51 protein-coding genes (2 of these 51 cut by a window edge) are annotated in these 57,671 nt (G+C 59.2%); 17 read left to right on the forward strand and 34 right to left on the reverse strand.

The window, feature by feature from the left end:
• Window positions 1-626, forward strand: partial view of a DASS family sodium-coupled anion symporter gene (locus tag G5171_RS07010; RefSeq protein ID WP_337072889.1) — the final stretch only. 760 nt of this gene lie to the left of the window's left edge; the window shows 626 of its 1,386 coding nt (coding positions 761-1,386); the start codon falls outside the window, past its left edge; it ends in the stop codon at window positions 624-626.
• A gap of 371 nt (window positions 627-997) precedes the next feature.
• On the opposite strand, the gene G5171_RS07015 is transcribed toward G5171_RS07010, so the two are convergent.
• Together G5171_RS07015 and G5171_RS07020 are read right to left on the reverse strand one after the other, a co-directional pair.
• Window positions 998-3,472, reverse strand: a complete 2,475-nt coding sequence (locus G5171_RS07015; protein ID WP_005333609.1) for a glycogen/starch/alpha-glucan phosphorylase — start codon at window positions 3,470-3,472, stop codon at window positions 998-1,000.
• Window positions 3,473-3,847: 375 nt separating this feature from the next.
• Window positions 3,848-4,045, reverse strand: a complete 198-nt coding sequence (locus G5171_RS07020; protein WP_005333612.1) for a DUF4250 domain-containing protein — start codon at window positions 4,043-4,045, stop codon at window positions 3,848-3,850.
• Between the two features lie 230 nt (window positions 4,046-4,275).
• Between G5171_RS07020 and G5171_RS07025 the strand changes: the two genes are divergently transcribed.
• The gene (locus tag G5171_RS07025; RefSeq protein ID WP_421251266.1) at window positions 4,276-4,761 is read left to right on the forward strand and encodes a cell division inhibitor; all 486 of its coding nucleotides are present in this window, start codon (window positions 4,276-4,278) and stop codon (window positions 4,759-4,761) included.
• Between the two features lie 446 nt (window positions 4,762-5,207).
• The gene (locus G5171_RS07030; RefSeq protein WP_322112874.1) at window positions 5,208-5,642 is read left to right on the forward strand and encodes a YcgN family cysteine cluster protein; all 435 of its coding nucleotides are present in this window, start codon (window positions 5,208-5,210) and stop codon (window positions 5,640-5,642) included.
• A 560-nt stretch (window positions 5,643-6,202) separates the two neighbouring features.
• On the opposite strand, the gene pflB is transcribed toward G5171_RS07030, so the two are convergent.
• The 4 genes from pflB to G5171_RS07050 all read right to left on the reverse strand — a co-directional run bounded on the left by pflB (window position 6,203) and on the right by G5171_RS07050 (window position 13,149).
• Complete coding sequence (pflB, locus tag G5171_RS07035) at window positions 6,203-8,485, reverse strand: formate C-acetyltransferase (protein WP_005346160.1); 2,283 nt, start codon at window positions 8,483-8,485, stop codon at window positions 6,203-6,205.
• 46 nt (window positions 8,486-8,531) lie between these two features.
• Window positions 8,532-9,380 (reverse strand): formate transporter FocA, encoded by an 849-nt coding sequence (gene focA / locus G5171_RS07040; protein ID WP_164536964.1) that lies wholly within the window; start codon window positions 9,378-9,380, stop codon window positions 8,532-8,534.
• Between the two features lie 381 nt (window positions 9,381-9,761).
• Window positions 9,762-11,522 (reverse strand): 30S ribosomal protein S12 methylthiotransferase accessory factor YcaO, encoded by a 1,761-nt coding sequence (gene ycaO, locus G5171_RS07045; RefSeq protein WP_064335887.1) that lies wholly within the window; start codon window positions 11,520-11,522, stop codon window positions 9,762-9,764.
• A 193-nt stretch (window positions 11,523-11,715) separates the two neighbouring features.
• Complete coding sequence (locus G5171_RS07050; protein WP_421251265.1) at window positions 11,716-13,149, reverse strand: glycoside hydrolase family 1 protein; 1,434 nt, start codon at window positions 13,147-13,149, stop codon at window positions 11,716-11,718.
• 166 nt (window positions 13,150-13,315) lie between these two features.
• Between G5171_RS07050 and G5171_RS07055 the strand changes: the two genes are divergently transcribed.
• On the forward strand, window positions 13,316-14,179 hold the full coding sequence (locus G5171_RS07055; RefSeq protein WP_421260002.1) for a LysR substrate-binding domain-containing protein: 864 nt from the start codon (window positions 13,316-13,318) through the stop codon (window positions 14,177-14,179).
• A gap of 36 nt (window positions 14,180-14,215) precedes the next feature.
• On the opposite strand, the gene G5171_RS07060 is transcribed toward G5171_RS07055, so the two are convergent.
• Together G5171_RS07060 and metE are read right to left on the reverse strand one after the other, a co-directional pair.
• Window positions 14,216-14,965, reverse strand: coding sequence for a substrate-binding periplasmic protein (locus tag G5171_RS07060; protein WP_421251264.1), 750 nt, complete (start codon window positions 14,963-14,965; stop codon window positions 14,216-14,218).
• Between the two features lie 177 nt (window positions 14,966-15,142).
• Window positions 15,143-17,407 carry a 5-methyltetrahydropteroyltriglutamate--homocysteine S-methyltransferase gene (gene metE / locus G5171_RS07065; RefSeq protein ID WP_421251263.1) on the reverse strand — a complete coding sequence of 755 codons (2,265 nt, stop codon included), beginning with the start codon at window positions 17,405-17,407 and terminating at the stop codon, window positions 15,143-15,145.
• 305 nt (window positions 17,408-17,712) lie between these two features.
• Between metE and G5171_RS07070 the strand changes: the two genes are divergently transcribed.
• On the forward strand, window positions 17,713-18,618 hold the full coding sequence (locus tag G5171_RS07070; protein WP_421260003.1) for a LysR substrate-binding domain-containing protein: 906 nt from the start codon (window positions 17,713-17,715) through the stop codon (window positions 18,616-18,618).
• A 7-nt stretch (window positions 18,619-18,625) separates the two neighbouring features.
• Here the strand turns inward: G5171_RS07070 and G5171_RS07075 are convergent, their stop codons facing one another.
• The gene (locus tag G5171_RS07075; protein WP_421251262.1) at window positions 18,626-19,507 is read right to left on the reverse strand and encodes a LysR family transcriptional regulator; all 882 of its coding nucleotides are present in this window, start codon (window positions 19,505-19,507) and stop codon (window positions 18,626-18,628) included.
• Window positions 19,508-19,608: 101 nt separating this feature from the next.
• Here G5171_RS07075 and G5171_RS07080 point away from each other — a divergent pair, with 101 nt between their 5' ends.
• The 3 genes from G5171_RS07080 to G5171_RS07090 all read left to right on the forward strand — a co-directional run bounded on the left by G5171_RS07080 (window position 19,609) and on the right by G5171_RS07090 (window position 23,033).
• Window positions 19,609-20,247 carry an NAD(P)-dependent oxidoreductase gene (locus G5171_RS07080; protein ID WP_075115109.1) on the forward strand — a complete coding sequence of 213 codons (639 nt, stop codon included), beginning with the start codon at window positions 19,609-19,611 and terminating at the stop codon, window positions 20,245-20,247.
• A gap of 445 nt (window positions 20,248-20,692) precedes the next feature.
• Complete coding sequence (locus G5171_RS07085) at window positions 20,693-21,736, forward strand: isopenicillin N synthase family dioxygenase (protein WP_421251261.1); 1,044 nt, start codon at window positions 20,693-20,695, stop codon at window positions 21,734-21,736.
• Between the two features lie 133 nt (window positions 21,737-21,869).
• Window positions 21,870-23,033, forward strand: a complete 1,164-nt coding sequence (locus tag G5171_RS07090; protein WP_193859383.1) for a trans-sulfuration enzyme family protein — start codon at window positions 21,870-21,872, stop codon at window positions 23,031-23,033.
• A 109-nt stretch (window positions 23,034-23,142) separates the two neighbouring features.
• Here the strand turns inward: G5171_RS07090 and G5171_RS07095 are convergent, their stop codons facing one another.
• The 3 genes from G5171_RS07095 to G5171_RS07105 all read right to left on the reverse strand — a co-directional run bounded on the left by G5171_RS07095 (window position 23,143) and on the right by G5171_RS07105 (window position 26,399).
• Window positions 23,143-24,807: an AMP-binding protein gene (locus G5171_RS07095; protein WP_088869384.1), complete on the reverse strand. Its 1,665-nt coding sequence runs from the start codon at window positions 24,805-24,807 to the stop codon at window positions 23,143-23,145.
• Between the two features lie 98 nt (window positions 24,808-24,905).
• Window positions 24,906-25,184, reverse strand: coding sequence for a YfcL family protein (locus G5171_RS07100; protein ID WP_139740389.1), 279 nt, complete (start codon window positions 25,182-25,184; stop codon window positions 24,906-24,908).
• Window positions 25,185-25,283: 99 nt separating this feature from the next.
• Complete coding sequence (locus G5171_RS07105) at window positions 25,284-26,399, reverse strand: ATP-NAD kinase family protein (protein WP_421260004.1); 1,116 nt, start codon at window positions 26,397-26,399, stop codon at window positions 25,284-25,286.
• A 120-nt stretch (window positions 26,400-26,519) separates the two neighbouring features.
• On the opposite strand from G5171_RS07105, the gene G5171_RS07110 reads away from it, so the two are divergent.
• The gene (locus tag G5171_RS07110) at window positions 26,520-27,248 is read left to right on the forward strand and encodes a TerC family protein (protein ID WP_005346200.1); all 729 of its coding nucleotides are present in this window, start codon (window positions 26,520-26,522) and stop codon (window positions 27,246-27,248) included.
• A gap of 72 nt (window positions 27,249-27,320) precedes the next feature.
• On the opposite strand, the gene G5171_RS07115 is transcribed toward G5171_RS07110, so the two are convergent.
• From G5171_RS07115 to pspA, 18 genes are all read right to left on the reverse strand, one after another.
• A complete protein-coding gene (locus G5171_RS07115; RefSeq protein WP_421212114.1) occupies window positions 27,321-27,809 on the reverse strand; it encodes an OmpA family protein in 489 nt (162 codons plus the stop codon).
• Between the two features lie 25 nt (window positions 27,810-27,834).
• Window positions 27,835-29,076, reverse strand: a complete 1,242-nt coding sequence (locus tag G5171_RS07120) for a diguanylate cyclase domain-containing protein (RefSeq protein ID WP_421212116.1) — start codon at window positions 29,074-29,076, stop codon at window positions 27,835-27,837.
• Window positions 29,073-29,630 carry a YfiR family protein gene (locus G5171_RS07125; RefSeq protein WP_421260005.1) on the reverse strand — a complete coding sequence of 186 codons (558 nt, stop codon included), beginning with the start codon at window positions 29,628-29,630 and terminating at the stop codon, window positions 29,073-29,075. Before G5171_RS07125 ends, G5171_RS07120 begins: the two co-directional genes overlap by 4 nt.
• Before the next feature lie 188 nt (window positions 29,631-29,818).
• Entirely contained in the window at window positions 29,819-31,366 is a 1,548-nt protein-coding gene (gene tyrR, locus G5171_RS07130; protein ID WP_005333656.1) for a transcriptional regulator TyrR, read from the reverse strand.
• Window positions 31,367-31,514: 148 nt separating this feature from the next.
• Window positions 31,515-31,613: a 4a-hydroxytetrahydrobiopterin dehydratase gene (locus G5171_RS07135; protein WP_270905441.1), complete on the reverse strand. Its 99-nt coding sequence runs from the start codon at window positions 31,611-31,613 to the stop codon at window positions 31,515-31,517.
• Between the two features lie 50 nt (window positions 31,614-31,663).
• Window positions 31,664-32,002: a 4a-hydroxytetrahydrobiopterin dehydratase gene (locus G5171_RS07140; RefSeq protein ID WP_216978931.1), complete on the reverse strand. Its 339-nt coding sequence runs from the start codon at window positions 32,000-32,002 to the stop codon at window positions 31,664-31,666.
• A 63-nt stretch (window positions 32,003-32,065) separates the two neighbouring features.
• Complete coding sequence (phhA, locus tag G5171_RS07145) at window positions 32,066-32,860, reverse strand: phenylalanine 4-monooxygenase (RefSeq protein WP_245132191.1); 795 nt, start codon at window positions 32,858-32,860, stop codon at window positions 32,066-32,068.
• A gap of 153 nt (window positions 32,861-33,013) precedes the next feature.
• Window positions 33,014-34,444, reverse strand: coding sequence for a gamma-aminobutyraldehyde dehydrogenase (locus tag G5171_RS07150; RefSeq protein ID WP_421260006.1), 1,431 nt, complete (start codon window positions 34,442-34,444; stop codon window positions 33,014-33,016).
• 29 nt (window positions 34,445-34,473) lie between these two features.
• On the reverse strand, window positions 34,474-35,301 hold the full coding sequence (locus tag G5171_RS07155; protein WP_005352644.1) for an ABC transporter permease: 828 nt from the start codon (window positions 35,299-35,301) through the stop codon (window positions 34,474-34,476).
• A 35-nt stretch (window positions 35,302-35,336) separates the two neighbouring features.
• Window positions 35,337-36,305: an ABC transporter permease gene (locus G5171_RS07160; RefSeq protein WP_421260007.1), complete on the reverse strand. Its 969-nt coding sequence runs from the start codon at window positions 36,303-36,305 to the stop codon at window positions 35,337-35,339.
• Complete coding sequence (locus tag G5171_RS07165) at window positions 36,302-37,315, reverse strand: ABC transporter ATP-binding protein (protein WP_421260008.1); 1,014 nt, start codon at window positions 37,313-37,315, stop codon at window positions 36,302-36,304. Before G5171_RS07165 ends, G5171_RS07160 begins: the two co-directional genes overlap by 4 nt.
• A 143-nt stretch (window positions 37,316-37,458) precedes the next feature.
• Entirely contained in the window at window positions 37,459-38,604 is a 1,146-nt protein-coding gene (locus tag G5171_RS07170; protein ID WP_421260009.1) for an ABC transporter substrate-binding protein, read from the reverse strand.
• A gap of 197 nt (window positions 38,605-38,801) precedes the next feature.
• Window positions 38,802-39,725: a LysR family transcriptional regulator gene (locus tag G5171_RS07175; RefSeq protein ID WP_266134811.1), complete on the reverse strand. Its 924-nt coding sequence runs from the start codon at window positions 39,723-39,725 to the stop codon at window positions 38,802-38,804.
• 190 nt (window positions 39,726-39,915) lie between these two features.
• Complete coding sequence (locus tag G5171_RS07180) at window positions 39,916-40,947, reverse strand: YcjF family protein (protein ID WP_421260010.1); 1,032 nt, start codon at window positions 40,945-40,947, stop codon at window positions 39,916-39,918.
• Window positions 40,948-41,012: 65 nt separating this feature from the next.
• Window positions 41,013-42,419, reverse strand: coding sequence for a YcjX family protein (locus G5171_RS07185; RefSeq protein WP_421260011.1), 1,407 nt, complete (start codon window positions 42,417-42,419; stop codon window positions 41,013-41,015).
• Window positions 42,420-42,520: 101 nt separating this feature from the next.
• Window positions 42,521-42,925, reverse strand: a complete 405-nt coding sequence (gene pspC, locus G5171_RS07190) for an envelope stress response membrane protein PspC (RefSeq protein WP_005333670.1) — start codon at window positions 42,923-42,925, stop codon at window positions 42,521-42,523.
• The gene (gene pspB / locus G5171_RS07195; protein WP_005333672.1) at window positions 42,922-43,158 is read right to left on the reverse strand and encodes an envelope stress response membrane protein PspB; all 237 of its coding nucleotides are present in this window, start codon (window positions 43,156-43,158) and stop codon (window positions 42,922-42,924) included. The genes pspC and pspB overlap by 4 nt, the downstream gene beginning before the upstream one ends.
• A gap of 3 nt (window positions 43,159-43,161) precedes the next feature.
• Entirely contained in the window at window positions 43,162-43,848 is a 687-nt protein-coding gene (gene pspA / locus G5171_RS07200) for a phage shock protein PspA (protein ID WP_005361184.1), read from the reverse strand.
• Between the two features lie 196 nt (window positions 43,849-44,044).
• On the opposite strand from pspA, the gene pspF reads away from it, so the two are divergent.
• The 6 genes from pspF (at window position 44,045) to G5171_RS07230 (ending at window position 50,486) form a co-directional block, all read left to right on the forward strand.
• Window positions 44,045-45,073 (forward strand): phage shock protein operon transcriptional activator, encoded by a 1,029-nt coding sequence (gene pspF, locus G5171_RS07205; RefSeq protein WP_005333674.1) that lies wholly within the window; start codon window positions 44,045-44,047, stop codon window positions 45,071-45,073.
• A gap of 108 nt (window positions 45,074-45,181) precedes the next feature.
• Complete coding sequence (sapA, locus tag G5171_RS07210) at window positions 45,182-46,777, forward strand: ABC transporter substrate-binding protein SapA (protein ID WP_216980316.1); 1,596 nt, start codon at window positions 45,182-45,184, stop codon at window positions 46,775-46,777.
• 2 nt (window positions 46,778-46,779) lie between these two features.
• Window positions 46,780-47,739: an ABC transporter permease gene (locus G5171_RS07215; RefSeq protein WP_288728356.1), complete on the forward strand. Its 960-nt coding sequence runs from the start codon at window positions 46,780-46,782 to the stop codon at window positions 47,737-47,739.
• Window positions 47,740-47,774: 35 nt separating this feature from the next.
• On the forward strand, window positions 47,775-48,668 hold the full coding sequence (locus G5171_RS07220; protein ID WP_421244297.1) for an ABC transporter permease subunit: 894 nt from the start codon (window positions 47,775-47,777) through the stop codon (window positions 48,666-48,668).
• Window positions 48,668-49,666, forward strand: coding sequence for an oligopeptide/dipeptide ABC transporter ATP-binding protein (locus G5171_RS07225; RefSeq protein WP_005346272.1), 999 nt, complete (start codon window positions 48,668-48,670; stop codon window positions 49,664-49,666). The genes G5171_RS07220 and G5171_RS07225 overlap by 1 nt, the downstream gene beginning before the upstream one ends.
• A gap of 34 nt (window positions 49,667-49,700) precedes the next feature.
• Window positions 49,701-50,486 carry an ATP-binding cassette domain-containing protein gene (locus G5171_RS07230; RefSeq protein ID WP_005346275.1) on the forward strand — a complete coding sequence of 262 codons (786 nt, stop codon included), beginning with the start codon at window positions 49,701-49,703 and terminating at the stop codon, window positions 50,484-50,486.
• 105 nt (window positions 50,487-50,591) lie between these two features.
• Here the strand turns inward: G5171_RS07230 and htpG are convergent, their stop codons facing one another.
• Window positions 50,592-52,505, reverse strand: coding sequence for a molecular chaperone HtpG (htpG, locus tag G5171_RS07235; protein ID WP_216978938.1), 1,914 nt, complete (start codon window positions 52,503-52,505; stop codon window positions 50,592-50,594).
• Window positions 52,506-52,669: 164 nt separating this feature from the next.
• Window positions 52,670-53,272, reverse strand: a complete 603-nt coding sequence (gene recR / locus G5171_RS07240) for a recombination mediator RecR (protein ID WP_005346280.1) — start codon at window positions 53,270-53,272, stop codon at window positions 52,670-52,672.
• Window positions 53,273-53,486: 214 nt separating this feature from the next.
• Between recR and G5171_RS07245 the strand changes: the two genes are divergently transcribed.
• The gene (locus G5171_RS07245) at window positions 53,487-54,209 is read left to right on the forward strand and encodes a DUF2982 domain-containing protein (RefSeq protein WP_216978939.1); all 723 of its coding nucleotides are present in this window, start codon (window positions 53,487-53,489) and stop codon (window positions 54,207-54,209) included.
• A 474-nt stretch (window positions 54,210-54,683) separates the two neighbouring features.
• On the forward strand, window positions 54,684-55,715 hold the full coding sequence (locus G5171_RS07250) for a LacI family DNA-binding transcriptional regulator (protein ID WP_005346285.1): 1,032 nt from the start codon (window positions 54,684-54,686) through the stop codon (window positions 55,713-55,715).
• A gap of 145 nt (window positions 55,716-55,860) precedes the next feature.
• Here the strand turns inward: G5171_RS07250 and G5171_RS07255 are convergent, their stop codons facing one another.
• Window positions 55,861-56,280, reverse strand: coding sequence for a GNAT family N-acetyltransferase (locus tag G5171_RS07255; protein ID WP_236348616.1), 420 nt, complete (start codon window positions 56,278-56,280; stop codon window positions 55,861-55,863).
• A 96-nt stretch (window positions 56,281-56,376) separates the two neighbouring features.
• Window positions 56,377-57,671 carry the 3' portion of an alpha-glucosidase gene (locus G5171_RS07260; RefSeq protein WP_421260012.1) on the reverse strand. The gene runs 727 nt beyond the window's last position, so 1,295 of the gene's 2,022 nt are visible here — the last part of the coding sequence; the start codon falls outside the window, past its right edge; its stop codon occupies window positions 56,377-56,379.

Below are 57,671 nucleotides of genomic sequence, written 5' to 3' on the forward strand. Positions count from 1 at the left end.
CTGGCCAGCGCAAGGTGACTCTGCTGATCTTTCTGACCACAGTGCTGTTGTGGATTGGCTCCCAGCCTATTGCCCAGGCGCTGGGAGGAATACCTCAATTTGATACACTGATCGCCATGGGAGCCATCATCGCCATTGCCGTCAGCCGAGTGGCAAGCTGGGATGACATCAACCAGAACACCGACTGGGGAGTACTGATGCTGTTTGGTGGCGGCTTGACCCTGAGCGCCATCCTTAAGCAGACCGGGGCCAACGCCTTCCTGGCGGAGCACCTATCCAACGGTCTGGCCACCATGCCGATCTTCGTCATCCTGCTCTGTCTTGCCGCCTTCGTGGTGTTCCTGACCGAGCTGGTATCCAACACCGCTACCGCCGCTCTGCTGGTTCCACTGTTTGCCGGAGTCGCAGAGGCACTGGGAGTCTCTCCCATTGTCGTCTCCGTACTGATCGCTGTCGGTGCCTCGTGCGCCTTCATGCTGCCGGTAGCCACCCCGCCCAACGCAATTGTCTTCGCCAGCGGTCATATCCAGCAGCGTGAGATGATGCGGGCGGGTCTGGTGCTGAACCTGGTCTTCACCGTCATTTTGACCCTGCTTGCCTATTTCATGGGCGACATACTGCATTGATGGAAGGTTGCACGCTCACCGCGCTCCTCAATTAACCCCAAGTACCAACAAAGCCCCGTATCGTCGGGGCTTTCTCTTTTTTGGCACACTCACGACCATCTGCCACATCCCTGTACATCCATCAGCTTGTGCTATGCGACAGCCCCGAGAGTACAAATGATGTTGGCTTCCTAAAGTTGCGCAATCCTGAGACCAGGAGATGAGTGTTGTTGCCGGAATAGGGTTAGCAATAACAGAAGAAGTTATAAATCGATGTCTTGTGCATCTGGCTCTGAGCACAATTTTGTCCCGAATGGTGTGCCAATATTCATGCTCGATACCTACAGCCATAAAAAAACCCCGCATAGCGGGGTTCTCATATTCAGAAGCGATCAACCAATGTTGCAGGGTTTCAGCTTCCAGATGCGATCAACGTAATCCTGAATGGAGCGGTCAGAGTTGAACTTGCCCATGGTGGCAGAGTTGATAATGGCCTTCTTCGCCCACAGCGCCGGATCCCGATACCAGGTATCGATCAGCTTGTGTGCATCCGAGTAGGACTGGAAGTCCGCCAAGGTCAGGTAAGGGTCTCCCCCTTCCAGCAAGGAGCGCTTGATGGAGGCCAGCTCACCCGGACGACCCGGGGTGAAGTAGTCGGTATCAAACCAGTCCAGCACGGCTTTGAGCTCGGAGTTGGCATAGTAGAAGTCGTACGGGTTGTAACCGCGCGCCTTCAGCGACTTCACTTCGTCCACGTTCAGACCGAAGATGGCGCAGTTTTCGGCCCCCGCCTCTTCGGCGATCTCGATGTTGGCTCCATCCAGCGTCCCGATGGTGATTGCACCGTTGAGCGCCATCTTCATGTTGCCGGTACCGGATGCTTCGTAGCCTGCAGTAGAGATCTGCTCGGAGACATCTGCCGCCGGGATCAACTTCTCGGCCAGACTCACGCGGTAGTTCGGCATGAACACCACTTTCAGCTTGCCCTGGATACGAGCATCGTTATTGACCCGATCCGCCAGCTTGTTGATGGCATAGATAATGTCTTTGGCCAGCTTGTAACCGGGCGCCGCTTTGGAGCCGAAGATGAACACGCGCGGATGCATGTCATAGTCCGGGTTGGCCAGCAGACGACGATAGAGCGCCATGATGTGAATGAGGTTCAGCTGCTGGCGCTTGTACTCGTGCAGACGCTTAATCTGAACATCAAAGATCGCCTCGGCACTGACATCGATACCTGTTTCGTCTTTGATGACCTTGACCAGCTTCTCTTTGTTGTGACGCTTGATGGTCATGAACTGCTGCTGGAACGCCTTGTCGTCGGCAAACTTCACCACGCCACGCAGTTTGTCCAGTTGCAGCGGCCACTCCTTCCCCACTACTTCGTTGTAGAGGCCAGCCAGTTCCGGGTTGCACGCCAGCAGCCAGCGACGCGGGGTTACCCCGTTGGTCACGTTGCACATTTTTTCCGGCCACAGCTCGGCATACTCGGGGAAGAGATCTTCCTTCACCAGCTTGGAGTGGATCTCGGCCACACCGTTCACTTTGGACGAACCGATCACGCACAGGTTGCCCATGCGAACCTTGCGTACATCACCCTCTTCGATGATGGAGAGCTTGGCCTTGATGGCATCGTTGCCCGGCCACTTGGGCTCCACCAACTCGTTCAGGAAACGGGCGTTGATCTCGTAAATCACCTCCAGATGGCGAGGCAGTACTTTCTCGAACAGGCTGACCGACCACTTCTCCAGCGCTTCCGGCAGCAGAGTGTGGTTGGTATAAGAGAATACCTGATAGCAAATGGCCCAAGCGGCATCCCAGTTCAGATCTTCCTCGTCCACCAGCACCCGCATCAGTTCCGGGATGGCGACAGTCGGGTGAGTATCGTTAAGCTGAATGGCAATTTGCGCGGCAAAGTTGCTGAAGTCACTGCCATGGACCCGCTTGTAGCGGCGCATGATGTCCTTGATGGAGCAAGCACAGAAGAAGTACTGCTGGATCAGACGCAGCTCTTTACCTGCATCGGTCTCATCGTTCGGATACAGCACCTTGGAGATGGTCTCGGCCTGGGCTTTCTCAGCCTGGGAGTCGATGTAACCACCTGCGTTAAACACGTCCCAATCGAAAAACTCGGAGGCGCGGGATTCCCACAAACGCAGGATGTTGACGGTATGACCGCCAAAACCGACCACCGGAATATCCCAAGGCACCCCTTTGATCTTGCGCCCGGCGTGCCATACCTTCTTCAGGCCACCATTGTCACCAAACACGGTCTCGACATAGCCATAGAGCGGCACTTCTTGTACCGACTCGGGACGGCAGATCTCCCATGGGTTGCCATATTCACGCCAGGAGTCCGGACGCTCGATCTGGCGGCCATCCTGGATTTCCTGACGGAACAGACCGTGTTCGTAGTGGATACCGTAACCAACCGCCGGATAGTTCAGAGTGGCCAGCGAGTCGATGAAGCAGGCAGCCAGACGACCCAAGCCGCCGTTGCCGAGTGCCATATCCGGCTCTTGTTCGCACAGGTCGGTCAGTTCCAGACCAAGTTCGCCCAGCGCCTCTTCGCAAGTCTTGTAGAGGGAGAGGTTGTGCAGGTTGTTGGAAGTCAATCGTCCCATCAGGAATTCAGCAGAGAGATAGTGAATCGCACGAGTATCTTTCTTGAAATGAGTCTGCTGAGTGCGGGTCAGGCGCTCGTACACCTGTTCATTGACGGCCGCCGCAGTGGCTTTCCACCACGCTTCGGGAGAGGCTTTCTGTTCGCTTGTTCCCAAGGTAGAACGCAGGTGACGCACGATACTCGCCTTGAGCTGATCTTTATCCAGTTGGAGATCCTGGTCTGTCTTCTTCTTGGTAGCCATAAACCATATTCCTTCGTTACAAATAAAATTGTTATCCCGCTTGCGGGACCGGCGCTGTTGTTATCTCAAAATATGTACCGGCGTGAGAATACTAACTAAAGCGGCAGAATTAAAAGTTAACGCAAGTCACACTTTAACCGATAAAAACAGCCTGAAAAGCTTGAAAACCCTTTCCTTTAATTGATCGCACAAAAACAAACATTCCCTTTATTATCATAAGCTTAATGAAACAATAAAAATATTCTGGCATGAATAGGTTTTCAGAGATTGCCAAGCCTTGAAAATCCCTGAAAATAGGCAGCAAGACGACACATTGAAACCGATTTCAATGTACCTGAAAAATTACCGTATAAATATGAAGCAATCATTGCACCCTTAAAGATGTGCCTTGAACTGATTGCTCAATGGATCGTAATGGTACCCAATCTGATCCAGACGCCCTGCCAACTGCTCTTCACTCATATCGTAATAGGCCAGCAACTCCTCCAACCCGTCACACTCAAGCCTTAGCTTCTCATTGATGATGCCCAGCAAGATGTTGGCATCAAGACGTTGCAAGGTACTGATATCCATGGCGGCACCTCCTGTAAATGACCTGTATAACCATGGGCGGTTACGCAAGTTTTGTCCATAGTACGAAAAACACCCAACCAGCTTTATATTAAATAGTGTTTAAAAACATAACCTTACTAACGACACATGCCAACACCATCACATTTTTCAGCAAAAACACCTTGTCACTGCCACAGGATAGAACTACTGTATGCGCATACAGCTTGGATATTCATACAGGAAACCCATATATGAACCAGCCCCTGCACTCACTGCCCTTTGCGATGAATCGTGTCATGAGCAAGCCTTGGCCCACCAGAACCGCCTGCAAAGCGGAGTTGGCTCATTATGGTGTGACTATCCAGTCTGATGATCAGTTTCTGAGCGAGCTGACAAAGCTTGGGGAGGCTCATACCGGCTGGATCTTGTTGATCGCCCCACCGGGACGACCCACAGTAAGCCGTCTGGAGGAGCGAGGCATCGATCCCAAGAGAGTGCTGGTGGTACATAGCCCCAAAATCAAGAACTGGCAGCAAACTCTGGAGCGCAGTCTGGGTAATGGTCACTGTGCAGCCGTATTTACCTGGCTACCTGAGCAGATCGAGCTGGATCACGTCAAACTACAGCGAATGGGGCAGCAATCTGGCGTATTCACCCGCTTCTTTGGCGCGAAACGGACAAACCCCGGCAAACCTCTGCTGGCCTATGCAGAGCAAGATATCTATCTCAATCATTAAGACAAAAAACGAACGCCTACGCAGGCTCTCCCGCGGGTCGCAGTGACAGAAGGGCACAAACAATATGTGACCAGCGGCTTTATTTGAAAGACAAGCGTGCAACAGCCCGACGGCAGGCATCGAAGATCATTTGGCCCTGCTCGCTGCAAGCAGACAAACATCAGCAGATGTGGCTAATATCGAAGCAGAAGCAGAAGCAGAAGCAGAAGCAGAAGCAGAAGCAGAAAGTAAAACCTGAAGTGGACAATCATGCAGCCCAAGTATTCAAGCCTGCGGGGCTAACTGCCCAACAGCGAACCCGTTTGAGCAATATAGAGACGGTGAGTCATTGCATTCATTTGAGCTGATCACGACAATTTGCCCACCGGAGTGACCCTCTCCTTGAAATACCGGGTAACAAGGGGTATAACCACGCGTTTTATCAGGTGTAATAAGTGAGCGGTATGATGCAATCCCCTTTTTGGCAGACCAAGAGTCTGCAGCAGATGACTGAGTCCGAATGGGAATCTCTCTGCGATGGTTGCGGAAAATGCTGCCTCAACAAGCTGATCGATGAAGATACCGACGAACTGGTTTTCACCAATGTCGCCTGCAATTTGCTTAACACCAAGACCTGTCAGTGCTCTGATTACGCCAATCGTTTCAAAAAAGAGCCTGACTGTCTGCAGATCACCCATGACAAGATCGCCGAATATGACTGGCTCCCCTCAACCTGCGCCTATCGTCTGCTGGCTGAAGGTGACGTTCTGCCAGAGTGGCATCCTCTGCTAACCGGCAGTCGCTCCGCGATGCATCAGGCAGGTCAATCCGTCCGTGGCAAGGTCATTCACGAGGATCAGGCGGGTGAATGGATCGATCACATCATCACCTGGGCCAGCTGATACCCGCTATTTTCCAGAGGCAAGGGCTGCACATTGTGCAGCCCTTGTTGTTTCTGCATGCAGGGTTTGTAGTGTGTTGGCTTAAGCCCCACTCATATCTGGCAGGCTAAACCTGACCCCTTCTCCCAACTGCACATTTGGGAAGCAGGCAGAGGCAGAGGCAGAGGCAGAGGCAGAGGCAGAGGCAGAGGCAGAGGCAGAGGCAGAGGCAGAGGCAGAGGCAGAGAATAATTTCATAGTCACAGGCTTACGGGTATTGCTTTATACCCACGATGGCGTCTCTCTTCACCCCGAATCCTGATAAGCCTGTTCCACGAGCCATAGCAACACTGATGCAATGGCAGACAAAGCAACCGCCCTATTCCCTTAGCTCGTGCATAACGCGTTATCGCATTACAGGCTGTGCCAGGGTCAATCCGGGTGAACACCTGCGCCATAGCCCTGTTCAAATACCCCATGACAACTGTTGTGATTACGATGAAATGGATGTAATCCGCCCCTGAATCGCACGTATAAAAAAACCGGCGCCTTGGCGCCGGTTTTTGCTCACTACGTCTCGATTACAGAGAAGCGGTGAAGGTACGAGTGATGACGTCTTGCTGTTGCTCTTTGGTCAAAGAGTTGAAGCGAACGGCATAACCGGATACGCGGATGGTCAACTGCGGATATTTCTCCGGGTTTTCCATGGCGTCCAGCAGCATTTCACGGTTCATCACGTTAACGTTCAGGTGCTGACCACCCTCTACGTTGGATTCGTGGTGGAAGTAACCGTCCATCAGGCCAGCCAGGTTAGCTTTCTGGGCTTCCATATCTTTACCCAGTGCATTCGGAACGATGGAGAAGGTATAGGAGATACCATCTTTGGCGTAAGCGAACGGCAGCTTGGCAACGGAAGTCAGGGAAGCAACAGCACCTTTCTGGTCACGACCGTGCATCGGGTTGGCACCCGGGCCGAACGGAGCACCAGCACGACGGCCATCCGGGGTGTTACCGGTCTTCTTGCCATATACCACGTTGGAAGTGATGGTCAGAACAGACTGGGTAGCAACAGCACCACGGTAGGTGTTCAGCTTCTGAATCTTCTTCATGAAGCGCTCAACCAGGTCACAGGCGATATCATCGACGCGAGCGTCGTTGTTACCGAACTGCGGGTATTCGCCTTCGATTTCGAAGTCGATGGCAACGCCATCTTCGTCACGAATCGGCTTGACCTTGGCGTACTTGATGGCAGACAGGGAGTCAGCGGCTACAGACAGACCAGCGATACCACACGCCATGGTGCGATATACGTCACGGTCGTGCAGCGCCATCAGAGAGGCTTCGTAGCTGTACTTGTCGTGCATGTAGTGGATGATGTTCAGCGCAGCAACGTATTGCTTGGCCAGCCAATCCATGAAGTGGTCCAGACGATCCATTACGTCGTTGTAGTCGAGGTACTCGGACTTGACCATTTCGGTTTTCGGACCGACCTGGATCTTGAGCTTCTCGTCCATACCACCGTTGATTGCATACAGCATGGTCTTGGCCAGGTTGGCACGAGCACCGAAGAACTGCATCTGCTTACCAACGATCATCGGGGATACACAGCAAGCGATGGCGTAGTCATCGTTGTTGAAATCCGGACGCATCAGATCGTCGTTCTCGTACTGAACAGAAGAGGTCTCGATAGATACCTTGGCACAGTACTTCTTGAAACCGACCGGCAGCTTCTCGGACCACAGGATAGTCAGGTTCGGCTCAGGGGACGGGCCCATGGTGTACAGAGTGTTCAGCATACGGAAGCTGTTCTTGGTGACCAGGGTACGGCCATCAACGCCCATACCAGCCAGGGTCTCGGTAGCCCACATCGGGTCGCCGGAGAACAGTGAATCGTATTCCGGGGTACGCAGGAAGCGAACCATACGCAGCTTCATGACCATGTGGTCCATCAGCTCCTGGGCTTCTTGCTCGGTGATCAAACCTTTCTGCAGGTCACGCTCGATGTAGATATCCAGGAAGCTGGAAGTACGACCGAAGGACATGGCCGCGCCGTTCTGGGACTTGACTGCCGCCAGGTAAGCGAAGTAGGTCCACTGAACTGCTTCACGGGCATTGGTAGCCGGTACGGAGATATCGCAACCATACTTGGCAGCCATCACCTTCATCTGAGCCAGGGCACGGTGCTGCTCGGAGATCTCTTCGCGCAGACGGATAGTGGCTTCCAGGTTGACGCCGTTTTCCAGGTCAGCTTGCAGGGACTTGAACTGTGCCAGTTTGTCGGCCATCAGGAAGTCAACACCGTACAGGGCAACACGACGGTAGTCACCGATGATACGGCCACGGCCGTAGGCATCCGGCAGACCGGTGATAACACCAGACTTGCGGCAGTTCAGGATGTCTTTGGTGTAAACATCAAACACACCCTGGTTGTGAGTCTTGCGGTACTCGGTGAAGATCTTCTCGACCATCGGATCCAGTTGACGACCGTACACTTCGCAAGAAGTTTTAACCATCTTGATACCGCCGTTGGCGATGATGGCGCGCTTCAGCGGCTTGTCGGTCTGCAGACCTACGATCTTCTCGAGGCTCTGATCGATGTAACCGGCATCGTGTGCGGTAATGGTGGAGGGCAGGTCAGTATCAAAATCGACCGGCGCGTGAGTGCGGTTCTCGATCTTGATCCCTTCCATGACCTTGTCCCACAGCTTGGTTGTCGCTTCGGTCGCGCCAGCCAGGAAGGACTCGTCACCTTCATACGGGGTGTAGTTCTTCTGGATGAAGTCACGGGTGTTGACAGAGGTCTGCCATTCACCGGCCGCGAAGCCTTCCCATGCTTTTTGGAACTGTTCGTTAAGTTCTGCCATTTTTCATTACCTCACACGGTATTGATGTAGTATCCCGCGATCATCCTTAATGATGACGACGGAAGATAAACCAGTAAGTCAGACCAACCATCACGCCACCACCGATGATATTGCCGATGGTCACGGGGATGAGGTTGTGTAGGACGAAGTTGGATACGGTCAGGTCAGCAAAGGTTGCCGGATCCTGGCCGATGGCCTGCCAAAATTCCGGACTAGCCACGCTGTGGATAGCGATACCAACCGGAATCATAAACATGTTTGCGATGCTGTGCTCGAAACCTGATGCAACGAACATGGCAACCGGCAGCAGCATGACGACTACCTTGTCAGTCGCGCTGCGGGCACCAAAGGCCATCCAGGCAGCAAGACATACCATCAGGTTACAGAGGATACCCAGCGCCACCGCTTCGAAGAAGGTGTGGTGAATTTTGTGTTGGGCCACTTTGAGGGCGTTAAGGCCCCACTGACCGTCTGCTGCCGTGTACTCGGCAGAAACGATGATCAGCGCCACCATCAGCAGACCGCCAATCAGGTTGCCGAAGTAGACCAGACCCCAGTTCTTGAGCAGCTGAGCCCAGCTGATGCGATTGGCAGCTTTGGCCACCAGCGTCAGGGTGGTGGAGGTGAACAGCTCGGCACCGAGCAGCACACAGAGAATAAGTCCGAGAGAGAAGCAGAGACCGCCAACTAACTTGGCCATACCCCAAGACATAGAGCCGGAACCGGTCGTGACAGTAATGTAGAAGATAAACGCGATGGCGATGAAAGCGCCTGCGGTAATGGCCAGTGGAATGACCTTGTATGCCGGCTTGGTAGCCTTGGCATAGGTGATGTCTTCAGCCAGTGCAGCGATGGCTTCGGGCTTGAGACAATCGAATGGAGATTCAGCTTTCAATTATTTTCTACCTGAATGTTTTGCCTGTTGAAATCATAACAAAGGGCCAAATAGCCAAAATTGACATTGATCAAGTTTATCAGTGTGCGAATGTAATTTTACTACAAATATTTTAGTGCGATGGCTACGCCACTTTACACCAGGTATCAGCTGAAACAGAAATGTCACATTTTTAATGCAATGATTTTAAAGAATTTATTTCCAATCACGGAAATATGGTATTGGCAAGATATCTTTGCAGATCGACAGCACATCCCCTGCCCTGCCATCAACCCCCTTAGGGGTATTTTTTGTTTTTTATTTCATCTTTGAATAACTATCCCGTGCCTTGCCGCACGATAAACAGAAGGGGCCACTCGGCCCCTTCCTTTACAGCAACGATTAGGCCCAGTGATGGGCTCGCTTGGCCTTTTGCAGCTTCTCGTAAGCCGCCAGCAGCTTCTGGTGCAGCGGGAACTGGGAGAGCGACAGGTCGGCCGCTTCCAGCCCGTGGAAGCGTGCTTCACCACTGGCGTTGGCCCATGCCTGTGCCAGCGTCTCTTCGCCATACATGCGAGTGAAGACGGCGCGATACTGCTCCGGATCCCGCTCCTCATCGAGGAACAGCTCGACACAGGCGCGCAGGGCTCGGTAGTAACTGGCACGCTCGGCAGTGAACACCGACTGGTTGAACTCCATGGTCCAGTCGATGAGATCCAGTGCGGTCTCCAGCTCACCTGCGGCCAGCGCCAGCATGGCTTTCAGCTCGCCAACGCGCAGGGTGTGCAGCGCGGTACCCTTGGCAGCGGCGATGCCCAGCAGCTCGCGTACACGGGTACGCTCGTCGTGCCCCTCTTCATCGAGTTGATCAAACAACGCCATATACTGCTCGGCATCCCAATCAAGTGATGGCAGCGCCAGGATCACTTCGCGCAGGTTGGCGCCCATATTGTTGTTGGCCAGCAGCAGATCTTCGGCCGGATAGATGTCGGACATGCCCGGCACCAGAATGCGGCAGGCGTAGACACCCAGATGCTCGTAGTCGGCGATATAGACCGGCTGCTCCAGCTCGTGGAAGATGCCGATCAGGTGATCGAACTCCTCCTGCGAGGTGCCGCGAAAATCCCAGTCGGCAAACTCGAAGTCCGCATCCTGCTTGAACAGATCCCAGCTGATAAGGCCCGAGGAGTCGATGAAGTGGGTCTCGAGGTTGTGGTGATCCGCTACCTGCTCGTTGTCGAATGACGGCGGTACAAACACGTCGAGATCCTTGAGACCGCGGCCCTGCAGCAGCTCAGTGACGGTCCGCTCGAAGGCCACTTCGAAGCGCGGGTGGGCGCCGAAGGAGGCAAAGCAGGTGCCATTGCTCGGGTTGAGCAGCACCACGCAGATGACCGGATAACGGCCACCCAGAGAGGCATCGAAGCTGTAAATGGGGAAGCCTTCCGCTTCGAGCGCCGCGATGGAGGCTGCAATTCCCGGATAACGGGCAATCACCTCGTCCGGGATCAGCGGCAAGCTGATGGCCTCGGCAATGATCTTGTTCTTCACGTGGCGCTCGAACACCTCGGAGAGCGCCTGGGTGCGCGCTTCGGTCTTGGTGTTGCCGGCGCTCATGCCGTTGGAGACATAGAGGTTGCCGATGATGTTCATCGGGATGTAGACGGTCTCGTGATCGGACTGACGCTCGAACGGCAGGGCGACGATACCGCGCTCCTCGTTGTTTGACTGCAGATCCACCAGCATGTCGGCGGTCACTTCACCGTCCGGGTTGTAGAACTTGCGGGTGAAGCTGTCGAGCAGACCGGCCGGGAACTGGTCACCCTCGATGGGGAACCACTTCTCGTTCGGGTAGTGAACGAAATCGCCGTTGGCGACCTGCTCGCCCAGATAGAAGTCGGCGAAGAAGTAGTTGGTGGAGAGACGCTCGAAATATTCGCCAAGGGCAGAAGCGAGGGCCGCCTTCTTGCTGGCACCCTTGCCGTTGGTGAAGCAGAGGGCGCACTCTTTGTCCCGAATATGCACCGACCAGACGTTCGGCACGGGGTTGAGCCAGGAGGCCTCTTCAATATCAAAGCCCAAGGCTTGCAGCTTGGTCTGGAAGCGTTCGATGGAGTCTTCCAGCGCCGCGTCCTTGCCGGGAATAAAAGTGTGGTCAGTCATCACGATATCCTGATTTTTATTGGCTCATGTTCGGCCGCAGATAATAGCAGGGGTCGGCAGCTTTGGCAGGACAAAAATCAGCAAACAGGGATGAGTCGCACGGTGAGAAACCGGCTTGTCCCCTCTCCTTCGCCACAAACAGCGCGGGCCCGGGGATTGCCCGGGCCCGCTGATTACGCGACGCGATACATCGTCAGAGCTGCTTGCCCTGGCTCGCAATCACCTGTCTGTACCAGTGGAAGCTCGCTTTCTTGATCCGGCGAAGGGAGCCCCCCTGCTCGTCACGATCCACATAGACGAAGCCGTAGCGCTTCTGGTAGCCGTTGAGCCAGCTCAGGATGTCGGTGAACGACCAGGCGCAGTAGCCGAGCAATTCCACCCCATCCTGCATCGCCTCCTGGCACGCCTTGACGTGGCTGCGCAGGTAATCGATGCGGTACGCATCGTTCACCTTGTCGCCCGCCTCCAGCTTGTCGAACTCGCCAAGACCGTTCTCGGTGATCATCAGCGGCAGGCCATAGCGGGAAGAGAGGCGACGCAGGGCGATGCGCATCCCGATCGGATCGATGGCCCAGTCCCAGTTGCTGGTCTCAAGGTGCGGATTGGGCGCTGTCTTGTAGAGGCCGGGGATGCCGCTCGATGGCGTAGTACCCTTCTTGCCGGTGGTGTTGATCCGCTGCAGGGTCTGACCACCCAAGGGGTTATCTGTGTAGGTCAGGGTGTAGTAGTAGTTGACGCCGATGTAGTCGGGCGTCCCCTCGCGCAGCAACTCCATATCGCCCGGCAGGATCTCCGGCGCCTCGCCGTTTTCTCGCAAGTAAGCGAGCGCCGCCTGCGGATAGCGGCCAAAGCAGTAGGCATCCAGCCACCAGAGGTTGTTGAACTCCTCGGCGTTCTCGTAGGCCAGCATATCTTTCGGGTCGCACGACGCCGGATAGGCTGGGGAGTAGGCAAAGCTCGGGCCGATGAGGCCATTTGGCACATGCTGGCGAAACGCCTTGATCACCCGGGCGTTGGCCAGAAACGCGATATGGTTGGCGGCAAAGAAGCGCTTGCGATCCTGCACGGCCGGCGGATGGGTGCCGAGCTGATAGGCGTTGGTCAGGTTGTAGTTCTGCTCGTTGAGAGAGACCCAGTACTTCACCTTGCCGGCAAAACGCTGATAGAGGGTCACGCAGTAGCGCTCAAAATCCTCGATAATGCGTCGGTCTTCCCAGCCGCCGTACTCATCCTGCAGCGCCTGCGGCAGATCCCAGTGATAAAGGGTCAGTACCGGCTCGATCTGGTGGGCCAAGAGGGTGTCGATCAGCTTCTCGTAGAAAGCCAGTCCCGCCTCGTTCACCTCCCCCCGACCGGTGGGATAAATGCGCGGCCAGCTCACCGAGAAGCGGTAGGCCTTGAGCCCCATCTCGGCCATCAGCGCCACGTCCTCTTCCATGCGGTGGTAGTGATCCACCGCCACATCGCCGTTGCTCCCCTCAAAGGTCTTGCCCGGCAGCTTGGTGAAGAGATCCCACACCGAGGGCCCCTTGCCATCGGCATTCCAGCCCCCCTCCACCTGATAGGCGGCGGAGGCGGCGCCCCACAGAAAATCGCTCGGGAAGTCGTTGAACTTGTGGTGATGCATCTGGTATTGCTCCTTCTGCGCTGATGGTGTCAGCCATCTCTGATAACCCGGCGCCCCCTGTCTGGGCACCCGAAATGAATTGGCATAAGCATCCAACACTTCTAAAATTCCGTCCAATGACAAATTGGACCACTCAACATTCCCAACAGGAATGAAAGGAGCCCTGATGGAGCTACGGGATCTGACAGCCTTCGTCACTCTGGGGGAGGTGCTGCACTTCGGCCAGGCGGCGGTGCGCCAGCATGTTACCCAGTCGGCCCTGAGCAAACAGATAAGGCGACTGGAGGAGGAGCTGGGCGGTGAGCTGTTCGAGCGCAACGCCAGTACCACTCGCCTCACCGGACTGGGCAGGGCGCTGTATGAAGATGCCCGCGCTGTGGTCATCCAGAGTGAGCAGCTGTCACGCACAGCCCGCGACGTGCTGGCGGGCAATGTCGGCACCCTGCGCATCGGCTTTGGCGTGGCCACCAAAATCCTGGTGCCCGCCGCCATTGCCCGTTTTCGCGCCGAGCGGCCGCAAGTGACCATCGAGCTCAACGATCTCTCCACCCACCACCAGCTACTGGCGCTCAGTGAAGGCAAGCTGGATCTCGGTTTTTGCCGCCTGCCCGCCCCCAAGGGGTGGCACGCCCTGCCGGTGGTCGAAGCCCACTTTGTCGCCGTGCTGCCCGCCAGCTACCGCGATGTGAGGGAGTTGGCGGATCTGGTGGACAAGCCGCTGGCGATCCTGCGTCGGGACAAGGCGCCGTCCTTTTACGATCACCTGATGAACTATCTGGCCCAGAGCGGGCTGCGTTTTCGCGATATCCAGTACGTCAACGACTTCGCCGCCGGTGTTGCCACCGCGGCGGCAGAGATCGCCTGGACTCTGGTTCCCTCCTCCACCACCATAGAGCACCCTGATGTGCTCACCCTCCCCCTCAGAGATGGGGAAGCCTGCTGGACCATTGGCCTTATCCGTCCGCCCCACAGCAAGGGGCCCTTGATCGATGCCTTCTGGGCAACCATCGCCGATATGACGCCAAGATAGACACGCCGTTGGCAAACAGCAGATGGCAGCCGCGCATCAACGATATCGTTCGACGATACGCGCCAACTCGCCGCTTTGTCGCAGCTGTTGCAGGGCACTGTTGAACTCGGTTATCCGGGTATTGAAGCGGGAGTGCTTGCCGATGCAGAGATTGAACGGGGTAGAGTCAAGCTGCAGCGGCACCTCGACCACCAACCCGGAGAGACCCAGCTGGTTGAGTTTGAAGCGTGCCACAAGTGGGTCGGCCACCATCAGGTCCCCCCGCCCCGCCGCCAGCATTTTGAAGACATTATCGACATTGATGGTGTGATGAACGGTGAAGCCCGCCAGGTTCTCCTTGCCCCAGCCGTTACCGAAATAGTCGAGAAAGGTAAGCGATTTGAAGTCGCTCAAGCGGCTGGCTCGCTGAAACTCCGCCATGCGGGGATGGGCGCGCTGGGTAAAAATGGTTAGCACAGTGGTAGTGACCGGCTCTTCCACAATCAGGGTATAGCTGCGCCGCTCCCGAGTTGCGATGGTCACGAAGCCATCGGCCTGCGCCATCCGCACCAGTTTTTGCGCCCGTTGCCACGGATAACCTTCATGGCGCACCCGCAGCCCCATCTGCACAACCACCCGATCCATCACGTCGATCATCAGCCCGCGCATCCTGCCCTGTTCGTCACGCCACGAATATGGGGCAAAGTCGTCAAAGTAGACCATCTTCAACTCGGCCGCTGGCGCCGCCCATACACTCTGCCACATCAGCAATCCCCACAGGATTGCGCTCCCCAGACTGACTCTCATGGCCGCGACTCCATCCACTTCTGCCAACTCTGAGCCTAGTGCAAAGCGGGCTGCGGCAAGGTTCAGGATCCAGTGGAAAAAGTGGCCAACGAAAAAAAAAGAGAGGAAGCAGTGGCTTCCCCTCTCTCGTTCGTTTGTCAGCACACCACCTTATCGATGGCGGTCACGGCTTGCCGGTTACGCCAGCTCGACCCGCAGCGCCTTGGTGGCATCGACCATCACCTTGAGGGCGGCCTCTGTCTCTTCCCAGCCGCGGGTCTTGAGGCCGCAATCCGGGTTGACCCAGAGCCGCTCGGCCGGGATCTGCTTGGCCGCCTTGCGCAGCAACCCCTCAATCCAGCTCTGGCTCGGCACGTTCGGCGAGTGGATGTCGTAGACGCCCGGGCCAATCTCGTTGGGGTAGTTGAAGCGTTCGAACGCTTCGAGCAGCTGCATCTGGCTGCGGCTGGTCTCGATGGTGATCACATCCGCATCCAACGCCGCCACCGCCTCGATGATGAGGTTGAAATCGCTGTAGCACATGTGGGTGTGGATCTGGGTGCTGTCCGCCACCGGGCTCGCGCTCAGACGGAAGGCGCGCACCGCCCAGTCGAGATAAGCCTGATGATCCTGCTTGCGCAGGGGCAAGCCTTCACGGATCGCCGGTTCGTCGATCTGGATGATCTTGATGCCGGCGGCTTCCAGATCTGCCACCTCGTCGCGAATGGCGAGGCCAATCTGCAGGGCGGATTGCTCGCGGCTCACATCTTCCCGCGGGAAGGACCAGCAGAGGATGGTCACAGGGCCAGTCAGCATCCCCTTGACCGGCTTGTCGGTCAGGCTCTGGGCAAATCGGGTCCATTCGAGCGTCATGGGGGTCGGGCGGTCGATGTCGCGGGTGATCACCGGCGGCTTGACGCAGCGGGAGCCATAGCTCTGTACCCAGCCGAAACGGGTGATGGCAAAGCCATCCAGCAGCTCACCGAAATACTCCACCATGTCATTGCGCTCGGCCTCGCCATGTACCAGCACGTCCAGCCCGATGGCCTCCTGACGCGCGATGGCATCGCGGATCTCGGCCTTAATGCCCGCCTCGTAGGCGCTGTCATCGATGCGACCGGCGCGCCAATCCTGCCGCAAAACCCGGATCTGCGAGGTCTGCGGGAAGGAGCCGATGGTGGTAGTGGGCAGCAGCGGCAGCTTGAGATCCGAGCGCTGCAGCTCGGCCCTGACCGGATAGGGGCTGTGGCGATCAAAATCGCTGTTGGTGAGGCTGGCGAGCCGTGACTGCACCGCTTTTTTGTGCACCCGGCTGTCGGACTCCCGATCCACGATGGGCTGGCTGTAGGCGGCGATTTTGTCTAGCTCGCCCCCATCCAGATACTCTTTGAGCAGCCCCAGCTCGAAACATTTTTGCAGGGCGAAGGCGAACCAGCTGCGGGTCTGGGGATCCAGCTCCGGCTCCAGGGTCAAATCCACCGGGCTGTGCAGCAACGAGCAGGATGAGGCCACCCAGAGCCGCTCGCCGAGTTTGGCTTTCAGTGCCTTCAGAGTCGGCACCAGCTTGGCCAGATTGGCGCGCCAGACGTTGCGGCCGTTGATCACCCCGGCGGAGATGACCCACTGGGCGGGCAGATGCGGCACCAGGGTCTCCAGCTGCTCGGGGGCGGCCACCAGATCCAGATGCAGGCCATCCACTTTCAGGCTGGTGATGATGTCGCGCTGATGGGCAACCGAACCGAAATAGGTGGTGAGCAACAGCTTGCAGGGGCCCGCAAGGCGCTCGTAGGCGTTGAGATAGGCCAGCCGCCACTCGTCCGGCAGGTCCAGCGTCAGCGCAGGTTCATCGATCTGTACCCACTCCACTCCCTGGGCGGCCAACTTGGCCAGGATCTCCTGATAGACAATCAGCAGACGATCGAGCAGTTCAAGGCGGGAGAAGCCGCTCTCTTTCTCCTTGCCGAGCCACAGATAAGAGACCGGCCCCAGCAGCACCGCCTTGACCGGCAGCCCCAGCGCCTTGGCCTCTTCGACCTCGTCAAACAGCTGGCTCCAGCCCAGCTTGAAGCGCTGATCACGGCTGAATTCCGGCACCAGATAGTGATAGTTGGTGTTGAACCATTTGGTCATCTCGGCGGCGGCCGCCGCCGGGCCGGTCGGCGCACGGCCGCGGGCCACCCGGAACAGGGTGTCGAGATCGGTCTCGCCATGACGGTGACGGGCAGGCACTGCATCCACCAGCAGGCTGGTGCCGAGCACCTGATCGTACCAGGCGAAGTCGCCCACCGGCAGCAGATTGACCCCGGCGCCGTGCTGGGCCTGCCAATGGCGCTCACGCAGCGTTTTGCCCACGGCAACAAGTTCGGCCTGAGTGGTCTCGCCACGCCAGTAGGATTCGAGGGCAAATTTCAGCTCGCGCTTGGCGCCGATACGGGGGAAGCCCAGGGTGTGTGCTCGTGTCATAGGTTCATTTCCTTATGCTCATTCATCTGATGGGAAACTGGATGATTTAGCCATCCAGATGTTTACACATCCAAAATGACAAGATAAGGTGACGCTGGCTATTGAATCCTCTTCAAGTGGCTCTCAAATAATCCTCAACTGACCGCCGAACAGGTTCACCGCGCGGATACAGAGGCCGATTTTGCATGTGTTAAGAAGTGCAGGAGCAAGCAAGAAGGCAGGATAAAGAAGCGCAGGAGGCTAAAGGCCAAGCCACCGCCGACAGCATTATCAGCGCCATACGCAATCTCACAAGGAGCCATCTTATGGCAGTGCCAAGCAATGCAGGGATAGAGATCAAACACTTGAAAACATTAACCGCGCTGGCCGAGCAGGGCTCGCTGGCCGGTGCGGCGCTGACCCTCAACCTCACCCAGTCCGCCCTCTCCCACCAGCTCAAAGAGCTGGAGACCCGCCTCAATCTGGAGCTTTACCTGCGCAAAAGCCGCCCGCTGGTGCTGACCGCAGCCGGCAGCCAGCTGCTCGCCCTCGCCCGTCAGGTACTGCCCGCCCTGGCCCAGGCCGAGAAGCAGTTGCAGGCCCTGCAGAGCGGCGATGCGGGCAGGCTGCATCTGGCGCTTGATTGCCACAGTTGCATCCAGTGGCTGCTGCCGCTGTTGCCCGATTTTCGCCGCCAGTGGCCTGGGGTGGATCTGGAGGTGGAGTCAGTGCCGGGCTTTGATGCCATCAATGCCCTGCTAGGCGGCCAGCTCGACCTGCTGCTCACCTCGGACGTGCAGGCCCGCGGCGATCTCCACTTCGAGCCGCTGTTTGCCTTCGATCTGACTCTGGTGATGGCGCCGGATCATCCTCTCTGCCACCAGAGCCGCATCGAGCCGGGCGATCTGGGGGCGGAGGTGCTGCTGGTCTATCCGGTGGAGCGCAGCCGCATGGATATCTTCAGCCGCTTTTTGCAACCCGCCGGGGTGGAGCCCGCCCGTTGCAAGCCGGTGGACAATACCTCGGTGATGCTGCAGATGGCCGCTGCTGGCCTCGGCGTCGCCGCTCTGCCGCGCTGGGCCAGCGACGAGTTTGTCAGACAGGGGATGCTCTGCGCTCGCCCCCTCGGGAGTGGTATTCGTCGCCATATGTACGGCGCGGTGCGGGCCGCCGATCGGGATCAAGCCTGCCTGCAGAGCCTCTTTGCTCGCATCCGGGCTACCATGGCTTGATGATGGCTCAGAGCGTTCCGAAGTAGCTGCGCAGCGCCTCCACCACCCGTCGCACCTTCTCTGGGATCTCCCGCTGCGGCGTGATGGCGTGGATCTCCATCGGTGCCACCCGAAAACCGGGCAGCAGTTCGAGCAGACGCCCCTGCGCCAGATCCTCGCCAATCTCTCCCTCCGGTTGCAGCGAGATCCCCTGCCCCGCCAGCGCAAACTGGCGCAAGGGCAACACGTTATTGCAGAGCACCTTGGCCTTGAACCTCACCCTGTGTTCGCCACCCTTTTCATCCTGCAGCAGCAAACCGTTGCCCAGCATGTCGCCGCAGAGCCAGTCGTGGGTGGCCAGATCGGCGGGCATGCGCGGCGTCCCCTTGCGCGCCAGATAGGCGGGAGCGGCGCAGAGCAGCATCCGGGTCTGGCCCAACTTGCGGGCCACCAGAGTCGAGTCGGGCAAGGTGCCGACCCGCAGCGCCACGTCGATCCGCTCGGCAATCAGATCTCGCTTCTCGTCGTCGGCGATGATCTGGATGGTGAGACCGGGGTGGGCCTGCAGCAGCGGCGAGAGGGCCAGTGCCAACGGTTGGCCCGCCATCCCAACCGGGGCGGTGATCCGCACTTCCCCGAGCAGGGCGTCTCGCACCTCGGAGAGGCGCAGCTCGGTCTCGCTCAGGGTCTGCTGCAACGCCCGGCACCCTTGCCATACCACCTCTCCCGCCTCGGTCAGACTGAGGCGACGGGTGGAGCGATGGAGCAGGGGCAGTCCGAGCAGGCTCTCCAGCTGGCTGATATGCTGACTGACGGCTGAGGGGGTCATGCCGAGGGATTTGGCCGCCCCTGTCATGCTGCCCGCTTCCACCACGGCGGCGAAGATGGCGTAACGTCTGAGCTGTTCCATTATTAAACCCAGCTTATAAGTGAATGCATTTTTGAGGTGATTATTAAATCATAAGTGGCGGCGTAGGATAGCCCCATTCCAACAGTGAAGGAGAGTTCCCCATGAAGATTGCCCTGATCGGTGCCAGCGGTTTTGTCGGTTCAGCCATCCTGAACGAGGCCATCAGCCGCGGCCATCACGTCACCGCCATCGTCCGCGATGTCAGCAAGGTGGCCGCCCATCCGCAGGTCACCGCAGTGGCGGTGGATGCCCAAAACCCGCAGGCATTGGCCGAGGTGATCAAGGGGCACGATCGGGTGATCAGCGCCTACAACCCGGGCTGGACCACACCGGATATCTACGACCAGTACCTCAAGGGTGCCAACGCGATTGTCGCAGCAGCCAAAGCGGCCAACAGCTGGCTGCTGGTAGTAGGTGGCGCCGGCAGTCTGGAGGTCGCCCCCGGCGTACAACTGGTGGATACCCCGGAGTTTCCGGCCGAGTGGAAACAGGGGGCGCTGGCGGCCCGCGACGGTCTCACCGCCCTGCGTCGTGAAACCGCCCTCGACTGGCGCTTTGTCTCTCCCCCGGTGTTCCTGGAGCCGGGTGAGAAGCGCGGCGGCTATCGGATTGGTGGCGATCAGGTGCTCTTTAGTGGCGAACAGCCTGCTGGGATCACCGCCGGTGATCTGGCCGACGGCGTGCTGAACGAGGCGGAAAAACCGGCTCACCTGCGCCAGCGCTTTACCCTGGGTTACTGAGAGCCTGCAACCGGTTAAGGCCAGAATGCGCGGTCACTTGCCTGAGCACCCGGTCAGGTGAACACCCGCTCAAACAGAAGGGAGGCATCCGCCTCCCTTCTGTTTTGGCCATTTTCTGTTTTGTTCATTTTTACCGCGGGCAGCTTGCCTCTGGTTATCACTCTCCTTCCCATCATTTCCCATTCCGCCCTTAATGGCTGCGCAAAAAGCAGCCACCCCATTACACACCGAATTCCATTTCGAATTTTGTATATAACTAAGAATAATTTGTTGTTTCCGTCTTATAACACCGAACAGTAGCATCCCCTTCATTCCAGATGGCGCCACACCGCTGCGCATACCGCCACACTGTCGCGCCATCCCGTTTGCCGCTCATCAGACCTGCCCGCACCAGAGGCAGCAGAAGAGATGGCGCTAGAGATAACGAAAGAGTGAGGAGGTGCACATGGAACATTCACCACTGCCGATCATCGATCTGGCTGCCCTCAACGGGGCACCCGACCTGCGTCGCCCTATGCTGGCCCGGCTAGCCGCGGCCGCCCGCGACGTCGGCTTTTTCTATCTGACAGGGCATGGCCTGAGTGACGCCGAGCAACGAGAGACTCTGGCGCTGGCAGAGCGCTTCTTTGCCCTGCCGGAGCAGGAGAAGCTGGCGGTGCAGATGGTCAACAGCCCCCACTTTCGCGGCTACAACCGGGTCGGTGCCGAGCTGACCCGAGCGCGGCCGGATCTGCGGGAGCAGTTCGATATCATGAATGAGGCGCAAGCCCTGCCTGCGGCCCTGATCCGTGAACCATGGCAGCGGCTGATCGGCCCCAACCAGTGGCCGACCGCCCTGCCAGAGATGAAAGCCCATCTGCTGGCGTGGCAGGATCGGCTGAGCGACATCACCCTCACCCTGCTGGCCGCTTTTGCCGAGGTGCTGGAGCAACCGGCCAACGTGTTTGACGACAGCATCCGCGGCGCCCCCTACCAGCACATGAAACTGATTCATTACCCGGGGCAAGAGGCGGGCGGCAGCAGTCAGGGGGTTGGCGCCCACAAGGATCCCGGCTACCTGACGCTGGTGATGCAGGACAATCACTCGGGGCTTGAGGTCGAGACGGCCAACGGCTGGATCTCCGCGCCCCCCCTGCCGGGTGCGCTGGTGGTCAATATCGGCGAGCTGCTTGAGCTGGCCTCCAACGGCTATCTCAAGGCGACCCTGCATCGGGTGGTGAGCCCGCCGCCCGGCGTATCGCGCCTCTCCTGCGCCTTCTTTATGGCGGCGCGGCTCGATGCCACCGTGCCACTGCTCAGCCTCTCCCCCGCGCTGGCAGCACAGGCGCAAGGGCCGGAGAGTGACCCGACCAACCCGCTCTTTAATCAGGTGGGGGAGAACGTGCTCAAGGGGCGGCTGCGCTCCCACCCGGATGTGGCGGCGCGGCACTATGGGCCGGTGGAACCAACTCGCCTCCCGCGCACTGAAAGCGAAGCGATAACGGCCTAAGCAGCGTAAAGATCCCTAGGCGGGTATATGCATAAGCCATAAGCCGCATGCACATACCCGCGCTGACAAAAACAACAAGCAACGAACAACAAAACAAGTCATGGCCAGAGCCTGGTCATCACGGAGCAACACGATGAAATTCAAGACCATGAGCGTACACAGCGGCCAGCGGATCGACCCACAGACCGGCGCCCTCACCACCCCGCTCTACCAAAGCAGCACCTTCAGCTACTTCAACGCCCAGGCGGGCAAGGAGCGCTTTGCAGGTCAAGCCCCCGGCTTTATCTACAGCCGCTTTGGCAACCCCACCACCGCCGAGCTGGAGCAGAAGCTGGCAGCCCTCGAAGGTGCCGATGAAGCGCTGGTGGTGGCGAGCGGCATGGCGGCGGTGAGCGCCATCATGTATGCGCTGGCCGACAGCGGCGATGAGGTGGCCTATATCGGCCCGCTCTACGGCGGCACCGATGCCTTCTTGAAGCAGACCTTCAGCCGCGCCGGCATCAAGGTCACCGCCTACGAGAGCGATCGGGATCTGCTGGCCAACATCCGCCCTGCTACCAAGGTGGTACTGTTCGAAACCCTGACCAACCCCACCCTCAAGGTGGTGGATCCGCGGCTGGTGGTGGAAGCGGCCCGCAAGGTGGGCGCCATCACTGTGTGTGACAACACCTTCCTCACCCCCTACCTGCTGCGTCCGCTGGAGCTCGGTGTCGATGTGGTGATGCACAGCGGCACCAAATATCTGGGCGGCCATGGCGACATCATCGCCGGGGTGGTAGCGGGATCTCACGCCCTGATGAAGTCGATCCGCACCGTGGCCCTCAAGCATATCGGCTCCCCCATCGGCCCGCAGGAGGCCTACCTGCTGCAGCGTGGGGTCAAGACCCTGCCGCTGCGGATGGATGCCCACCTGCACAATGCCCAGAAAGTGGCCGAGTTTCTGGCCGCCCATCCGGCGGTGAAGAAGGTGATCTACCCGGGGCTTGCCAGCCATCCGGGCCACGATGCCCTCGGCGCCTTCGCCAGCGGCTTTGGCGGCATGGTGAGCATTGAGCTGGAAGGCGGGTTTGAGCGCTGCGCCACCCTGCTCGATAACCTGCAACTGTTCGTGCAGGCGGTGAGTCTGGGCGATTTGGAGAGTCTTGCCTGCCATCCGGCCAGCACCACTCACGCCGCCATGGACGAGGCAAGCCGCCTCGCCGCCGGGGTCAACGACGACCTCATCCGCTTCAGCATCGGGGTGGAAGATGCGGACGATCTGATCGCCGATCTGGCCGCCGCGCTGGCGCAGATCTAACTGGGCGCGCTTTTACTCGCCGACAAAACAGCGGCGAGTGATATGCCTCAAACACAACAACGGCCCATCAAGGGCCGTTGTTGTTTGGTGCGCTATGGAAAGACGGGATTTACTCCTCCCACACCACCACTTGGGATGAGGGCCAGCGATCCCCGACCTGGGCGTACTTTTGCTCCAGCAGGTGACGCTTGATCTTCATGGTGGGAGTCAGCACACCGTTCTCGATATTCCAGGGGGTTTTCACTACCAGAATGCCGCGGATCTTGGCGTGGGATTCCAGCTGATCGTTGACCCGAACCCGCGCCGCTTCCAGTCTGGCGTTGACCTCCTCCCGATTTCCCTTCATGGCGCTCTCGGCCAGCTGCACCAGTGCAATAGGCTGGGGCATGCCGTAACCAATCACGCAGAGCTGTTCGATGATGGGCTCCTGCCCCAGCAGCCCCTCGATAGGCACCGGCGCCACATACTTGCCCTTGGCGGTCTTGAACACATCCTTCATCCGGCCGGTGATGGTGAGATAACCCTCCTTGTCCAGCTTGCCCATGTCGCCGGTGTGGAGCCACCCCTCGGCATCGATGGCCTCGGCGCTGTGCTCGGGATCCTTGTAGTAACCCAGCATCATCCCTTCGCAGCGGCAAAGGATCTCCCCCTCATCGGAGATCTTGATGGTCACTCCGATCCCCGCCTTGCCGACGGTGCCGATCTTGTCGGCGCGGAACGGGTAGTTGATGGTGGAGTAGGCGTGGTTCTCGGTCATGCCCCAGGCTTCCGTCACCTTGAGGCCAATGCTCAGATACCACTCAAGCAGCGCAGGGGAGACAGGCGCGGAGCCGCAGCCGAGTACCCGGGCCTGATCCAGTCCCAACCCCTTTTGCAGCTTGCGTTTGATAAGGCCGGAGATAAGCGGGATCTTGAGCAGCAACGCCAGTTTGTTCTGGGGCAGCTTCTCGTGGATCTTGATGCGGAACATGGCCCACAGCCGTGGCACCGAGATAAAGACGGTGGGACGGCAGCGTTTGACATCTTCGATAAAGGTGTCGAGGGATTCAGGGAAGGCTATGGTAGCACCGCCATAGAGGCTGCCGCCGTAGATGTAGACCCGCTCGGTAATGTGGGCCAGCGGCAGGTAGGAGAAGCCCCGATCGGCTTGGCTCAGGCTCACCGTCTCCACCAGCTTCTCGCAGGACCAGGCGTAACGCTCGACGCTCAGCATCGCCCCTTTCGGCTTGCCGGTGCTGCCGGAGGTGTAGACCAGACTCAGCAGGGAGTCAGGGGCCTGCACCGGGCTGTCAGGGATCGGCTCATGCGCCTCCAGCAGATCGTCCCACTGGTGGCTGGCTGGCATGGTGTCATAGGGGAAGGCGATGCGCAGCAGATCGGTGGGTACGCCCGCCTCCTGACTCTTCCAGTCATCCAGCTTGCCGACGAAGATCGCTTTGGCCTCGCTATGGCGCAGCACATATTCGATGGTATCGACGTTGGCAGTCGGGTAGATGGGCACGCTCACATACTGCCCCATCTGCATCGCCAGATCGGCGATAAACCACTGGGCGCAGTTCTTGGAGAGCAGCGCCACCTTGTCACCGGCCACCAGACCGAGGTGACGCAAGGCCGTCACCATCCGCCGCGCTTCATCGGCCACTTCACCCCAGGTGAAATCGACATATTCGCGGTTGATGGTTTGACGCAGGTAGGTTCGATCAGGACACTGCCGCTCCCAGTGATAGAGCATCTCGAGCGGCAGTTTATTGGCAATGCGTGAGGAGGAGGCCATAGTTTAATCCCTGAAACAAAAGGCGAAACTTATTATTAACCTTTCACTAACTTCAGGGGAAGAATAAACTCAAACTTCAGTTTGAATTGTGTATCCGATCAAGCTTCTGCGTCTTGTTGCAAACGAATCCACATTGCCTGCACCAGTTTCTCATCCTCTTCCGAGAGCTCACCTTGCAAGATCGCCTCGTTGAGGCTGCGCAGCACATAGCTCTTGACGTCCCGCACCAGGGTCTTGCCTTCCAGCTCGGCCCGGGCAACGGCCAATGAGATATGACCTCGCAGGTAACCCCCCGCAAACAGCTCATCGTCGGTCGCGGTGGCAACCATGCTGTCGATCAGTCCCAACAACTTGTGCTCAAAATCGTGAATCGTCATGTAACGCAGCCTCATTTGCGGCAAAAAATTCGGGGGTATGGAACCGCAATCCGGTTGATTGCAGCTCTCTGGCGCCAGGCCAGCAGCGTCCTTGGCGTCCTATTCCGGGTTGGCCACCGGGTAGATGGCCTGCTCCTTGTATCCCGTGGTTATTCGCAGATAACCACGCAACGCCCGGTTTAATTGCGGATCATCGGTATCCACCAGCAGCGGCCTGCCCGCAAGGGCGGCAAGCTTGGCTTTGGTTGCCAGCACCTGGATATTCTCCAGCCCGACACACCGAATCACCTCAGGACTCAATTGCTGATTTCCGCGCCCGAACAGATGTCCCTGTCCGCCGATCAGGGTAATGATCAGTCGGCAGCGACGGCCGCGGATCCGGGTCAGGATCTCGGCGGCGCTGAGATCCTGCCCGATAAGTCGGCCATTTTCCACCAGATCCACACCGAGCAAAGTATTTTCCAGACCGAGCTCTGCCATACAGGCTGCCACCGTGCTGCCGGAGCCCATCAGATAGAGGGTATCGGGCTCCATCTGCTCCACCACACCGGCGGCGAGATCCGCCAACACCAGCTCTTCGGACTCCTTGCCCCCCTGTTTTACCGCCTGTACATAACGCAGATCACCGGGCACCTTCAGCTGGCCGTAGTGGCGGGCCCGCACCTTGCCCGCGCGAAACGCCTCCTCGTCGATGTCGCGCACCTCGGCATCGATCAGGCTGAGCAGTTCCCCTGCGATCATCCGCGCCACCACCCGCCCGCTGGCAGCGGGCGTCACCCCGTAGACGCCGGAGTGGATCTTGCACCCCGCGGGAATGCCGAGCACATGGCAGGACTCCCCCACCGCGGCGCAGATATCCCGCGCCGTGCCATCGCCACCGGCAAACAGCAGCAGATCGACCCCGGCTTCGCGCATCAGCCCGGCAGCATGGCGGGTGTCATCGGCCGAGGTGCTCTCCCCGGCCGGTTGATAGATCACCCGACAGGGCAATCCCAGAGAGCGGGCCACCGTCTCCCCCATATCTCCGGCCACCGTCAGCAGTTCGAACGGGACGCTCAGCTCGCATAGTGGCAACAGCGCTTGCCGCGCCCGCTCCTGCGCTTTGGGCACAGCGCCACGAGCAATCGCCTCATCCACCACGCCGTCACTCCCCTTGAGCCCCACTGCGCCGCCAATCCCGGCGAGCGGATTAATGATGAACCCTAATCGAAACATGCCTGCCTCCCTTGCAATGGGCACCATTTTTATCTTTTCGTCCCTCTGGGACAAGCGGTGATACCCCTGCTAGAATTCGCACCTTCATTTTTCCAACCAATGTTCAATCAAGGTTCAATCATGCTGGAATGGGTTCTTGATCCCTCCGCCTGGGTTGCTCTCGCGACCCTTACCCTGCTCGAAATCGTGCTGGGCATCGACAACATCATCTTTATCTCCATCCTGGTCGGCCGCCTGCCGGAGGCGCAGCGCCAAAAAGCGCGCATTCTGGGGCTGGGGCTCGCCATGGGCACCCGCATCCTGCTGCTGCTCTCGCTGGCCTGGGTGATGCGTCTCACCGAGCCGCTCTTCACCGTGCTGAACGAGGCTATCTCGGGCCGAGACCTGATCCTGCTGCTGGGGGGGCTGTTCCTTATCGCCAAAAGTACCCACGAGATCCACGCCACCCTGGAAGGAGCCGCCGAGCCGGAGAGCGTCAGCAAAACGGCCTCGGGATTTGTCAGCACCCTGATCCAGATTGCCATTCTGGACATAGTGTTCAGCCTCGACTCGGTGATCACAGCAGTCGGCATGGCCGATCACGTGCCGGTGATGGTGCTGGCCATCATGATCGCCGTCTTCATCATGATGTTCGCCGCCAAATCCATTGGCGATTTCGTCGATGACCATCCCACCATCAAGATGCTGGCCCTCTCCTTCCTCACCCTGGTGGGGTTTGCCCTGATGGCGGAGGGAATGGATCTGCACATACCGAAGGGCTACATCTACTTCGCCATGGCCTTCTCGCTGGTGGTGGAGATGATCAATATCCGCTTGCGCAAGCACAGCGAGGCCGACACAGGAAAGTAGTGTCGCCGGATCAAAAAGAGCGCCTCTCGGGGCGCTCTTTTGCTATGCACACGGCGTACTGCCGGGTAGAAATCACTGGTTGGCAATCACAATGGCAACCCGGCGGTTTTCTGCTCGTCCGGCGGCGCTCTTGTTGTCCGCCACCGGGGCCGTCTCACCACGGCCACGGATCTCAAGATTGGCGGGCTTCATCCCCACCGAGATCAGCACATCGGCCACCGATTGAGCCCGTTTCAGAGAGAGCTGCTGGTTATAGCTGCTCTCGCCGGTATTGTCGGTATGGCCGTCAACCCTCGCCTTGTCGAGCCCGACCCCAAGCAGGGCCTTGCCCAGTTTTTCCACTATCTGCCGGGTCTGCGGATTGAGTTCACCCACATTGTTGGCAAACAGCACCCGGTTGGCCAGATCCAGTGTCCAGCCCTCATCGGTCAGATAGAAACCTTGCTCCTTCAATACTGCCAGCTGTTCCGGTGTCAACCCCCTGGGGGTGCTCTGACAACCCGCCAGCAGAGAGAACAACAGGCCCAGCACGACAGCCTTGATGGAGAGGGATAGTTTCATTGTTATGACTCCTTTACACCTTGACTCACGCCGATTTGGCGGCCTCAACCTCCTCACGGCGTGTACGTTTTGCCAAATACATGGCTTTGTCTGCCAGCTCGCACAGCTCGCTGGCGCGGGTCCCGGGTTGATGGATGGCAAAACCGATGCTGATCCCTGCCACCAGTTGCTGTCCATCCCGCAATACCACAGGATCACTCATCGCCTGCTGAATGCGGTCGATCACCTCTTCCACATCCTGCCCCAGATGCACAGGTGTCAGCAGTATGGCGAACTCATCCCCCCCCAGCCGGCAAACCAGATCTCCGGGGCGCAGCTGATGCTCTACCCGCCGGGAGAGGGTCACCAGCACATCGTCACCGGCGTTGTGCCCCAGGGTGTCGTTAATCTGTTTGAAACGATCGCAATCGAGATAAAGCAGGGCGAACGGGGCCCCCCCCTCGCTTACCTCGCCAATGGCATGCTCGAGGCGAGCTTCGAATAACGCCCGGTTGGGCAACCCGGTCAACGCATCATGGGTCGCCTGGTGGAGCAGACTGGCGTTCTCCCGCGCCTGATGAGCCTGCCAGGCTTGCAGCTCATCCAGCAGGGCGTTGAAATCCTCTCCCAGTTCATTGAGCTCGACGATATCGGCCGGTGGCGCCCGCATCCCCAGAGTGCGTTGTCGACGCACCGAGTGGGCGACCTGTGCCAGTTGTCGCAGTGGCGAGGTGATCGCGACCTGCATCCGCCCGGCGACATAGAAGGCGCCCATCACACTCAACACCAGGCAAATCACCATCACCAGCAGCACCGAGAGCAAGAACAGCAACAGATACTCGCCATGACCGCGCAGTTCTATGGTGGCAATCTGATCACCTCCCCGCAGCATGGGATAGGTGACCGGCCCCGGTAACAGCAGGCGGGCAAGATAATCTTCGACTGTGGCTAGTGGATTGCTGACGGGACGAACCCATTTAGCGAGCTGTTGACCATTGGCCAGCACGATACTGGCTTCGGCCACCTCCTCATGGGCGACAATACCGCCAAGCGCCTCGCTCGCTGCCTCTTCATCGTGGAACACCACCGCCGCCTCGGCGCTGTAGCTGATTGCGCGGGCCACCAGCTCCAGATTGTGATCGGCGTAGAAGCGTACTACCAGCAAGGCAATCAGAGTAAAAAAGAGTCCCGCCACGCTGACGGCCGTGATGGCGGCCACCAGATGGGTTCGCCCCAAGCTCTGACGCAGGGTCGGAAGACGGGGATCCGCGCTGACCTGTCGCCTCATGGGACCCCCTTATCGGCACGGGCCAGCTTGAGCACAGCGGGATGTACTCGTACGCCGCTCAGGGCCAGGGCATCGAGGTTCACTTTAAACCGCACTCGCACACTCTGTGGCTCGGTCTGCAGACAGAACACCGAGCTGGTGGAACAGTCGTGGTTGTATTCGCTGATGCTGAGCACTGAATGACCCTGCAAGCGCGCAAACAACGCAATCCGGGTCGGCTCGTCGACGACGCCGAGATAGAGCACATCGCAATTATCACTGATGGCCGGATCACTCGCGTCGTAACGATTGACCTGCACGGCACGGCCATTGGCCTGACGATCGATGGTAAAGAGGGCTCCGGCATACTCCGTTGGCGCCGCCACACACATGCGCAGCACCGCAGGCTCGGTGGGCCAGCGAGTGTAACTCAGGATATCGAGCACCAACTCTCTGACCGCCGTCGCGCGGATCTCCGCGGCCGTTTCCGCCAGCGCGCGAGGCAACAACAGACCAAACCCTAACAGCAAGAGCACCAGGCGAGCGATGAAACGGGGAGAAAAGAGTAACAGCATGATCGGGAGGTGACCGCCTTGACAACACCGCTGCAGTGGCATAGCGGTTCGGGTACATGTATCCAGATAGTAAGTTGGTGGACACTGGCCTGACAAGTCTCCCGCAGCCCTCCCGCCCGGAAGCCGTGTAAAGAAAACAGAGAGCCCGTCTGGTGACGGGCTCTCTGTTGGCTAGCATCCGGAACAACTTACTTCTTGCTGATGCCATATTCCCGCAGCTTGTTGGCGATGGCGGTATGCGACACGCCCAGGCGTTTGGCCAACTGACGGGTCGACGGGAAGGCGGGATAGAGCCGGGCCAGCAGCTGGCTCTCGAAGCGCTTCACCGCATCGTCGAGATTCCCCTCAAACCACTCGTCGATCAGCGGCATGGTATCGGCCGCCACCGGCAGGTCGATCTGCTCGGGCCCCAGCTCATCCCCTTCCAGCAGTGTCATGGCGCGGTAGAGACAGTTGCGCAGCTGACGCACGTTGCCCGGCCAGCGGTAGGCGGTCAGGTAGTCGGCCATGTTGCGGGTAAAGCGCGGACGGGGTCGCTGCAACTCGCTGGCAAAGCGGGAGACAAACTGCTGGGCCAGCACCATGATGTCTGCCTTGCGCTCGCGCAGGGGTGGCAGCGCCAGACTGAGCACGTTGAGGCGATAGTAGAGATCCTCGCGGAAGGTTCCTTCGTGCACCAGATCCAGCAACTGCTTCTGGGTGGTGCAGATGAAACGCACGTTGACCTTCACCTCCTGCTCGTCACCGACCCGGCGGAATACCCCATCCTGCAACACCCGCAAAAACTTGGTCTGCAGATGGGGAGACATGTCGCCGATCTCGTCTAGCATCAGGGTGCCGCCGCTCGCCAGCTCCAGCACGCCGCGCTTGCCCTCGGTGTTGTTGCCAAAGGCACCGGGGGCATAACCAAACAGCTCGCTCTCGGCCACGTTATCGGGCATGGCAGCGCAGTTGAGGGCCATAAAGGGGTGGCTGGAGCGCAGGCTGGCCCCGTGACAGGCACGGGCCAGCAGCTCCTTGCCGGTACCGGTCTCACCGACAATCAACAGCGGCGCGTCCTGCATCGCCAGTTTGCGCGCTTGCGACAGCACCTCTTTCATCTTGGGGCTCTCAGCCTGCAGATGCTCGAAGCCCCCCACTTCCACCGCATGAAGCGCGCTGAAGTGCAGGCCGACCCGACGGGCAGATTTGAGCACCACCACGGCCCCAGCCAGCGCCTGCTTGCCGCGGGCTTCTGCCACGAACAGCGGCATCAGATCTGCCAGATACTCTTCGCCATTGAAACTGAGCTTGCAGGTCTGCGGCTTGATCTCGCTCGCCTCCAGCCAGCGGGTGAAGGAGAAGCCCTTGACCAGCGAACCGAGCGCCACGCCGCGCACCTCCTCCACCGGCAAGCCGAGGGTGGTGAGGGCCGACTGGTTGGCCTGGGTCACCTTGCCCTTGCTGTCGAGGGAGAAGACCAGGTCCGGCAGCGCCTTGAGCAGCGCCTCGATCTCGTGATGCTCTCGCTCGGAAGGCATGTAGGGGATGGTCTTGACGTCGTAGACGCCGGGAATGCGGCGGATCTCCGGCATCAGGTGCTGAAAATCACTGAACTCCAGCTCGGGAAAGTTGAGATAGATGATGCCTGAGGTATCGATTTCGATGCCGCGCAGATCGATATTGTGCTCCACCAGGCGGTCGAGCAGTTCCCGGGTCAGGCCCAGGCGGTCTTCACAGCTGACTTCAAGACGCATTCGGGACACACTTCCTAGCTAACTCTATGAATGAGCGGATAATACAGTCTCGATCCCCCCAGTGCGAGCGCCAGCCCATAAAAATGCGGGCCCGCCCCGCTTTCGCAGGCAGGCCCGGGTCAACCGATGACGCTGGTGTGGGGTGCGATTACCGGAGCAACTGATCGGTGCGCGCCGCCATGATGAAGTCGTTGCGATGCAAGCCGCCGATCTTATGCATCCACCAGCTGACGGTCACCTCCCCCATTCGGTCAGAAATGCAGGAAGGGGGATACTCCGCCTCAACCTGTTCTCAGATTATCTGGGCAATTGGTCTGTACGCGCAGCCATGATGAAGTCGTTGCGATGCAAACCGCCGATCTTGTGGGTCCACCAGCTGACGGTCACCTTGCCCCACTCGGTCAGGATGGCCGGATGATGGAACTCTGCCTCCGCCAGTTCGCCCAGGCGGTTGGTAAACGCCAGCGCCTCCTTGAAGTTGCGAAACGTAAATTCCCGCCGCAGCTGCAGCGCCCCCCCCTCCACCAGCGGCTGCCAGTCGGGAATAAGCTGCATCAGCTCACGCAGCTCCTCATCGCTCACCTTGGGGGCATCGGCGCGACACGCTTCACACTGTTGGCTGGCCAGTTCGGACATGGGTTACTCCTGCTTGAATTAATGAAAAATTAATGAAAATGAAATAGGGTTGTTTGCTTTTGGTCAGCTCGCCTGTTTGCCAGCGGGAACCTCAAAACGTGGCGGATAGAGGCCAAGACGACTGGCCTCGGCCAGAGCAGCCATGATCTCCTCCCCAGTCAGTTGGTAGAGATGCTCGAGACTCGGCAGCACAAAATAGGTGGGCTGCATGATGTCGATGCGATACGGGGTGCGCAGCACGGTCAACAGATCGAAAGGTTGCAGCAGCGGCTGGCCGGAGAGGGCATAGGCGGTCTCGCCGATGGAGGAGAGAATGCCGCCACCGTAGATACGCAGCCCGTCAGGCGTGGCCAGCAGGCCAAACTCCACGGTGAACCAGTAGAGCCGCGCCAGAAAAACCCGCTGCTCCTTGCTCGCCTGCTGCCCCAACTGACCGTATAGGTGGGTGAAGTGGGCAAAGGCCGGATTAGTCAGCATGGCGCAGTGGCCGAAGATCTCGTGAAAGATATCCGGCTCTTGCAGGTAGTCGAGCTCGTCCCGCCGCCGGATAAAGGTCGCTACCGGAAACTGGCGGTTGGCCAGCAGGGCAAAGAAGCGATCGAACGAAATCAGCGCTGGCACCGCCGCCACCGACCAGCCGGTCGCAGGCTGCAAGACGGCGTTGATCTCGGCCAGCTGGGGGATGCGATCACGGGGCAGCCCAAGCCTGTCGAGACCGGCCAGATACTCATCACACCCCTTGCCATCGAGAGCGGCGAACTGACGTTCGATCAGGATCTGCCAGGTGCCGTGCTCTTCGTTGCTGTAGTGGATCACCCCGTCAGCATCCGGCTGGTGGGCGGTGTAAAAGGTTGCCATAGCGGTTCCATCCTCTGGCGCCACATCAAGGCGCCTTGCCGTTTCATCACGATTTCACTGTAACGAAATGGCAACAAAAAAAGCAGCCGACCCATGAGCCGGCTGCCTGAAACAGTTGTAAATAAATTGTGACAGCCCGCTCACCAATCCCCACTACAGCTTGACCATGATATGGCGCGGCACAGTGTAATCCTCCAGCGCATAGAGGGAGAGATCCTTGCCGTAGCCCGACATCTTCATGCCGCCGTGGGGCATCTCGGAGGTAAGCATGAAGTGGGTGTTGATCCAGGTGCAGCCATATTGCAGGTGGCTGGCCACCTTGCTGGCGAGGCTCAGATCCTTGGTCCAGACCGACGAGGCGAGGCCATAGTCCGAGTCGTTGGCCCACTGCACCACCTGCTCGGCGTCGTTGAAACGGGTCACCGACACCACGGGGCCAAACACCTCGCGGCGCACGATCTCATCCTCCTGCCGAGCCCCGACAATCAGGGTCGGCTCGAAGAAGAAGCCGTTGCCGGGGCGGATCTTGCCCCCCGCAGTCACCTCCACATGGCCGCTGCTCTGGGCCCGCTCGACAAAGCTGGCGACCCGGTTGCGCTGTCTGTCCGAAATAAGCGGCCCCATCTCGACCCCCTCCTCGTACTGGCTTCCCACCTTGATGGAGGCCACCACCTCGGTCATGGCGGCGACAAACTTGTCGTAGATCTTGCCCTGGGCATAGATACGGCAGGCGGCGGTGCAATCTTGCCCTGCATTGTAAAAACCGAAGGTGCGAATGCCCGCCACTACGGCCTCCAGATCCGCATCGTCGAAGATGATGACCGGCGCCTTGCCTCCTAGCTCAAGGTGGGTGCGCTTCATGGTGCGGGCGGCGCTCTGCAGGATCTTCTGGCCGGTGGCGATATCGCCGGTGAGCGACACCATCCGCACCAGCGGGTGCTCCACCAGCGGCGCCCCTACACTCTCGCCCCGCCCGCAGATGACGTTGATAACGCCGCGGGGGAAGATCTCGCTGGCCAGTTCGGCAAGGCGTAAAGCAGTGAGCGGGGTCTGCTCGGAGGGTTTGAGCACCACCGTATTGCCCGCCGCCAGCACCGGCGCCATCTTCCAGGCCGCCATCATCAGCGGGTAGTTCCAGGGGGCGATACTGCCCACAACACCTATGGGATCGCGCCGGATCATGCTGGTGTGCCCCTCGAGATACTCTCCCGCCAGCGGCCCTTGCAGGCAGCGGGCCGCCCCGGCAAAGAAGCGGAAGCAGTCCACCACCGCGGGCAGCTCGTCATTGAGCACAGCCAGATAGGGTTTGCCGCAGTTGAGGGATTCGAGCGCCGCAAACTCCTCGGCGTGGCGCTCGACGAGATCCGCCAGACGCAGCAGCAGGTTGCTGCGGCTTGCCGGGGTGGTGCGGCTCCACTGGGCGAAGGCGCGCTGGGCACCGTTCACAGCCCGGTTCACCTGTTCGAACGAGGCTTCGGGCACGGCGGCGATCTGTTCGCCGTTGGCCGGGTTGAGAATGGGTTCGGCCTGCCCCTCGCCGGTCACAAACTGGCCATCAATCAAGAGTTGGGTAGAGAGTTTCATGGTTGCATCCTTGCGCACGCGTTGAGTCATCATTTGCCACTGCCAGCGACATCATGGGTGTCGCGAGTGAGGTAGTAGGCAAGCAAAATAGGGATAGTGGTGAAGGCCACTATGATGAGGGCCACCACGTTGGTGACCGGCCTGTCACGGGGACGGATCAGCTCCTGATACATCCAGATGGGCAGCGTGGTCTGCTGGCCCGCCGTAAAGGTGGTGACGATCACTTCGTCAAAACTCAGGGCAAAGGCCAGCATGCCCCCCGCCAGCAGCGCCGTGGCCAGATTGGGCAGGATCACGTAGCGCAGGGTCTGGAAGCCGTCGGCCCCGAGATCCATCGACGCCTCGATGAGGCTCTGGTTGGTGCGGCGAAAACGTGCCAGCGCATTGTTGTAGACCACCACCACACAGAAGGTGGCGTGGCCGATAACGATGGTCCAGAAGCTGAACGGGATCTCCATCAAGCCGTAGGCCGAGCGCAGCGCGATACCGGTGACGATACCGGGCAGCGCGATGGGCAGCACCAGCAAGAGCGACACCACCTCCTGACCGAAGAAGCGGCTGCGGGCAATGGCCCCTGCCGCCAAGGTGCCGAGGATCATGGCTGCCAGCGTCGCCAGCCCCGCTACCTCCAGTGACAGCTGGATGGCACGCCACACATCGGGACGATTGAGGGTCACCTCGAACCACTTGAGGGTGAGCCCGGGGGGCGGAAACTGGTAACTCTTGCTCTCGCTGGTGAAGGCGTAGAGGAAGATAAACAGAATGGGAAAGTGCAGGAACAGAAGGCCACCGATGGCGGCGTACTTGAGCAGCCCCGAAGGGCGCTCTCCCTGACGGCTCACTGAGCTAGCTGACATGACGGCCTCCTTGCTGCCGGTTCAAAGCGATTGATTCAAAGCGCATCAAAAGCCCCCAGTCTTTTCGCAATCGCCAGATAGATGGCGATGATAAGGATCGGCACCAGCGAGAAGGCGGCGGCAAAGGGCAGATTGCCCGCCGTTCCCTGCTGCATGTAGACCACCTGACCGATATACATGGTCGAGTTGCCGATGATGCCGGGGATGATGTAATCACCGAGGGTCAGCGAGAAGGTGAAAATGGAGCCCGCCACCACACCGGGCAACGCCAGCGGCAGGATCAGGTTGCGAAAGGTCTGGGCGGGTGTCGCCCCCAGATCGCTGCTCGCCTCCAAGAGGGATCGCGGTATACGCTCCACCGCCGCCTGAATGGGCAGGATCATGAAGGGCAGCCAGACATAGACGAACACGATAAAGGTGCCGAGCCGCGAGAAGGAGAGCGACGGGCCACCTATCACCGGCAAGGAGAGGATGGCATCGAGCAGCCACTCCAGCCCCATGCTGTCGGCCAGCCAGCTCACTACCCCCTCCTTGGCCAAAATAAGCTTCCAGGCGTAGACCCGCACCAGATAGCTGGACCAGAGCGGCAGCATGATCCCTACATAGAACAGCGCCCGGGTCTTGCCACTGGTGTAGCGTGCCATGTAGTAGGCTACCGGAAAACCGAGCAGGGCACAGGCCAGGGTCACCAGCAGCGACATGCCGACGGTGCGGCCGATCACATCCAGATTCTCCGGTCGCAGCAGGGCGACGAAGTTTTGCAGGCCCAGCTCGTGGCGCACCTGACCGCTGAACTCGTCCAGCCCGAACAGAGAGTTGGAGAGCAGCATCAGCAAGGAGCCGACATAGATGATGCCGAGCCACAGCAGCGGCGGCCCCAGCAGGATCGCCAGCAGCAGGCCGGGTCGACCATAGAGCAGGGTCGAGAGGCGCCGCAGCGGCCTGAAACGGGCAGGTTCGGGCTGATGGTTCATGGCAAGACTCGCACTGTGAGGGGTACTCATGGCAGAGCCCCTTGATGGGCGGCGCTCAGGCGATGGATGGCCTGCTCCGGCCAGCTGAGGCTGACCCTGCTGCCACGGGCCAGACGGGCCTGCCCCTCATTGGGGTGGTTGACGATGATCTCGAGCTGCTCCCCGAGATCAACCCGATAACGGACGAAGGGGCCCAGATACTCCACCTCGCGGATCTCTCCCGACCAGCCCGGCGCACCCGCCTCAGCGAGCCGGATCCGCTCCGGGCGCACCATCATCTGGCTGCCGTCACCGCACAGCCGTCTGGCCTGCTCCCCTTCGAACAGATTGACGGTGCCGACAAAGCGGGCCACAAACGGCGTCGCCGGAGCGTCGTAGATGGTATCGGGGGCGGCTATCTGCTCAATCTTGCCCTGACTGAAGATGCAGATCCGGTCGCTCATGGAGAGCGCCTCCTGCTGATCGTGGGTGACGAAGATAAAGGTGATGCCCAACTGGCGTTGCAGCGCCTTGAGCTCAAGCTGCATCTGCTCGCGCAGTTTGAGATCGAGGGCCCCCAGCGGCTCATCCAGCAGCAGGATGCGTGGCTGGTTGATAAGCGCCCGGGCGATGGCGATGCGCTGGCGCTGGCCGCCGGAGAGCTGGCTTGGGCGGCGCTTGCCGACCCCGGGCATTCGCACCAGCTCCAGCATCTCGTCCACCTTGCGGTAACGCTGTGCCTTGGCGACCCCCTTGAGCATCAGGCCATAGCCGATGTTGTCGCGCACATCCATGTTGGGAAACAGGGCGTAGTCCTGAAACACGGTATTGAGGTTGCGATCGTAGGGGGGCACGGTGGAGCAGGGCTCGCCGAACAGGCGGATCTCCCCGTCGCTCGGGTACTCGAAGCCCGCGATCATCCGCAGGCAGGTGGTCTTGCCGGAACCGCTCGGCCCCAGCAGGGTAAAGAATTCCCCTGAGGGGATCTGGAAAGAGATGTCATCGACCGCCTTCACCTCGCCATAGTGGCGGCTGACCCGGTCAAATTGTACGGCGTTCATGGGGCGTCCTTGTCTGTGCTGGGATGGGCCGGACTCCTGTCCGGCCCGCTTGATTATCCGCTCTCGGCAGTCGTGCAGAGGAGGCGCAACTCCCCTGCCGTTGGCAAGGTGGCAGCCGGGGCGACCACCTTGCTCACACCGCCTTAGCGACCGCCCAGAATGGCGATATAGTCGGAGACCCAGCGGTAATAGGGCACGCAAGTTCCCTGGCTCTTGCACTGGGAGACAGGAGTACGCCAGAAGTGAACCCGATCGAAGTTGTCGATGCCGTTGGTCTTGCACCCCTCTTTCCCGAGCAGGGCATTGCCCTCGCAGGCGGCGGGTACCACGGGCACTGAGCCGAACCAGGAGGCGAGATCCCCCTGCAGCTTGTTGTTGAGGGAGTGTTCCAGCCACTGATAGGCACAGGTGAGGTTCTTGGCATCGCTGTGCACCATGCTGGTATCGGCCCAACCGGTGACGCCCTCTTTGGGCACAGTGGTGGCGATAGGTTGCTTGTCGGCGATCAGGGCGTTGGCCTGGAACGGCCAGGAGCCTGACGCGACCACCCCTTCGTTCTTGAAGTCATCGATTTGAACGAAAGCATCATGCCAGTAGCGTCCCACCAGCTGGCGCTGCTTGCGCAGCAGATCGAGGGAGGCCTTGTACTGATCCTCGTTCAGCTCGTAAGGATCCTTGATGCCCAGGGCAGGCTGATGGGTCATCAGATAGAGGGCGGCATCGGCGATGTGGATCGGGCCGTCAAAGGCCTGCACCCGCCCCTTGTTGGATTTGCCATCCGCCAGAGTCTGCTCCTCGAACACCACGTTCCAGGAGTCCGGTGCCTTGGGGAACACCTTGGTGTTGTACATCAGGATATTGCCGCCCCACTGGTAGGGCACGCCGTAGTGCTTGCCATCCACAGTGTGCCAGGGGGCATTTTGCAGCCGGGGATCAATCTTGCTGTAGCTCGGGATGAGCGCCAGATTGAGCGCCTGCACCTTGCCACCGGCAATCAGACGCAGACTGGCATCGCCGGAGGCGGTCACCAGATCGAAGCCCCCCTCGTTCATCAAGGCCACCATCTCGTCCGAGGTGGCCGCCGTCTTGACGCTCACCTTGCAGCCGGTCTCTTTCTCGAATCCGGTCACCCAGTCGTAGTTCTTGTCGGTCTCGCCACGCTCAACGTAGCCAGCCCAGGCCACGATATTGAGCTGGCCTTCACCCTTGCCGAGCTCGGTCGGGGCAGCCTGGGTCTGGCCTGCCAGCAGCGCCGGAACAAGAGCCAGCATCAGAGGGGTCAATTTCATCATGCACTCCTTGCATTGTGTTGACTTGCATCAGGTGAAGGAACGCCACCATGGGCGTTAACATCCTGTTAACCAGCAATGAGCTTAGGGGAGTGGCAATACGATGAATATTTCAATTTTTGGTGGCTCAGGTATCAGCTAAATCGATATCGAGTGCAGATGAATCTGATTTTTGGTGGCTACCCCGCAAGAGATGGCTAGCGATGGAGCGCCTGACGGGCCCGCAACCGGCTCTGATCCCGCGCAATATCGATAAATTCCCGCGCCGTCCAATCCAGCCGAGAACCACGGCGCCACACCAGCCCGATATCGATGGCGGGAATGGGCTCCTTAATGGGGCGCGCCTCGACCCGCTCCTGCTCCAGCGACCAGGGGCGATAGGCAAAATCGGGCAACAGGGCGACCCCGAGCTGGCTCGCCACCAGACTGCGCACAGCCTCCACCGATGCGGTGCGCAGCACGATACGGGGGGAGATGCCGTAGCGACGCAGGCCGCCGCCGATGATCTGATCGAGCTGATCGGCGGTCAGCGAGATCATCGGCTCCTCCCCCAGCGCGGTGAGCGAGAGGGTCGACTCGGCGCAGAGCGGGTGGTTGGCGGCCAGCCAGAGCCGCAGCGGCGAACGGGTCAGCAATTCGGTATCAAACGCCTCTTGCCGGATGGTGCGGTTGGTCATCAGGATCCCCACATCCACCTCACCGTTGACGATCTGGTGCTCAAGGAAGGGCTGTTCATCCTCCTTCACCTCGATCTGTACCGCCGGAAAGGCGCGGCGAAAACGGCCGAGCGCCTCTGAAAGGTAGTAACCCGCCACCAAGGTGGTCACACCGATGGTGAGTCGTCCCTGATCCTGCTGGGCTACTGCTTTGAGGGAGTGGCTCGCCTCGGTCATGGCGCCGAGAATACGGCGGGCGTGGAGCAAAAACTGGTGGCCCTGAGTGGTGAGGGTGACGCCGCGCGGATTGCGCTCGAATAGCGGGGCGCCGAGCTCGGTCTCCAGCTCGCGAATGGCGCTGGTGACCGCCGACTGGGAGATATGCAGCTCGGCGGCGGCACGACTCACTGAGAAGCTGTCGGCCACGGCCACAAAATAACGGATCTGGCGAAAGGTAAAGTTCATCGGGCATCCTTGCCGATTGGTACTATTAGTGTGATTGGTAAGATTGACTGCCAGCTTAACCGTAAACGGGCGCCTCGCCAAAACAGGGCACTGCTGCCAACTCAATGATCTGCCGATTAAAACCATGCCCCTACGGCTTGGCGAGCACGACAGGGGCATGGGTCATCGCTGCAAGGTGCAGACAGGGCTATCAGGATTTGTTGAGATACCCCGCCAGCTGGCCGATCAGCCGCTTGCGCAGCTCTCCCAGTTTCGGTTTCTCGTCCGCACACCAGGGCAGCGGACGGCACGCTTCGATGGTGCGCAGGCCAAGGCGGGCGGTGAGCAGACCTGCCCCCACCCCTTGTGAGGCGCGGGCAGAGAGCTTGGCGGCAAACTCGGCGCCCAGCAAGTCCATCCCCACCTCGGTCACCAGCTCGGTGGCACCAGCGTAGAGCATGTTGCGAAACACCTGACGGATGAGGCGTATGCGGCTCCAGTAGCCAAGTTCGATGGCGTAGACATCGGCGATATCCTCGATCATCCGCAGGTTGCGCCACAGCATCAGCATCATGTCGACGGTGGCGAGCGGGCTGAGCGCCACCAGCACAGCGGCCTCCCCCGACCATTTGGCCACCCGCGCCTGGGCCAGCTTGTCACGCTCGCCGAGTACCAGCTGGCTATAGAGGGTCAGCACTTCCCGATCGCTGTGGCTCTCATCGAGCTGGGCCAGCCAGGTTTGATACCCCTCGCGCCCCTTGTCGCCACTTTTGACCGCCAACCCTTCGCAAAAGGCCTGCCCCTGCCCGACTCCCTGATGAGCAAGCAGATCTTCTGCTCGCGAGCGCACATCCTGACGCCGCTTGAGGGTGCGCAGCCGCAGCCACTCGCGCCCCACCACGCTGGCAGTTCCCGCCACCACCAACGCCGAGGCTGCCAGCCAGGCGCTCCCCCAGAGCGGGGTGGTGAGGAATTGATCGTAAAGAAAGGCGCCATACTGGCCCAACGAGAGCAGACCAACCGCCCCCAGCCCCCACGCCAGCAGCCGATGGCGGCGGCGCGGTTTGCTGACGAGGGCGCTCTCCACCTCGGTGAACTCGTCCAGCTCGTCGAGGCGCTCGAAACTTGCTTCCTCCAGCCGCTGAGCCGGTGCGGGCGGTCGCTCGTCACTGGCCACCGTCAAGGCAGGCTCAAGGATCACCTTGCCCTGCAACGGTGGCCGCTCTTTTATCTGATCGTTCATCGCCTTATTCTCCTGAAAACAGTCTCCTGCGGGCGGCGCAGGAAACAAACCCGAGCCGCACACCGTTATGCGAGGTGATCCCCGAGCAGAAACTCCAGCGCTGCATCGAGCCGGATATGGGGCAGCGCCTGATGGGCGCTCATGGGCATGGGACGAAACGCCTGAAAATCAAAGCCTTGACTGTTCCACCACTGCGCTGGCGGAATATGGGGCGGCACCTCCCCGGGGAACAGCAGCAGCGGCTCACCGCTCAGGCTGGTGCCGCGGATGGCGGGGAACTCGCGGCCATTGGCCATCCCCTTGCCCACCTCGGTCGCCTTGATGGCGGCGAGCGCCAGACACTCGGTGGTGATCCCCTCAAAACGGGCCTGACCGCGACCACTGCGCACCAGATGCTGGAGCAGGGAGACCATGGGCCCATGCTGTTCGGGGGTGACGTGATCGGCCTTGCTCGCCACAAACAGCAGCTTGTCGATGCGGGGCGAGAAGAGCCGCCGCCACCAGTTGCTCTTGCCGTAGGCAAAGCTCTCCATGATGCGGGCGATGGCCTGCTGCATGTCGCCAAAGCTGGCCGCCCCGGCGTTGAGGGGCTGCAGGCAGTCCACCAGCACGATTTGGCGATCGAAGCCGGCAAAGTGCTGCTCATAAAAACCCTGCACCAGATGCTGCTTGTACTGCTCGAAGCGCTGCCTGAGGGTGGCGTAGAGGGTGCCATCGGCGGGCTCGCCGACGGGCATCTCCCACACCCAAGGGACAAATTGCAGCATGGGGGCACCGGCATACTCCCCCGGCAAGACGAAGCGGCCGGGCTGGATCAGGTGCAGTCCCAGCTCCTGTTTGCAGGCGTGCAGATAGGCGGTGTAACGCTCGGCCAGCTCAGCCACCGGTCGCTCGGCAAAAGGTTGCGTTGCCTGCCACCCGGGGGTCAACCAGCTGGCGGCGAGCGCCTGCAGCTCGGGGCGGCGCAGCTGCTCGCGCACCTGTTCGCTCCACTGCTCGTAGTTCATCTCAAGGAGCGGCAAGTCGAGCAGCCACTCCCCGGGATAGTCCACCAGATCCACGTAGAGGGTGGAGATCTCACCCAGGTGCTTGCGCAGGGGGTGACGGGTGCGGTAGCGAATTTCGAGGCGCACTTCGGCCACGCCGCGGGTGGGCTCGGGCCAGGCAGGTGGATCGCCAAACAGGGAGTCGAGGCCACGTTCGTAGGCAAAGGTTGGAATGTGGGCATTGAGCTGCGGCACCCGGCGGGCGCCGAGGATACGCCCCTGACGAAGGGCATCCCACAACGGCAAACGGCCATCGATGGCCGCGTGTTCCAGCTGGTTGACCAGCGCCGTGATAAAGGCGGTTTTGCCGCTGCGAGAGAGGCCGGTCACCGCCAGCCGAATATGGCGATCCCGCACCCGGTTCACCACGTCGTTCGCCTTGTGTTGCAGGCGAGTCAACTTCTGTTCCAGTTTATTGAGTATCAAGGCTTGACCCGTTCTCCCTTGGTGGTTGCATCTGGATAGCTGGTGTCGATGGTGGCGCATCACGGGAGGCGCCGCCATCGACATGGGGGCTTCAGCAAGCACTACAGCTTGCGAAATTCCCGCTGCAGGGTGAACTCCCTGGAGGTCACCAGCTTCTCGATCCGCTGAACTCTGGGCTCCAGCGCGTCAAGTTCCTGCGCGATGCGACCCAGCGCCTGATGAGGGGTGATCCCCGCCTGCCAGCTGCGCGCTTTCATCCGCACCTCGGCAAAGTCGGCATCCTCTTGCGAATAGAGGGTGACCGGCTTTTTGTCGAGCAGGAACCAGGCGGCGATATAGGCGGTGAAGGTGATGAAACCGGCGAAGATAAGGCCACTGATGGCGAGCAGCCGCACGATCCAGGTCTCCACCCCGAAATACTCAGCCAAACCGGCACAGATCCCGGCTATCTTGCCACGCTGGGGATCGCGATAGAGGTTACGCCCTTCACGACTGACACTGCTCATACCTTGTTCCTCCAACCGGGTACTTCCGCATCCAGAATCGACTCCAGCGCGCCCACTCGCTCCTGCATCTTCTCGGTGCGAGCCAGCAGCCCTTGCAGCTGTTCCCGCTCGCTATCGGCAAGACCGGCGCCGATGCGCCCCTTGGCACGATAGTGCAGCACCAGCCAGATGGGGGCTACCACCACCATGAAGACCACCATGGGAACCATCAATACGCCCAGCAGATCTTCCATCTGTTACTCCCCCTGTTTGCCTTCGCTTTTGCTGTCGCCCTGACCCAGCTTCTGGCGCATGGCTTCCAACTCGCGGCTTATCTGATCGTCCACTTCCAGCTCGGCAAACTGCTGCGCCAGCGCCTTGTCGGACTGTCCCAGATCGGCGCGCGCTTCCATTTCGTCGATGCGACGCTCCATCCGCTCAAACTTGCTCACCACCGCCTGGCTCTCGCCACGAGCTACCTGGCTCTGCACGTTGAGACGGCTGCTGGCCGCTTCGGTGCGAATGGCCATCGCCTTTTGACGGGCGCGGGCATCTTCCAGCTTGGCTTCGAGCTGACGGATCTCTTCACCCAGCTTCTCGATACCGCTGTCGACCGCTTGCTGCTCGCGGTAGAGGGTCTCTGACAACTCGGTCTGTTTCTTCTTCTCGATAAGGGCGGCGCGGGCCAGATCTTCACGTCCCTTGGTCAGGGCCAGCTCGGCCTTGGCTTGCCACTCGTCGACCCGCTCCTGATGACGGGCGACCTGACGACCAATCTCTTTCTGGCTGGCGAGGAAGCGGGCCAGATTGGAACGCTCCTTGACCAGCTCGTCCTCCATCTCCTGGATGATCAGGCGCACCATCTTCTGGGGATCTTCTGCCTTGTCGAGCAGGGCCGTCAGGTTGGAATTGATGATGTCGGCCAGACGGGAAAAAATACTCATGATTGCACTCCTGTTATTGGCATGGCGTTGTTTCTCCATTGACAATGGCAACTTGTGTGCCAATCTGGAACAAAATTTAACTTGTTGATTTATATGGGGCTGCTTTGCCCCGTTTCAATAGATGTCATGCAGGTGGTGATAAAAATCACCACCTTTTGGTAAGATTGACCAGCTTTAACAACTGACAGGGATCACTATGACCACGGCCACGGAAAGCCTGCTGGGGGAATCCAACGCATTCCTCGAAATCATCGAGCAGGCCTCACGGCTCGCCCCGCTGCGCAAACCCGTGCTGATCATCGGTGAGCGGGGGACGGGCAAGGAGCTGATCGCCCACCGCCTACATTATCTCTCGGCGCGCTGGGATCAAAGCTTTGTCACCATCAACTGCGCCACCCTGAGCGAGAGCCTGCTGGAGACCGAGCTGTTCGGTCACGAGGCGGGGTCGTTTACCGGCGCGGCCAAGCGCCATCAGGGCCGCTTCGAGCGGGCCGATGGCGGCACCCTGTTCCTCGACGAGCTGGCCACCACCAGCGCCCGGGTGCAGGAGAAGCTGCTGCGGGTCATCGAGTATGGCGAGTTCGAGCGGGTGGGCGGGGCCAAGCCCCTCAAGGTGGATGTGCGGCTGGTCTGCGCCACCAACGAGGATCTCCCTGCGCTGGCCGACAAGGGGCAGTTTCGCCACGATCTGCTCGACCGGCTCGCGTTTGATGTGATCACCCTCCCCCCCTTGCGGGAGCGGCGGGAAGATATTCTGATGCTGGCGGAGCACTTCGCCCACAGCATGACCCGGGAGCTTGGGTATCCGCTCTTTGCCGGTTTCTCGCGCAAGGCAACCCAGCTGCTGCTAGATTACCACTGGCCGGGCAATGTGCGGGAGCTGAAGAACGTGGTGGAGCGCAGTATCTATCGTCAGGGCAATCCCCAACTGCCGCTCTCGACCCTGGTGCTCAACCCGTTTGATTCCCCCTGGCGACCACAGGTCACGCAACCTGCGCAAGAGGCCCGAAGCGAGGTACAATCTGCATCCCCCCTTGCCTTGCCACTCGATCTCAAGCAGGCGGTGGCGGAATACGAGATTAATTTACTCAAGCAAGCGATGCAGCAATCCCAGTATAATCAGCGCAAAGCCGCTCAACTGCTGGCCTTAAGCTATCACCAGTTCCGTGGCATGCTACGCAAATATCAGCTGCTGGATGGCGATAACGATGCAGAACAAGAGTGAAGGAGCGCGGTTGATGCCGACGCCAGCAACACGCCAGCCTCCGCGCTGGCACATTTGTATCAAAGCGTGCGTACAAACCCCTTATAAGAACATGGTTCAACAATGAGAATGCTCACCCCCTTGCTGCTGGGTCTGCTGGTGCTGGTCACCGGCTGCCAGAAGCAACCCGAGGCCTCCAAAACCGGGCTTATCTATTGCGCTGAGGGCTCCCCCCTCTCCTTCAATCCCCATGTTTCCAACTCAGGGGTGACGCTGGATGCCAGTGCCCGTCCGCTCTACGACCGCTTGCTGGAAGTTAACCCCAACACCCTGGCGCTGGAGCCGGCGCTCGCCACCAACTGGCAGATCAGTGAGGATGGCCTCACCTACACCCTGACCCTGCGCGAAGGGGTAAGCTTTCACCATACCGCCTGGTTCACACCTAGCCGTCCCTTCAATGCCGACGATGTGGTTTTCACCTATGCCCGCCAGCTTGACGAGCAGCACCCCTATCATCTGGTTTCCGGCGGCGACTACCCCTACTTCTTCAGTCTGGGGCAGGATCAGCTGATCAAGAAGGTCTACAAAAAAGGGCCACACACCGTCGTCTTTGAGTTGAATCAGCCCAACGCCTCTTTCCTTGCTACCCTAGCGAGCGACTATGCAGTGATCCTCTCGGCCGAATATGCCGACCAGTTGCTCAACGCGGGCACACCGACCCTGCTGGATAGCCGCCCCATCGGTACCGGCCCGTTCAGCTTCAAGGAGTATCGTCACAACGAGTTCATTCGCTATCAGCGCCATCCCGCTTACTGGAACGGGCCAGCAAAAATTGAACAACTGGTTTACGACATCACCCCAAAATCCGCCAAACGGCTGGCCAAGCTGCTGACCGGCGAGTGTGACGTAATGAGCACGCCGGCTGCCAGCCAGCTCTCGGTGATCAAAGAGCACCCCGACTTGAGCCTCTCGGTCCAGTCAGGAATGAATGTCGCGTTTTTAGCCCTCAATACCCGTAAACCACCGTTCAACAACGTCAAGGTTCGCCAGGCCATTGCCAGCGCCATCAATGTCGACAACCTGCTACAGGCGGTCTATTTCGATACCGGCCTGCCAGCCAACAGTCTGCTGCCCCCCCTCTCCTGGGGCTACAACCCCAGCCTGCCCGAGCGCAAGCCCGACCTGAAACGGGCACGCCAACTGCTCAAGGAGGCCGGGCTCGAACAGGGACTGGAAATGCAGGTACTGGTGCAACCGGACGCGCGCCCCTACAACCCGGATGCGGTCAAGACAGCCCAACTGATCCGCAGTGACCTGGCCAAGGTGGGGATCAAACTCAAGATTGTGCAGCAAGAGTGGCCCGTCATTGAGAGACGCCTGCTCAATGGGCAATACGACAGTCTGCTCTCCGGCTGGATCGCCGACAATGCCGACCCGGACAACTTCTTTCGCCAGTTGCTGAGCTGCTCTGCGGTGGAGCGGGGCAACAACTACAGCCGCTGGTGCAGTCCGGCCTTCGACCAGTTGCTGGATGATGCGGTCACCACACCCCAGCTCTCATTCCGGCTGCGCAACTACTATTACGCGCAAACCCTGCTCAATGAACAGTTGCCGCTCATTCCGCTGGCCCATGCCCTGCGTACCCAGGTCACTCGCAGCGATATCGAGGGGCTGACACTGATGCCCTTTGGCGGCACCTCCTTCAATCAGGCCTACAGGGAGTAAGCATGCTTCTATACATCTTGCGCCGCATCAACCTGCTGCTCATCACCCTGCTGGCGCTGACGCTGGTCGCCTATCTGCTGGAGTATCGGTTGCTCGGTCACGAACTGAGTTTCTGGCGCGGTTATCCCGACTTTCTGCGCCGTATTTTTGCAGGCGACCTGGGGATCTCCAGCGTCTCCGGGCTGCCGGTGCTGGACGAGATCCGCCACTATTTTCCCGCCACCCTGATCCTCTGCCTGGCGGCATTTGCCATCTCGCTGCTGGTGGGTATTCCCCTCGGCACTCTGGCTGCCCTGTCACAAGGCAAGACGCTGGATCTCTCCATCATGACCGCAGGTCTTATCGGCTATGCGGTACCGGTATTCTGGTTGGCACTGCTGGTGGTAATGCTCTTTTCGCTGGATCTTGGGTGGCTACCGTCATCAGGACAGATCAGCCTGCTCTACGATGTACCACACATTACCGGTATTGCCCTGATCGATGTATTGTTGAGCCACGAGCCCTGGCGACAAGCAGCACTACATGATGCCCTGCGCCACCTTATTCTCCCGTCACTGGTGCTGGCGGTGGTGCCCACCACCGAGGTGATCCGTCATGTGCGCAGCTCCCTCATCGACGTGATGAAGCAGAACTACATCAAGGCGGCGGCGAGCCGGGGCCTGTCCAAGGCGCAGATCGTCTGGCGCCATGGTCTGAAGAACGCCCTGCCGCCGGTACTCCCGCTGCTGGGCTTGCAACTGGGCAGCGTGCTCACCTCCGCCATGATCACCGAGGTGGTGTTCGAGTGGCACGGGATCGGCCGCTGGCTCATCAGCAGCATCGCCCTGCAGGATTACGCCGCCATTCGTGGTGCGACTCTGGTGGTGGCCAGTTTCGTTATTCTGATCAGCGTCAGCACAGAGTTGCTGACCACCCTTATCTATCCGGCACGGCGCAAAGAGCTCTATGCCAAACAGGATTGAACGCGCTCATGGCGTGACCAGGAGCCAGGTACCCTATGCAAGATAAATCGAACATTTACCCCGAACTCAAGATCCTTTCGCCCCTTGAGCAGACGTGGGCATCCTATCGCCGTAACCCGCTGGCGATGGCGGGTCTCTGGTGTTTTTTACTGTTGCTGCTTGTCACTCTGGTGGGGCCACTGGTCGTTCCCTACAGCATTGATGAACAACACACCGACAAGCTGCTGCTGGCCCCCTCCTGGGCGGCAACCGGCAATATCGACTACTTCCTGGGCACCGATGATTTGGGGCGCGACATGCTCTCCCGGCTGGTGGTAGGAGCACGTCTCACCTTCGGCTGTGCCCTGGTCGTGGTGGCGATCGCCATGGTGGTCGGCTCTGCCATTGGTATCCTCGGTGGCATGAGCAAGGGGCTCAAATCGAGTGTGCTGCACCATCTGCTCGATACTCTGCTCTCCATCCCCTCCCTGTTAATGGCCATCATCATGGTTGCCATTCTGGGCCCGGGCCTTGGCAACACCCTGATCGCCATTACCCTGGCATTGATCCCCCCCTTTATACGGGCCACTTACAACGCGGTGCATGCCGAGATGCAGAAGGAGTACATCATTGCCAGTCGGCTCGATGGCTCGCCCCCCTTCAGGATCATGCGTCTGGCTATTTTGCCCAATATCGTCGAAACCCTGGTGGCCCAGACTACTCGCACCTTGTCGGCAGCCATCCTCGATATCTCGGCAGTCGGTTTTCTCGGCCTCGGCGCCCAGTCTCCCCAACCGGAGTGGGGCACCATGCTGGCTGATTCGAGCGATCTCATCTATCTCGCCCCCTGGACCGTCACTTTGCCGGGCATGGCTATCCTGTTCAGCGTGCTGGTCACCAACCTGGTTGGCGAAGGCATCCGCGAAGCGCTCAAAGAGGGGAATGACTGATGCCTCTGCTCGACATACGCAACCTCACCATCGAGATCGACACCCCGCAGGGCAAGGTCAAGGCGGTGGACAAGGTGAGCCTGACCCTGACCGAGGGGGAGATCCGCGGTCTGGTGGGTGAATCCGGCTCCGGCAAGAGTCTGATCGCCAAGGTGATCGTCGGCATCGAGAAGGACAACTGGACGGTACGTGCCGACCGGATGCGCTTCAACGACATGGATCTGCTGACCATGGCCCCCAAGGAGCGCCGTCGCATCATGGGTCGCGAGATCGCCATGATCTTCCAGGACCCCATCAGCTGTCTCGACCCCTCCGAGGAGATCGGCACCCAGCTGGAAGAGGCGATCCCGACCGATTCGTTCGAGGGGCAGTTCTGGCAGCGCTTCCAGTGGCGCAAGAAGAAGGCCATCGCCCTGCTGCACCGGGTCGGCGTCAAGGATCACCGCAAGGTGATGCGCGCCTATCCCCACGAGCTGTCGGATGGCATGTGCCAAAAGGTAATGATCGCCATGGCCATTGCCAACCAGCCGCGTCTGCTGGTGGCCGACGAGCCCACCAGCGCCATGGAGTCCACCACCCACTCCCAGATCCTGCGACTGCTGGACAAGATGAACAAGCTGGGCAATACCACCATCCTGATCATCAGTAACGACATCGCAGCCATCGCCAATCTGACCGACACCATCAACGTGATGTACTGCGGCCAGATGGTGGAAGTGGGCACCCGGGAGCAGATCCTCGAGACCCCGCATCACCCCTATACCGATGCCCTGCTCAAATCGATCCCCGACTTTGACAAGCTGGTGCGCCACAAGTCGCGCCTCGAAACCTTGCCCGGCGTCATACCGCCGCTGCAACACCTACCCATCGGTTGCCGTCTGGGACCTCGCTGCCCCTACGCCCAGAAGCAGTGCGTGCAGACCCCGCTGATGAACAAGGTGAAAGGCCATCAGTTCAGCTGTCACTTCCCGCTGAACATGGAGGAGCCGAAAAAGTGATGATCGTTAACGCCCCCATGAAGGAGCCCCGCTTGTGATCGAGCCATCCCTGTTGCAGGTCAGAGGCCTTAGCAAAACCTATCAAAACCGCACCGGTCTGTTCCGTCGTCAGGCGGTGGAGGCGATCAAGCCCCTCTCGTTTGATCTGGAGGTAGGCCAGACCTTGGCCATTCTGGGAGAAGCAGGCTCCGGCAAGAGCACCCTGGCCCGTATACTGGCTGGCATGATCGAGCCCACCAGCGGTGACATCGCCATCGACGGTCAACTGATGGTGCACGGCGATTATCAAACCCGCTGCAAGCTGCTGCGGATGATCTTTCAGGACCCCAACACCTCGCTAAACCGCAAGATCCGGGTCGGCCAGATCCTGGAAACCCCGCTGCGACTCAACACCGAGATGAGTGAGGAGGAGCGTCACGAGAAGGTGATCCAGACCCTGCGCATGGTGGGGATGCTGCCGGACCACGCCCTCTTCTACCCGCAGATGCTCTCTGCCGGTCAGCAGCAGCGTGTGGCGCTGGCGCGGGCATTGATCCTCAACCCCAAAATCGTGGTGGCCGATGAAGCGCTCTCCACCCTGGATATCTCGGTACGCTCCCAGATCATCAACCTGCTGCTGGAGATGCAGGAGACCATGGGGCTGAGCTATGTGCTGGTAGCCAACGATCTGGGCATCGTCAGCCATATCAGCGACGAGGTGCTGGTGATGCACGAAGGTCGGGTGGTGGAGCGCGGCAAGACCCTCAAGGTGTTTGCCGATCCCCAGCACGAGGTGACCCGCCGTCTCATCCAGAACTACAACAACGAATACCGCAAGTAGAGAGGCGCTGGCCGCCTCCCTTGCCGCTGTGTTTCGCCGAGCTCACTCGGCGGGATCAAAAAAGCCCACTGCATGCAGTGGGCTTTCTGTTACCGGCGTTGCTGCTTAGGCTTGCAGCAGCAGACGGTTGATGCGGGAAACGAAGCTCGCCGGATCATTCAGCCCGCCCTGCTCGGCCAGCTGGGCCTGTTCGTGCAGCAGGGTGACCCACTCACCGAACAGTGCCTCGTCTTCAATGGTGTCGAGTTTCTTCACCAGCGCGTGATCAGGGTTGAGCTCCAGAATGTACTTCTGCTCCGGTACCGGCTGGCCAGCCGCGCGCATCAGCTTGATCATCTGGGTGCTCATACCGTAGGCGTCGGTGACGATGCAAGAGGGGGAGTCGGTCAGACGGTGGGTGACACGCACCTCTTTCACTGCATCGCCCAGGCTCTTCTTGACCCGCTCAACCAGACCGGCGTTGGCCTTCTCGGCCTCTTCCTGTGCCTGCTTGGAGGCTTCGTCTTCCAGATCGCCGAGATCCAGCTCGCCACGGGTGACGGAGATAAGTTGCTTGCCATCGAACTCGGTCAGGTGGCTCATCAGCCACTCGTCCACGCGCTCCCACATCAGCAGCACTTCGACACCCTTCTTGCGGAAGATCTCGAGGTGCGGGCTGTTCTTGGCGGCGGCATAGGAGTCAGCAGTGATGTAGTAGATCTTCTGCTGGCCTTCCTTCATGCGGCCAACGTAATCTTCCAGCGACACGGTCTGGGCTTCACCCTCGCCAGCGGTACTGGCAAAGCGCAGGAGCTTGGCGATCTCTTCGCGGTTGGCGTAATCCTCGGCCGGGCCCTCTTTGAGCACGTTACCGAACTCTTTCCAGAACTTGGCGTACTTCTCGGCATCGTCTTTCGCCAGCTTGGAGAGCATGGTCAGCACGCGCTTGGAGCAAGCCTTGCGCAGGGAGGCAGTCACCTTGTTATCCTGCAGGATCTCGCGGCTGACGTTGAGCGGCAGATCGTTGGAGTCCAGCACCCCTTTGACGAAGCGCAGGTAGGTCGGCATAAACTGCTCGGCGTCATCCATGATGAAGACGCGCTGCACATAGAGCTTCAGACCGTGCTTCTGATCGCGGTTGTAGAGGTCGAACGGTGCGCGGGCCGGTACGTAGAGCAGGCTGGTGTACTCTTGCGCCCCTTCCACCCGGTTGTGACCCCAGAGCAGCGGATCTTCAAAGTCGTGGGCGACGTGCTTGTAGAACTCCTGATACTCCTCGTCCTTGATATCTTTCGGGTTACGAGTCCACAGTGCAGTCGCGCGGTTGACCTGCTCCCACTCGCCCGGGGTGCCGACGATGGTCTCACCATCCTCTTCGCGATCCGGGGTACCCTCTTTGAACATCTCGACCGGTACACTGATGTGATCGGAATATTTGCCCACCACGGAGCGCAGACGCCAGTCATCGAGGAACTCGTCCTCTTCGGCGCGCAGGTGCAGGATGACGTCGGTACCGCGACCCTCTTTGGTCACATCAGCGACGGTGAAGGAGCCTTCCCCTTCCGACTCCCACTGCACACCCTGCTCCGGAGCAGTACCGGCGGCGCGGGACACCACGGTCACCTTGTCGGCCACGATAAAGGCAGAGTAGAAACCGACCCCGAACTGACCGATCAGCTGGGAATCCTTGCCCTGATCGCCGGAGAGGTTCTTGAAGAATTCGGCGGTGCCGGACTTGGCGATGGTACCCAGATGCTCAATCACCTGATCACGGGTCATACCGATCCCGTTATCGGAGATGGTCAGGGTACGCTTCTCTTTGTCCACCACCAGGCGCACACGCAACTGGCCGTCGTTTTCGAACAAAGAGGCATCGGAAAGCGCCTTGAAGCGCAGCTTGTCCGCCGCATCGGATGCGTTGGAGATCAGCTCGCGCAGGAATACTTCTTTGTTGGAGTAGAGGCTGTGAGCCATCAGGCTCAGCAGTTGTTTGACTTCAGTTTGAAAGCCGTGGGTTTCGGCATGAACACTTTGGGTCATGGACCAATCCTCAGAAACATCGGGTTGAACATACGCCCAACCTAGATGGGGACAGCGATCCAAATATCAAGGGGGCGAATGTGCAATCCTGCTCATTCGCCCCCTGTTGGCGTGTAACCGCCGATTTTATGTTCAGTTTTTCGCGACTTGTCACCACCCGCCCCTTACTTGAGGCGCTGGCGTCCCATCAGGGAGTGGGAGAGCGTGGTACCATCCACCAGCTCCAGCTCACCCCCTACCGGCACGCCATGGGCGATGCGACTCACCTCCACCCCGGCCGCACGGGCCATATCGGCGATATACCAGGCGGTGGCATCCCCCTCGATGGTGGGATTGGTGGCGAGGATCAGTTCGCTGATCGCCTCATCCTTCAGGCGGCGCTCCAGAATATCGAGCCCCAGCTCCTCCGGGCCTATGCCGTCCAGCGGCGACAGATGGCCCATCAGCACGAAGTAGCGACCGGAAAACTGGCCGGTCTGCTCGATGGCGGCCACGTCCGCCGGACTCTCCACCACGCAGAGCAGACCGTTCTCTTCCCGCTTGGGATTGGCGCAAATATCGCAGCGATCGTTCTCGGTAAAGGTGCGGCAGTGGCTGCAGTGGCCAATCTCGGTCAGGGCGCGAGAGAGCAGCTGGGCCAACCGCAAGCCGCCGCTGCGCTCACGCTCGAGCAGTGTAAAGGCCATCCGCTGGGCAGACTTGGGCCCCACCCCCGGCAATACCTGCAGGGCTTTCATCATCTCATCGAGCAGGGGACTGAACTTCATAACACTCCTTACACAGGCCTGGCCCTCGCCACCACCTGGGCCACGACGGGTCAGCAAAACAGGATAACGCCATTGGCGCAGGACTATACCCGAGCCGGCCCATGACTGCCATTTGCTTTGCTGGCCAGCGCAAAAACGCGGCTCTTATACTTGCTCAAAGACAATCAGGTGGTGTCATAAAAGATCGCCCCTCTCATCAGGACAAGGAGGTTAAATGGAGACACAACATATAAAGCCTCTGGTCCGCCGAAACGGGCTGACCCTGATCTGGGCCGGGGGGCTCATCACCAGCCTGATGCTATTACTGCTCTGGTTGCTTGTGGAAGGCCCGGTGCTCCCGGCCTATATATTGCTACTGAGTGGCATGATGATGACCTTGATAGGCTGGCTCAAGCTCAATGAACCCCCGATCAGCCTCTCCCTATGCCAGCAATCCCTCCACTATCACCACAAATATGGCGGCTGGGCACTGAAGTGGCACAACATCCAGCGTATCGATCAACCCAGAATCCATGTTGGTTGGGATCTCCAGCCCCTGCCCTATATCGGTTTCAAGATAAAACAGTATGACGAGTTTCTGACCCTGATCACTCCCAGACTGGCCGTGCATCTGTTGACAGAGCAGCGCCCTGTGTTGCTGCATGCCTTGCATAATGAGCAGCCCCATGAGCAGCCTGTGCATACCAATGATCCCTTACAGGGCATCGACTGGCTGGAGGAGAGTCACTTTTGCTCCCCGCAAGGGCTGCACTACGATGGCGCATTGGCCATGCTGGCCCACCGGATGATTCGCATGCGCCACTTGCTCGGTTATGACCTGTTGATCCCGGTAGGCAGCCTGGATCGGGAACCGGACGATTTCCTCAAACTGCTGCGCCAATACCGGCAGGAGGCGAACGTATCTCCACTACCTTCATCAGAGCCACATGCTCAATAACCCCCATGCCAAGTGGTTGTCGCTACGTCCCAGGCACTGAACGGTGAGCTATCCAACGCGGTTGTAACACCCATTAGACGATTGCAGAGAGTGCCGATGAGAACTACCTATTCCCATAACACTAAACACTCATACTCATACCCTGAAGTAACACCCCTTCACCATGGGGTGTGGTGTTTATTTGAACAGTGAACTGCCATGGGTAATGGCGGTTAAACAGGCTCATTTTTCGACGTTGGATGCCAAAACGGTCAAGCGCTCTTGGCAACACGTTTTTATTTGTAATGGCTAACCAAAATCTAATTACCATACAAGTAACCCGAATTGCCGACGCACCTCCTACAGCGAATCATCACTTTTACTTAAGCCTTATTTTTTATACACTTAAATACATGTCGGGAGATTATTGGATGGCTTTTCCCTCAGATCACGAAGGATATCGAGCCGAGTAAAACCAATCAGGAAGCAGAACACGTGTCCTCGAGAAGCAAACAAACCGTCAAGCTTGATGATGTCGCGGCCCTGGCCAAAGTGTCCCCCTCGACAGTCTCACTTTATGTACGTCATCCAGACAAGGTAAAAGCCAATACCGGCCATAAAATTCAGCGTGCCATTGATGAATTGGGTTATGTGCACAACAAAATTGCCAGTCAGTTTACTGCCGGGCGAAGCTCGGCAATGGCAATTATCGTTCCTTCCATTTCCAATATTACCTTTAGTACCTTTGTCCAACAGATTGAACATATCGTGAGTGATGCAGGTTTTCAGCTCTATATCGCATCTCATGATCACTCCATGGAAAAAGAGGAGCAGCAGATCCGCTCCATTTTACAATGGTCTCCTGCTGCCATAACCCTCACTGGCGCTAAGCACAGTGATACTACGATTCGTATGCTGGAGCACAGTGCGGTGCCTGTGGTTCAAGCATGGCAAATCGGTGAAGCCAGTCCGTTTGTCGCGCAGGTCGGTATCGATCATTTTCAGGTGGGTTACGATGCCGCATCTTACCTGATACGCTCCGGCTGCCATAAAATTGCCTATTTCACGACCCGTTTTAACGATGACGTGCGTGCGCAGAGCCGCTACAGCGGCTTTTGCCAGGCACTTGAGACGGCGGGTATGGATCCCTTGTTGGTCGAAATCCCTTACAGCGACAATATTTATCCCGCCGCGCGCGAGCTACTCATCAAGACACTGCTCAAAGAGCGAAAACTCGACGGCATTTTTGCATCAAACGATACCATTGGTACGGCATTGCTGATGGAGGCGATTGCACGCAATATCCCGGTACCAGAGCAACTCTCTATCATCGGGTTTGGCGATTTTCCAGGCAGCGGCTATCTGGCACCCGTGACCTTGTCCAGTATCAATATCAATATCCACTCTGTTGCCAGCCAGGCTGCATCCATGATGTTGCGGATGGCTCGCGAGCCCGATTATAAAGGCGAGATCATTGATGCCGGATTTGACTTGATCCCCAGACAGAGTACCCGGTTTGTTTTGTGACCAAGCCAATACAGTCACACCATGAACCATCACAAAACCATGGCCTTGATAAATAGCCCATGAAGATAAATGCCCCCCATGTATCTACCAGAACACTATCCGTTGCGTCAGATATTTTTAAGCAGGACACCAGTCACTGCCTGCGCTACAAGGTTTTGGTTAAGTAATATCGTTGATGAAACACCGGGCACTTTTCCAACGTCATGACGACTGAATACCCCCGCGCTTGGTAAAAAGGCTTTGCTTGAAAGCTAAAAGTATCGAGCTGTGAAAAACAGCAGCCGCGCTCGCGGGCAGCCTGCTCCATCGCCGCCAATAACCGGCCTCCTACACCGCGCCCCCGCAGGCTACTGGCCACCCACAGATACTCGATATAGAGCCAGTTACCGTAGGTATGGCCGCTGCATCCTCCGGCACGACGCATCTGCTCATCCTGATAGAAGATGGCAAGTGGGCGACGTATCTGTTCACCGACAAACTCACGATTGGTTTTGATCAGGTTGTCTCGTAAAAAATCTATGTCGTCCTGGCTGGGGTTTTGCACAACGTCAAGAGTGTCAATCATGCTGCTCTGCTCCTCTGTTGAAACATAATGGCCGTGAACATTGTCACGGCCATGGGTTATCCGGGTCGCATCCTCTATAGCGAACGCCGGTGCGATTTACGCCAGATCCTTTAGCTCGGCAAACAGCGAAGCCCAGGGACTTTTGGCACGATAGAACACCGGGGGCTGGCCAATCGGTGCAGGCAGAGTGACCCGCTGGCCCCCTGTAAAGCGCTGGCCGCTCCAGACATGCGTCCACTGCTCACCTGCAGGCAGGTAAGTTGTCCATTCACGCACATCCCCTTGGTGAACCGGTGCCACCAGCAACTCTGACCCATAGAGGTATTGATCCTGTATGACGTAGGTCTCGGGATCATGTTCAAAATGCAGCATCATGGCACGTTGAACCGGATACCCTTTCTCGGCCGCGTCATCCACCAGGCTACGCAAGTAAGGAGTCAGGTGGCAATAAACTCGGGTCATCCGGGCAAAATGCGCCAACGTGCTGCCATCCTGGTCAAACTGGAAGTTCTCATCAGGGCGGTTACCTTCGTGGGTACGCATGACTGGGGTAAAGGCAGCCATTTCAACCCAGCGGTCAAACAGCTCCTTGGTTCGACGGTTGCCAAACAGTGAAGTGTAGCCACCGATATCCGAGTGGTGATACGCGTTCCCCAACATACCGGAGGAGAGCGCCCCCGAGATCACCGTGACCAGACCGTCGTGACGGCTGAAATCGACACATTGATCGCCTGCCCACAGTAGCGGGCAGTATTGCTGCACCCCGGTGTAACCGGCTCGCATAAAGAACAGGGCATCACCGGTTTGGCCGTTCATCGCGATCGCTTCAGCGTTGCACTGGGCCCACAGAGTCGGCCAGGCATTGTGCATCAGCTTGGCATCGACACCGTTGTGCAGGTAGATGTTATCGGTCGGCAGGTACTCGCCAAAGTCAGCCATCCACCCCTTGATCCCCATATCCAGCATGTTTTTACGCAGCACGGTATCACGGAACCAGGCCATGGCATCTGGATTGGTAAAGTCGACACAGCCGCAATAGAATTCGCCAAAGTCGACCAGCGCAACCTGACCATCCTTGTCCAGCGCCATATAGCCGAACTCTTTGGCGATTGGAAACAGCTTGCCATCTTCACACAGGTAGGGGTTGACGTAGGCCATGAACTCGATGCCCTGGTCATTGAGCGCCTTGATCCTGGCGGGCAGATTGGGGTAGCGATCCTGATGGTACTGCCAATCCCAGTCCCAGAACAGGCGCTTGCCAAACGAGGTGACCCGCAAGCCGCACCAGTCTTCACTCCACAGACCCGAAACCTTGATACCATGGTCAAGGGCGTTTTCCAGACGACTGAAGGTATTGACCTCCCCCCCCTTCAGACCAAGGATCGCCCCCT

Source organism: Aeromonas sp. 600774 (genome assembly GCF_049175075.1).
Taxonomy (GTDB): Bacteria; Pseudomonadota; Gammaproteobacteria; order Enterobacterales; family Aeromonadaceae; genus Aeromonas; species Aeromonas veronii_A.

Excerpts from the sequence above, each read along its gene's own strand:
- htpG (WP_216978938.1), bottom strand. The coding sequence starts at position 52,505 with ATGACCCAAAGTGTTCATGCCGAAACCCACGGCTTTCAAACTGAAGTC.
- G5171_RS07110 (WP_005346200.1), top strand. The coding sequence starts at position 26,520 with ATGCTGGAATGGGTTCTTGATCCCTCCGCCTGGGTTGCTCTCGCGACC.
- G5171_RS07135 (WP_270905441.1), bottom strand. The coding sequence starts at position 31,613 with ATGGGGGAGGTGACCGTCAGCTGGTGGATGCATAAGATCGGCGGCTTG.
- pspA (WP_005361184.1), bottom strand. The coding sequence starts at position 43,848 with ATGAGTATTTTTTCCCGTCTGGCCGACATCATCAATTCCAACCTGACG.
- sapA (WP_216980316.1), top strand. The coding sequence starts at position 45,182 with ATGCTCACCCCCTTGCTGCTGGGTCTGCTGGTGCTGGTCACCGGCTGC.
- pspF (WP_005333674.1), top strand. The coding sequence starts at position 44,045 with ATGACCACGGCCACGGAAAGCCTGCTGGGGGAATCCAACGCATTCCTC.
- G5171_RS07125 (WP_421260005.1), bottom strand. The coding sequence starts at position 29,630 with ATGCTGTTACTCTTTTCTCCCCGTTTCATCGCTCGCCTGGTGCTCTTG.
- G5171_RS07030 (WP_322112874.1), top strand. The coding sequence starts at position 5,208 with ATGCAATCCCCTTTTTGGCAGACCAAGAGTCTGCAGCAGATGACTGAG.
- G5171_RS07105 (WP_421260004.1), bottom strand. The coding sequence starts at position 26,399 with ATGTTTCGATTAGGGTTCATCATTAATCCGCTCGCCGGGATTGGCGGC.
- G5171_RS07075 (WP_421251262.1), bottom strand. The coding sequence starts at position 19,507 with ATGGAACAGCTCAGACGTTACGCCATCTTCGCCGCCGTGGTGGAAGCG.
- G5171_RS07255 (WP_236348616.1), bottom strand. The coding sequence starts at position 56,280 with ATGATTGACACTCTTGACGTTGTGCAAAACCCCAGCCAGGACGACATA.
- G5171_RS07115 (WP_421212114.1), bottom strand. The coding sequence starts at position 27,809 with ATGAAACTATCCCTCTCCATCAAGGCTGTCGTGCTGGGCCTGTTGTTC.
- G5171_RS07015 (WP_005333609.1), bottom strand. The coding sequence starts at position 3,472 with ATGGCTACCAAGAAGAAGACAGACCAGGATCTCCAACTGGATAAAGAT.
- G5171_RS07245 (WP_216978939.1), top strand. The coding sequence starts at position 53,487 with ATGGAGACACAACATATAAAGCCTCTGGTCCGCCGAAACGGGCTGACC.
- G5171_RS07180 (WP_421260010.1), bottom strand. The coding sequence starts at position 40,947 with ATGAACGATCAGATAAAAGAGCGGCCACCGTTGCAGGGCAAGGTGATC.
- G5171_RS07225 (WP_005346272.1), top strand. The coding sequence starts at position 48,668 with ATGCCTCTGCTCGACATACGCAACCTCACCATCGAGATCGACACCCCG.
- G5171_RS07090 (WP_193859383.1), top strand. The coding sequence starts at position 21,870 with ATGAAATTCAAGACCATGAGCGTACACAGCGGCCAGCGGATCGACCCA.
- G5171_RS07080 (WP_075115109.1), top strand. The coding sequence starts at position 19,609 with ATGAAGATTGCCCTGATCGGTGCCAGCGGTTTTGTCGGTTCAGCCATC.
- G5171_RS07025 (WP_421251266.1), top strand. The coding sequence starts at position 4,276 with ATGAACCAGCCCCTGCACTCACTGCCCTTTGCGATGAATCGTGTCATG.
- G5171_RS07070 (WP_421260003.1), top strand. The coding sequence starts at position 17,713 with ATGGCAGTGCCAAGCAATGCAGGGATAGAGATCAAACACTTGAAAACA.
- recR (WP_005346280.1), bottom strand. The coding sequence starts at position 53,272 with ATGAAGTTCAGTCCCCTGCTCGATGAGATGATGAAAGCCCTGCAGGTA.
- G5171_RS07160 (WP_421260007.1), bottom strand. The coding sequence starts at position 36,305 with ATGAGTACCCCTCACAGTGCGAGTCTTGCCATGAACCATCAGCCCGAA.
- G5171_RS07165 (WP_421260008.1), bottom strand. The coding sequence starts at position 37,315 with ATGAACGCCGTACAATTTGACCGGGTCAGCCGCCACTATGGCGAGGTG.
- G5171_RS07020 (WP_005333612.1), bottom strand. The coding sequence starts at position 4,045 with ATGGATATCAGTACCTTGCAACGTCTTGATGCCAACATCTTGCTGGGC.
- G5171_RS07100 (WP_139740389.1), bottom strand. The coding sequence starts at position 25,184 with ATGACGATTCACGATTTTGAGCACAAGTTGTTGGGACTGATCGACAGC.
- G5171_RS07060 (WP_421251264.1), bottom strand. The coding sequence starts at position 14,965 with ATGAGAGTCAGTCTGGGGAGCGCAATCCTGTGGGGATTGCTGATGTGG.
- G5171_RS07050 (WP_421251265.1), bottom strand. The coding sequence starts at position 13,149 with ATGCATCACCACAAGTTCAACGACTTCCCGAGCGATTTTCTGTGGGGC.
- pspB (WP_005333672.1), bottom strand. The coding sequence starts at position 43,158 with ATGGAAGATCTGCTGGGCGTATTGATGGTTCCCATGGTGGTCTTCATG.
- G5171_RS07085 (WP_421251261.1), top strand. The coding sequence starts at position 20,693 with ATGGAACATTCACCACTGCCGATCATCGATCTGGCTGCCCTCAACGGG.
- ycaO (WP_064335887.1), bottom strand. The coding sequence starts at position 11,522 with ATGACTGACCACACTTTTATTCCCGGCAAGGACGCGGCGCTGGAAGAC.
- G5171_RS07155 (WP_005352644.1), bottom strand. The coding sequence starts at position 35,301 with ATGTCAGCTAGCTCAGTGAGCCGTCAGGGAGAGCGCCCTTCGGGGCTG.
- G5171_RS07170 (WP_421260009.1), bottom strand. The coding sequence starts at position 38,604 with ATGAAATTGACCCCTCTGATGCTGGCTCTTGTTCCGGCGCTGCTGGCA.
- G5171_RS07215 (WP_288728356.1), top strand. The coding sequence starts at position 46,780 with ATGCTTCTATACATCTTGCGCCGCATCAACCTGCTGCTCATCACCCTG.
- G5171_RS07150 (WP_421260006.1), bottom strand. The coding sequence starts at position 34,444 with ATGAAACTCTCTACCCAACTCTTGATTGATGGCCAGTTTGTGACCGGC.
- G5171_RS07095 (WP_088869384.1), bottom strand. The coding sequence starts at position 24,807 with ATGGCCTCCTCCTCACGCATTGCCAATAAACTGCCGCTCGAGATGCTC.
- G5171_RS07220 (WP_421244297.1), top strand. The coding sequence starts at position 47,775 with ATGCAAGATAAATCGAACATTTACCCCGAACTCAAGATCCTTTCGCCC.
- pflB (WP_005346160.1), bottom strand. The coding sequence starts at position 8,485 with ATGGCAGAACTTAACGAACAGTTCCAAAAAGCATGGGAAGGCTTCGCG.
- G5171_RS07140 (WP_216978931.1), bottom strand. The coding sequence starts at position 32,002 with ATGTCCGAACTGGCCAGCCAACAGTGTGAAGCGTGTCGCGCCGATGCC.
- G5171_RS07120 (WP_421212116.1), bottom strand. The coding sequence starts at position 29,076 with ATGAGGCGACAGGTCAGCGCGGATCCCCGTCTTCCGACCCTGCGTCAG.
- G5171_RS07175 (WP_266134811.1), bottom strand. The coding sequence starts at position 39,725 with ATGAACTTTACCTTTCGCCAGATCCGTTATTTTGTGGCCGTGGCCGAC.
- pspC (WP_005333670.1), bottom strand. The coding sequence starts at position 42,925 with ATGAGCAGTGTCAGTCGTGAAGGGCGTAACCTCTATCGCGATCCCCAG.
- tyrR (WP_005333656.1), bottom strand. The coding sequence starts at position 31,366 with ATGCGTCTTGAAGTCAGCTGTGAAGACCGCCTGGGCCTGACCCGGGAA.
- phhA (WP_245132191.1), bottom strand. The coding sequence starts at position 32,860 with ATGGCAACCTTTTACACCGCCCACCAGCCGGATGCTGACGGGGTGATC.
- metE (WP_421251263.1), bottom strand. The coding sequence starts at position 17,407 with ATGACACGAGCACACACCCTGGGCTTCCCCCGTATCGGCGCCAAGCGC.
- G5171_RS07055 (WP_421260002.1), top strand. The coding sequence starts at position 13,316 with ATGGAGCTACGGGATCTGACAGCCTTCGTCACTCTGGGGGAGGTGCTG.